Origin of the sequence: Marichromatium sp. AB32 (assembly GCF_003718675.1) — a bacterium.
Lineage (GTDB): Bacteria > Pseudomonadota > Gammaproteobacteria > Chromatiales > Chromatiaceae > Marichromatium > Marichromatium gracile.
This window is the reverse complement of the sequence record NZ_RHFJ01000002.1, coordinates 57,672-115,342: the sequence shown is the minus strand read 5'-3', so window position 1 is coordinate 115,342 and position 57,671 is coordinate 57,672. Positions and strand designations below refer to the sequence as shown.

The following is a 57,671-nucleotide window of genomic DNA, read 5'->3' as shown; positions in this document are numbered from 1 at the left end:
CGGCTGGCCGCGCTCGGCTGTGCCGAGATCTCGCTCGGCGACACCATCGGCACCGGCACCCCGGGACAGGCGCGGGCGATGGTCGAGACGGTGGCCGAGCGGGTGCCGATGGCACGGCTCGCGGCGCACTTCCACGACACCTACGGTCAGGCGCTGGCCAACCTCCACGCGGTGATCGAGGCCGGGATACGCACCGTCGACGCCTCGGTCGCCGGGCTCGGCGGCTGTCCCTACGCGCGCGGCGCCTCGGGCAACGTCGCCACCGAGGAGGTGGTCTACATGCTCCACGGGCTCGGCTTCGACACCGGGGTCGATCTCCCCGCGCTGGTCGAGACCGCGCGCTGGATCGGCGAGCGGCTCGGGCGCCCGCCCTCGCGCCTGGCGCGCGCCCTCGCCCCCGCCGACTGAAGCCGCGCGCGGCTCAGCGCCGCACGAACCCGGCCTGGAGGATACGGATGCGGTCGGCGGCGAGGTTCTCCATCAGGTTGCTCGCCATGATGCCGAAGCCCTCGCCGAAGATCAGCGCCGGTCCCAGCACGGCGCCGCCGTCACGCCGCTCGCGCGCGCTGTGCTTCTGGCGCCAGCGCAGCCCGTCGGCGGTGATGTCGTCGACGAACGCGGCGCGGAAGCCGTGGCCGGTGAAGCGCTCGATCAGCGCCTCGCGCTCGAGCAGATGGCTGTGGCGCGGGCTGTCGGCCCAGGGCACCGGGAAGCGCAGCGCGTCCTCGGCGTCGCCGGCGACCACCTCGTGGACCAGGATGCGGCCACCGGGGCGCAGCACCCGCTGCGCCTCGAGCAGCACCCGCATCATGTCGGGGACGTTGAGCAGCACGTGCTGCGCCCAGATCAGGTCGAAGGCGCCCTCGGTAAACGGCAGACGCTGGGCGTCGCCGCAGACGAAGTCGCCCGACGCGGCCATGCCGGTGGCGCGGGTGAGCCAGTCGGCGACCCCGACGAAGCCGGCGGTGAGGTCGATCCCGGTCACCTGCAGACCGTACTCGGCCATCAGCAACCGGGCACTGCCGCCGGTGCCGCAACCGAGATCGAGCACCCGCGCGCCGGGCTCGACCCCGGCGCGCTCGAGCAGCCGGCGGCTGGCCTCGCGCCCGCCGACGTGGAGCTGGTCGATGGCGGCGATGTCGTCGCAGTCGAGCCGGTCGGGGTCGAGCGCCTCCTCGCACAGCGCCGCGCGCAACCGCTGTTGCAGATCCTCCGGCGCATAGCGCGCCGCGAGCGAACGGGCATAGGTCGATTGGGACATGAATCCTGCTCCTCCATGAACACCCCGGCCAGGGCCGGGGCGGATGCCTCCCCCGGCCCCGCGCGGGCGGGGTCGGGGCCACACTCAGAACTCGGTCCGTAGATTGAGACTCAGCGCGTCGACGCTGTCCACCCCCGGGATCAGGTCCGAGGTCGCGGCATAGCCGTAGGTGCCCCAGATCCGGGTCGAGCGGGTGACCTGGTAGCTCAGCTGGACGTCGCCGAAGACCACGTCCTCGGCCTCGTCGAGATCACGGGTCAGACCGTCGTAGCGCACCCAGCCCCCGGCCAGCTGCAGCCGCCACTTGTCGGTCGGGCTGTAGCTGCCGCGCAGCGCCAGCAGATAGCGGTCGAAGTCCTGGTCGATGCCGCCGAGTTCGCGATCGCCCTTGCCCACGCCGGTCAGATCGAGCGCCGGGATGCGGGTGGCCGAGGCGTTGTGACGCGGGCTGTTGTGGATGAGGCTGGAGAAGCTGTCGAAGCCGGGCTCGATCAGCGAACCGCCGAGGTTGAAGAAGCCCTGGGCCTCGAACAGCAGCTCGGGCGTGGCCTGATAGCCGCCGCGCAGGAAGCCGGCGAAGGTGTTGTTGGTGAAGATCGCATCGCCGCCGCCGAGATAGTGCGCACCGGTGGTGATCTCGACCGGGCCGAGCCTGCCCTGGGCCCAGGGCGAGACCAGGGTGCCGCTGCGCGGGGTGTAGAAATAGCCGGGCTGGTAGCTGCCGTCGAAGGCGCGCTCGTCGTCGCCGATGTAGTGGCCGAGCAGCGCCCCCCAGGACCAGCCGGCGGTCTTGCCGACGAACCCGGAGAAGACCAGATAGCCGTCGTCGAGCCGGTCGTCGTAGGTGGTGTTCTGGCGCTGGTCGCCGCCGATGACGAAGGTGATGTCCTCGCCCACCGGACCGAGCAGCATGATGCGGTCACGGCGATCGTCGGAGACGGTCATGTCGAAGTTCCAGTTGGCGATCTGGCGGCCGACGCGCAGCGTCCAGTCGTCGAAGGGCAACTCGACATAGCCGTAGTCGAAGGTGACGGTGCGGTGGGTGCGCCCGATGGTGAAGGGCTCCTCGTCCTCGACCGCCCTGGAGGACTCGTCGCCGCGCCAGGTGTCGTTGGTGAGGTTGACCCCGGCATGGAGGCTCACCCGGTCGTCGAGGGTGAGGCTGCCGCGCAACCGCAGCCGCTGCTCGAAGCCGCTCTGGGTATCGCCGACGCCGGGGTCGCGGTTGAAGGTGCGGACGTCGAAGTCACCGCTGAAGTCGTATTCGACGGCACGCTCGATGGCCTGTGCGGCGGGCGCGGCCAACAGGCCGAGCAGTACCAGTCTGGCGGGTCTGATGCCCATTCGGATGCCTCCTGCAATCTCTCTCGTTGTGCTTATCGTGGTCCGTGGCTGTGTCCACGGACGGCGCACACGCTAAATTACGTTTACGCTAACGTCAACTATTGATCTTGTTAACGTAAACGTTAATACTCGCGACCGATGATCCTACAGGGAGGTCGAGGCAATGACGACGGAACGGGCGGAGATCCTCTGGCAACCGGATGCGCATGCGCTCAACGACAGCGTGATGGCACGCTATCGCGACTGGCTCGCGCGCGAGGGCTACGGCAGCTTCAGCGACTATGGGGCACTGCACCAGTGGTCGATCACCCAGACCGAGGCGTTCTGGGAGAGCCTGTGGCGTTTCACCGGGGTGATCGCCTCGCGCGGCTACACCCGGGTGCTGGCCGACCCCGGGCTGCCGCCGCGCGGCTGGTTCGAGGGCGCACGGCTCAATTTCGCCGAGAACCTGCTGCGTCACGCCCTGCGCCACCCCGATAGCCAGGAGTGCGTGACCGAGGTCGGCGAATCGCGCGCGACCGTGCGGCTCGGGCGCGGCGCCCTGCTCGCCCAGGTCGGCGCCCTGCAGGGCTGGCTGCGCGCCCAGGGCGTCGGCGTCGGCGACCGCGTCGCCGGGGTGCTCGCCAACACCCACGAGGCGCTGGTGGCGATGCTCGCCACCACCGGGCTGGGGGCGATCTGGAGTTCGGCCTCGCCGGACTTCGGCACCGCCGCGATCCTCGATCGCTTCGGCCAGATCCGCCCCAAGGTGCTGCTGACGGTCACCGGCTACCGCTATCAGGGCCGCGACCACGACCGCGGCGCGCAGAACCGCGCCCTCGCCGCCGCGCTGCCGGGGCTGGAGCGGGTGCTCTCGATCGCCCTGCTGCCCGCGAGCGCGCACCCTGACGATCCGGTCTTCGTCCCCTGGGAGCAGGCCCTGGCCGCACACGTCGGCGCCCTCCCCGAGTTCGTCCAGCTGCCGCCAGACCACCCGGTCTATATCCTCTACTCCTCGGGCACCACCGGGGTGCCCAAGTGCATCGTCCACGGCGCCGCGGGGATGCTGCTCAACCACAGCAAGGAGCTGCTGCTGCACGCCGACCTCGGCCCCGGCGACAGCCTCTGCTACTTCACCACCACCGGCTGGATGATGTGGAACTGGATGGCCTCGGCGCTGCTCACCGGGGCGCGGCTGGTGCTCTACGACGGCTCGCCGGCGCAGCCCTCGCTCGAGCGGCTGTGGGCACTGCTGGCGCAGGAGCGGGTGAGCCACTTCGGCACCAGCGCCAAGTATCTCGGCAACTGTCGAAAACAGGGGCTGACCCCGGGCGCCGAGCACGATCTCGCGGCGCTGCGCGTGCTCTTCTCCACCGGCTCGCCGCTGCTCGCCGAGGACTACGACTGGGTCTACGAGAGGGTCGGGCGCGAGCTGATGCTCAGCTCGATCTCCGGCGGCACCGATATCTGCGGCTGCTTCGTCGGCGGCAGCCCGCTGGTGGCGGTGCGTCGCGGCGAGATCCCCTGTCGGCTGCTCGGCGTCGACGTATGCGCCTTCGACCCCGAGGGGCGCGACACCGAGGGCGCGCGCGGCGAGCTGGTCTGTCTCGGTCCGCTGCCGTGCATGCCGGTGGGATTCTGGGACGACGCCGACGGCAGCCGCTATCGCGACGCCTATTTCAGCCGCTTTCCCGGGGTCTGGGCGCATGGTGATTTCGTCGAGTTCACCGCGCACGGCGGCGCCATCATCCACGGCCGCGCCGACGCCACGCTCAACCCCGGCGGGGTGCGCATCGGCACCGCCGAGCTCTATCGCCAGGTCGAGACCCTGCCCGAGATCGCCGACAGCCTGGTGGTCGGCGCGCCCCTGCCCGACGGCGACGTCGAGGTGCTGCTGCTGGTGGTGATGGCCGAGGGTCACGCGCTCGATGCCGCGATGATCCAGACCATCCGCCAGCGCATCCGCGCCAACGCCAGTCCGCGCCACGTCCCGGCGCGCATCCTCGCCGTCTCCCAGGTGCCCTACACCCGCAGCGGCAAGAAGGTGGAGCTGGCGGTCGCGCGCATGCTCCGGGGAGAGACGGGCGGCGACAACGCCCACGCCCTGGCCAACCCCGAGGCGCTCGCCGAGATCGCCGCGGTGCTCGCCGTGCCGGCGCCGCAGCGGGCCGACACCCCCGCCGCAGCGCTCTGAGGCGGGTCGCGCCAGCGGCACCGCCATGACCCGCGGCGGTGCCGCCTGACGCCCGGGACCGGCGCCCTCCCCCGGCCCGGCACGCCGCCACCGAGCATGGCAACGCCGACACAAACGCCTTGTGTCCCACCGATCCGGCCATAGTCTCTCACTGGTACCCGTCGGGAGAGAGGGATGTCACCGTCGGCGAGAGTCACGAGATCACAGGGGCAACAGGGCTCTGGCGCGGACGGATTCTCGACACCCCGATACGCGGCGCGACGAGGCGAGGTCTGCGCAGACAACGCAGCTCCCCGGGCTCGCCGCCGCGCACCCGCCAGGAAACACTCCCCGCCCGCCGTCACCGCGGCCGCGAGACCGGCACACCGGTGCGATCCGGACCTCGGCACTGCAAGGGATACAACGCATGCCACAGACCAAGCCGGACCATCTGGAGCCTCTCGCCCGCCTGGCCTTCATCCTGGTCATGGCCCTGGGAGGGGCGGTCATCTTCGGCTGGCACCTGAAGCTGGCGCCGCTCATCCAGCTCCAGCCCCATCTGGTACCGATGCAGTACAACACCGCGCTGGGGCTCGCGCTGTCCGGCGCCGGGCTGTGGGCACTCCTCGAGGGGCGCCGGCGCACGGCCTCGGGGCTGGCCCTGGCGATCGCACTGATCGGCGCACTGACCCTGCTCCAGGACACCCTGCAGCTCGATCTCGGCATCGATCAGCTGCTGATGGAGCACGACATCACGGTAGCGACCCCGGTCCCCGGCAGGATGGCGCCCAACACCGCCCTGTCCCTGATGCTCTGCGGCGCCATCATCCTGCTGCTCACCGGTGCCAAGCCGTGGCGCTGGCGACTCGCCGGGGTTCTCGCCGGGGTCCTTGCCGGACTGGGCGCGGTCGCGTTGCTCGGTTACGCCCTCGACATCCCGGCAGCCTACGGCCACGACCACTTCACCGTGATGGCACCGCATACCGCCATCGCCCTGGTGGTGATGGGCGGTGGCTGCATGGCCCTGGTACAAGGCCGACGCGCCCGCGATCAGGGCTGGATCATCGTCGTCATCGCCATCCTGCTCTCGACCTTCACCCTGATCCTCTGGCTGGCGCTGCAGGTGCGTTACCCGATCGAGACCAGCGACCGCGCCGCCACCCTGATGCTGATCTTCGGGCTGGCCATGGCCCTGGCGGTCGCGGGAACGATGAGCCAGTCGATCCGGGCGAAGCGAATCGCCGCCTCGCTGGCCCGCCATATCGCGCGACGTCGCCGGACCGAGGAGACGCTGCGCCGCTTCGAGCTGCTCGCCCGCCACAGCCGCGACATCATCCTGTTCATCCGCCGCGAGGACGGTCGGCTGCTGGAGGTCAACGATGCTGCGGTCGCGAGCTACGGCTACTCCCGCGCGGAGCTGCTGGGCATGACCGTCCATGATCTGCGCGCCTCCAGCACTCAGGCCATCCTACCGGCGCAGATGGCCGAGGCCCACGCCCAGGGGTTGCTGTTCGAGACCGAGCACCGGCGTCGTGACGGCAGCACCTTCCCCGTCGAGGTCAGCTCCCAGGGGGCGCGGGTCGGCGCGATCGACACCCTGATCAGCGTGATCCGCGACATCACCGAGCGCACCCGACTACAAGCAGCGTTGCGCGAACACCAGACCGGGCTGGAACGACTGGTCGAGGCGCGCACCCGCGAGCTGACCCTGGCCAAGGAACAGGCCGAGGCGGCCACCCGCACCAAGTCGGCCTTCCTCGCCAACATCAGCCACGAGATCCGCACCCCGCTGAATGCGGTACTCGGTCTCGCCTATCTGCTGGAGAGTCGGGATCTGCCCGACGAGGCGCACGATCTGGCACGCAAGATCCACCACTCCGGCCAGAGTCTGCTGACCATCCTCAACGACGTCCTCGACGTCTCCAAGATCGAGTCGGGCAAGATCGAGATCGAGCAGGTGCCCTTCCGACTGGTGACGGTGATCGACAACCTCGCCACCCTGATGGCCGCCACCGCCCGGGAGCGGGGCAAGACGCTCGAGCTCGTCATCGCCCCACCGCACTGCTGTGACTGGCCATTGCGTGGCGATCCGCTGCGTCTGGGGCAGGTGCTGATCAACCTTACCAACAACGCCATCAAGTTCACCGACAGTGGCGTGATCGAGGTCCGCATCGACCCCATCGAGACCGACGCACAGCACATCTGGCTGCGCTTTACGGTCAAGGACACCGGCATCGGCATCGACGCCGCGACCCAGGCACGGCTGTTCCAGCCCTTCACCCAGGCCGATGTCTCCACCACCCGTCGCTTCGGCGGCTCCGGCCTGGGGCTGATGATCTCGCGCCGAATGGTCGAGCTGATGGACGGACGCGTAGGGCTCGAGAGCAGACCCGGGGCGGGCAGCACCTTCTGGTTCGAGCTCCCCTTCGAGCGTCTCGTCGAACAGGGCTCGGACGCCCCGGCGGCGGCACCAGTGAGGGTGCTGGTGGTCGCCGACGATGCCCGCGTGCGCGACGGCCTGCTGGCCACGGTCACCGCCCTGGGCTGGTCGGGGCACGCGGTGAGCTGCGGCGAGACGGCACTGCGACGGATCGTCGAGGAACCCTCGCTCCAGGGTCCGCAGGCGGTCGTGCTGATCAACCGGCCGGTCGCCGCGGATCATGACCCGAGCACCGCGCGAGCGATCCGCGAGGCGCTGCCCGAGACGCGCCGACCGCTGCTGTTCGTCCTCACCCCACACCCGCTCGAGCAGGCGCGCACGGCCCCCGATGCGCACCTGGTCGACGCCATGCTCGTCAAGCCGCTCGCCCCCTCGCCGTTTCGCGAGGCGGTCGCACGGGTCCGGGGCAGACACTGCGGCCTGACCGAGACGCCCCTGCACACGCCTCGCCCACGGCGACTCGCCGGGCTGCACCTGCTGATCGTCGACGACAGCGAGATCAATCGCGAGGTGGCCTCGCGCATCTTCCTCGACGAGGGCGCACGGGTCAGCGTGGCGAGCGACGGCGAGGAGGCGCTCGACCATCTGATGACACGACCGGAGACGATCGACGCGGTCCTGATGGACGTGCAGATGCCGCGCATGGACGGACACGAGGCGACGCGCCGGATCCGTCGCATCCCGGCGCTCGCCGGCGTTCCGGTGATCGCGCTCACCGCCGGGGCCATGGCCGCACAGCAGGTCTCGGCCCGGGAGGCGGGGATGGATGCCTTCATCTCCAAGCCCTTCGACGTCGAGGAGGCGGTCTGCATCATCCGGCGCACGGTGCAGGCAACGGGCGAGCGGCGACAGACGCCCGAGACACCGGGCGGCGGGCACGCGTCGAACACCATGCCGCCCCCACAGGACCTCCCCGGGCTCGCCCTCGACCACAGCCTGGCGGTGTGGAAGGATGCCGGGACCTATCGCCGCTATCTGGACAAGTTCGCCCGCGAGCACGGCGATACCGCACGACGGATCGCCGAGGCCGACCCGGAGACCGCACTGCGGCTGGCCCATCGTCTCCACGGCGTCGCCGGAAACCTCGGACTCACCGAGGTCGCCGCCTGCGCCGGCAAGATCGAGCGGCTGACCGGCGACCGACACGCGCAGGCGGCGCTCGCCGCGGCGACCACGGCCTTGCAGGCCGCGCTCGCGACCGCGCTCGACTCCATCGCCCGCTATGTCTCCCAGGAACCGTCCGCGCGCTCATCCCGGCCGTCACCGGAGCGCGACAAGACGGCCCCCGCCCCGGCGACCCTCGCGCCACTCCTGCGCACCGCGCTCGCGGCCTTCGCCGACCTCGACATCATCGCCGCCAAGCCCGCCGTGACCGAACTCGCGGGCTCTCTGCCGAGCGAGGACATCGCCCCGCTGCAGACCGCGATCGAGGAGTTCGACGCCAGCGGCGGCGAGACGGCCGCGCGGGCGCTGGCGGCGCGACTGGGACTCGACCTCGAGGCGCGCGCCTGAGCCGCCATCCGGCGAAAGCGGGTAAAATATGGCTTTACAAATATACCGAAAACCATATATTAAAGCCCATGAACCTCAAGCCGACGGATCTCTTCGCCGCCCTGGCCAACGACACCCGACTGCGTTGCCTGGTGCTGTTGCGCGAACAGGGCGAGCTGTGCGTCTGCGAGCTGACCCACGCCACCGGCTCGGCGCAGCCACACGTCTCGCGCCACCTCGCCCAGCTGCGCGAGCTGGGGCTGGTCGCCGACCGGCGCGCCGGGCTCTGGGTCTACTACCGCGTCCACCCGGCGCTCCCCGACTGGGCGTGCCGGGTGCTCGACGAGACCGCCGCGGCGGTGCGCGGACAGGCTCCCTTCAGCAGTGACGCCGCCAGCCTGGCGAGTATGCCGGGGCGCCCCTCGGCACCGCGCTGCGCCTGACTGGCACCGACAGGTATCGAGTCGCCACCGATAGCCGCCCCGTTGTCGCAGTCGGGGACGGACAAGGTTCGCGCCGTGATATACACAAAACCGAATATATGGTTTCTCAGATACCAAGAAACCGTGATCGCACGCCCCAACCGCCATGACACCCGCCCGACACCGGGCACCAAGGATCAGATCGAGGATCCCTGCATGAACGCCACCGCCAAGACCGTGCTCGTGCTCTGTACCGGCAACGCCTGCCGCTCGCAGATGGCCGAGGTGCTGCTCAACCACGATCTCGCCGGTCGGGTGTGCGCGCGCTCCGCCGGCACCCGGCCACAGCCCCGGGTCGCCGAGGGGGCCATCGCCGCGCTCGCCGAGGCCGGGCTGCCGACCGCGGGGCTCCATCCCAAGGCGGTCGACACCCTGCTCGACCTGCCCTTCGATCTGGTGGTCAGCGTCTGCGACAACGCCCGCGAGCAGTGCCCGATCTTCCCGCGCCCGGTTCCCCGACTCCACCTCCCCTTCCACGACCCCCACGGCGAGCCGCTGGCCGCATTCATCGCCGTCCGCGACCAGATCCGCGCGCGCCTGGTGCCGGCGGTGGCCGAGGCGCTGGGGCTCACCATCACGCCACCATCGGAGTAAGTCATGTCGGTACCGTGCGAGGTCTCCACCACACAGTCGAGCGGCGCGCCGATGAGCCTCTTCGAGCGCGGTCTGACCCTCTGGGTCGGGCTCTGCATCCTCATCGGCATCGGACTCGGACAATGGGCGCCGGCGCCCTTCCAGTTTCTCGGCGGACTGGAGATCGCCCAGGTCAACATCCCGGTGGGTCTGCTGATCTGGGTGATGATCATCCCGATGCTGATGAAGATCGACTTCGGCGCACTCCATCAGGTGCGCGCGCACTGGCGCGGCATCGGCGTCACCCTGTTCGTCAACTGGGCGGTCAAGCCCTTCTCCATGGCGCTGCTCGCCTGGCTGTTCATCCGCGGGCTGTTCGCGCCCTGGCTGCCGGCCGAGCAGCTCGACGCCTATGTCGCCGGGCTCATCCTGCTCGCCGCCGCGCCCTGCACCGCGATGGTCTTCGTGTGGAGCCGGCTGACCGGAGGCGATCCCTACTTCACCCTCTCGCAGGTGGCGCTCAACGACGCCATCATGGTGTTCGCCTTCGCCCCCATCGTCGGGCTGCTGCTGGGGCTGTCGTCGATCCTGGTGCCCTGGGAGACGCTGCTGACCTCGGTGGCACTCTATATCGTGGTGCCGGTGATCATCGCTCAGTGGTGGCGGCGCCGACTGCTGCGCCACGGCAGCGCGCGTTTCGAGGCCACTCTCGAGACCCTCGGCCACGCCTCGATCCTCGCGCTGCTCGCCACCCTGGTGCTGCTGTTCGCCTTCCAGGGACAGGCGATCATCGACGCGCCGCTGATCATCCTGCTGCTGGCGGTGCCGATCCTCATCCAGGTCTTCTTCAACTCGGCGCTGGCCTACTGGCTCAATCGCGCCGTCGGCGAGCGTCACAGCGTCGCCTGTCCCTCGGCGCTGATCGGCGCCTCCAACTTCTTCGAGCTGGCCGTCGCCGCGGCCATCGCGCTGTTCGGCTTCGAGTCCGGCGCCGCGCTCGCGACCGTGGTCGGGGTGCTGATCGAGGTGCCGGTGATGCTGCTGGTGGTGCGGGTGGTCAACCGCACCCGGGGCTGGTACGAGCGCGGGCCACGGGTACGGTCGTGAAGCCAGCCGCCAGCCGCCAGCGACCAGCGACCAGCGACCAGCGACCAGCGACCAGCGATCAGCTTATAGCCTGCAGTGGCGGGGCTGGCCGCATGACCGACGACGACGGACAAGCGGGTGCTGGTGGTTCCTTTCTTCACACTCAGAGACAGGCATGAACATCTCTCTCCGTATCCATCTCCACCGCTCACCGCGAGCAGGCACCCATGTTTGAGCAACTCGGTGATCTCATCGCCTTCGGCCTGCTCGGGTTGGAACCGACCTCGCGCAGCGGCGCGGCAGTGCAGTTCTTCGTCATGGACGTGGCCAAGATCTTCGTCCTGCTGGTGTTGGTGATCTATGTCATGGGGCTGTTGCGCGCCATGCTCTCACCGGAGCGGGTGCGCGCCTTCGTGCGTGGCCGACCGGACTGGCAGGCGCGCGGCATGGCCGTCACCCTGGGCGCGGTGACGCCCTTCTGCTCGTGCTCGTCGGTGCCGTTGTTCATCGGTTTCGTCGAGGCCGGCATCCCGCTCGGGGTGACCTTCTCCTTTCTCATCGCCAGCCCGATGATCAACGAGGTCGCCGCCGTCATCCTGGTCGGCGTCCTGGGCTGGAAGCTCGCGGCGCTCTATGTACTCGCCGGGCTGCTCGTGGCCTGGTTCGGCGGACTCGCCATGCAGGCCTTCCGGCCCGAACGCTGGGTCGAGGACTATGTGTGGAAGATCCGCATGGGCGAGACGGCCAGGGCCGAGCCCGATACCAGCCTGCGCGGGCGTCACCGCTACGCGCTCGGCGAGGTACGCGAGATCGTCGGGCGGATCTGGCGCTGGGTGCTGCTCGGCATCGGCGTCGGCGCCCTCTTCCACGGCTTTGTCCCCGCCGCCTGGGTGACCGAGCACCTGGGCGGGGACGACTGGTTCAGCGTGCCGGCAGCGGTGCTGCTGGGCATCCCGCTCTATGCCAACGCCACCGGCGTCATCCCGGTGGCCGAGGCGATGCTGACCAAGGGCGTGGCGATCGGCACCACCCTGGCACTGATGATGAGTGTCGCGGCGCTGTCGCTGCCGGAGCTGCTGATCCTGCGCAAGGTCATCCGCTGGCCGGCCCTGGCGCTGTTCGCCACGGTGCTGGCCGTCGCCTTCACCCTGGTCGGGTGGGGCTTCAATCTGATCGTTTGAGGAATCGAGACATGAAGACATTCAAGGTACTGGGCGGCGGCTGCCGCAACTGCGAGGTCACGGCCGAGGCGATCACGCGCGCCGCGGCCGAGGCGGGCGTCGAGATCGCGCTGGAGAAGATCACCGACATGGCCGAGATCCTCGGCTACGGCGTCATGTCGACGCCCGGCGTGGTGCTCGACGGCGAGGTGGTACACAGCGGCGGCGTACCGCGGGCCGATCAGGTGCGCGCCTGGGTCTCGGGCTAACCGGCTCGGGGCGGCGCGCCGGCGAACATCACTCGATCCTTGCCCGCCGACTTGGCCCGGTACATGGCCGCGTCGGCGAGCTGGAACAGCTCGGTGAGATGGCCGGCGTCGTGCGGATAGAGCGCCACGCCGATGCTCGCCGAGACCCGTTGCCCCTCCCAGTCGCCCGCGGCGATCCGCCGGCGGATGTCCTCGAGGATCGCGCGCGCCGTCTCGGGGTCGGGCAGTTCGCTCAGCAACAGCCCGAACTCATCGCCGCCGATGCGCCCGGCAAGATCGCCCGAGGTGGTGCGCAACTGCCCCACCAGCACCTCGGCGACGAAGCGCAGTACCGCGTCGCCGGCCAGGTGGCCCTGGGTATCGTTGATCGCCTTGAAGCCGTCGAGATCGATCACGCAGAGCGCGAAACAGCGCCGGTGGCGCGCGGCGCGCTCGATCTCGAGCGTGGCGCGCTCCTCGAAGGCGATGCGGTTGGCCATCCCGGTGAGCGCGTCGGTACGCGCCATCCGCTCGAGCTGAAGCAACTGCGCGCGCCGGTTGTCGTAGAGCGCGACCATCGCCTGCACCGCAGCGGCGAGCACCCCAAGCAACAACAGCCCAAGTAGCCCGATGACCACCGTCGGCGTCATCGCCGCGCGCTCATAGAGCGCACGCGGGACGAAGGCCAGGGTGTACCACTGCAACGGCAGGACCGCCTCGCTCATCGTCGCCCCGCCACCGCAGGGCGCCGAGTGCACCGGATAGTCGACGCGCAGCGGCTCGACGCGGTGAAAGGCGAAGAACCCGGCGGCGGTACGCACCTCGCCCCGATCGACCCGCGCCATCTCTTGCCACACCCGAGGGAAGCGCACCTGCATCCGTTGGCGCGCGCGCTCGGGCAGCATGAACCCCCAGCGCATCTCTGCCTCCGGCGCGAGCAGCCAATACCCCTCGCAGTTGACCAGCATCGGCTGCGTGGGGTTGCCCCGGCCGACATCCTCGAGCCGCTCCAGCAGCCGCCCGGCGAGATAGTGGATGACGACCAGCCCGCGATTGCGCCCGGCGGCGTCGATCACCGGGGTCGCCAGGCGCAGGATCGGCACGAAGGGGCGCGCGATCCGGCCCTCGGCGACGTCGAGGTCCAACGCCGAGACATAGATCTCGTTGGCGTTCAGCGCGAGTGCGGCCGTATCGAACCAGGTCTCCGCGCCGCGTCCGGCGATGATGATCCGCGGCGTGCCCTCGGCGTCGAGTTCGACCCGCACCCGCTCGCGACCGCGCGCGTCGAGCAGACGGATCTGTTGATACAGCCCGGAGTAGCGCAGCCGCGCGGCGTATTCGCGCGCGATGCGATCGAGCAGCGCCTCGTCGCCGCCCTCGAGATAGCGCTGCAGCTCGTTCTGGCGCGAGAGTGTCAGCACATCGGAGACCACATAGTCGAGCTTGTTTTCGAGCAACCGCTCCTGCTCCTCCACGCTGGCGATCGCCGTGGCGTCGAGCTCGCGAGACAGGCTATCGACCTGCCACTGCCACACCAGCACCAACAGCACGACCAGCACCCCGGCGAGCAGCGCGTAGGTCAACAGGAACAGCCACCGCGCCGAGAGCGGCGCGCGTTCGCCGTCGCCGTCGGCGCGGTCGGTGGCGGACTCCGACGTCCGCGGGCTGTGCTGCGCGAATGTCCGCATCGATTCCCCCTCAGCGCGCCGGCGCGCCCTGGTCATGCTCGCCGGCGAGCACGATGCGATTCTTGCCGCGCTCCTTGGCGCGATACATGGCGACATCGGCCGCGCGCAGCAACCCGACCCGGCTGGTGGCATGGTCTGGATAGAGCGCGACGCCGATGCTCGCCGTCACGCCCCAGTCGCCGGCGGCGATGCGACGACAGAGATCGGCAAGGATCGTCTGCACCTGTTCGACCTCCTCGGGGAGTTCGCACAGCAACAGCCCGAACTCATCGCCGCCGAAGCGGCTGGCGAGATCATCGGAGCCGGTGCGCAGGTGGCGCACGAGGACGGCGGCGACGAAACGCAGCACCTCGTCGCCGACCAGATGCCCCTGGCTGTCGTTGACCGCCTTGAAGCCGTCGAGGTCGAGCAGGCAGAGGGCGAAGCGGCGGTGGTGGCGCGCCGCGCGCGCGATCTCGAGATCGGTGCGCTCCTCGAAGGCGGTGCGATTGGCCAGCCCGGTGAGGGCGTCGGTGCGCGCCTGGCGCTGCAGACGGTCGATGCGCGCGCGTCGATCGGCGCGCAACGCCACGGTCGCGCGCACCGCCAAGGCCAGGACCAGCAGCAACAGCACGCCCAGCCCGGCGATCACCAGCGTCGGCGTCAGCGCCGCGCGCACATAGCGCTCGCGCGCGATGAAAGCGGCCACGTGCCAGCGCAGCAGGTTCGGCGAGACCGCATCGTCGCGTCGCGCGCACAGCGCCGAGTAGACCGGATAGCTGCTCTGCAGCGGCACCACGTCACGATAGACGAAGGTGCCGTCGGCGGTGCGGATCAACCCGAGCGGGTGATGCTGCATCCGCGCCCAGGCCTCCGGGTAGCGCACCTGCATCCGCTGCTCGGCGCGCCCCTCGACCATGAAACCCCAGGCCATCCCGCGCTGCGGGGCCAGCAGCCAGTAACCGGCGCAGTTGATGAGCATCGGGCGGATGGGACCGGCGCGCCCGAAGTCCTCGAGACGCTCGAGCAGATGACCGGCGCGATAACTGATGACGATCATCCCGCGACCGCGCCCGGCGCTGTCGAACACCGGGGTCCCCACCCGCAGCAGCGGCAGGAAGGGCAACAGCACCTCGCCGTTCTCGATGCTGAGATCGAGCGGCGAGACATAGAGCTCGCCGGGCTCGAGCCCCAGCGTCGCCTCGACATAGTAACGATCGGCCTTGTCCTGCAGTTCCTCCTCGGGGATGGTCAGGATCTCGCCGGCGAGCGACTCGACACGCACCACCTCGTGCCCGGTCTCGTCGATCAGCCGGATCTTCTGATAGCGCCGGGCATAGTGGATGCGGTTGGTCAGTTCGGCGGCGATCAGCGGCAGCCAGTCGCGGTCGCCGGTATCGAGATAGCGCTGCACGATGTGCTGGCGCGCCAGCGTCAGCGTATCGATCGCGACATGGTCGAGCTTGTTCTCGATCAGCCGCACCAGTTCGTCGACCCCGGCCCGCGCCGTCTCATCGAGCTCGCGGTGCATCTGGCGCACGCTCCACCCCCACACCAGCACCAGCAGCGCCACCAGCCCCAGGGCCAGCGGCAGATACAGCCGCCAGAACCCGCGCCCGCTCATCCGTTCCCCGGAGGCGCGGCGAGAGGCGAGACGACAAGACGATCCCTGCTGACAGACATGCTTGCGACTCCCCTGGCGACCCGTACCCCGGTCCCGCCGAAACGGCGGTGATCGGCAGTTGATGATGGGGCCGGTTTCGCCGCAGCCAACGCGCGCCGAGGGATGGTCCCGGCGCGCGGGAGACGGGAGATCGCGTCCGACCCCGAGGCCGGGCGCGCGGCACGACGGAAGAGGCCGACGCCAGACGAACAGCGGGCGGACGGCGCCGTGAGGCATCGCCCGCCCGGGGTCCGATCACCGGACCCGGCATCGACCGCGTTACTGCGACCCGGTCACCTCGGAGGGATCGGAGGGCGCCTCGATGCAGCGCTGCGGCGCGTCGATCGAGGTGGCGTTCGGGAACATGTCCAGCCACGAGATACGCAGGCTGTAGCCGTGTACCGTGACCGGCACCTCGGGACACTCCCGGGTGATGCGGCTGGCGACCGACTGCAGATCGGCGGAGTCGAACTTGAAATAGGGCGGCGTGAAGCCGGCGTCCTCGTTACGGAAGATCAGCGTCTCGGCCGAATCGGCATAGACGGTCTCGATACGGTACTGGACGTCGCGCCCATCGCCGGTCACGCCGGTGATCTGAACCTCCCAGGAGTCCGGCCCCCAGCGCAGCCAGAGCAGGAAGACCACGATGGCGAGGACGACGGCGCCGCCGATCTTGAGCTTGTTCTTCATGACTCTCTACCCCCTTGTGTCTTGACGCGGATGCGAGACCGCGAATCATCACGGCGAAGTCGTGAACTCGCGGAGTCGATCTAGACGCTGCAATCGCGATGCCAGCCGAAAAAACGCGCCATCAAACTGATATTTAAGGCATTCTCCATCCTCTTCAGAATATGGGGATGACCCACGGGGCAATTGCCCCGACCGCTCCCACGGGCACCGGTGGTTATCCACCTGCCCCGGCCGCCCGACCCTGTCCACACGCGCGACGACGGATCTGGCGCAGTGGCACGACGCGCGGCGGGCGACGTGATGGAGCGACCGGAGACACAAAAAAAGCGAGCCCGTCGAACGGGCTCGCCCGGCATGTCCGCGATGGCGGCACGCCCCGGGCCATCCCTGGCCCGGGCGACGACGATCAGTGCAGCTCGTCGACCTGCTTGATCGCCTCCTCCTTGGTGACGCCGTACTTCTCCTGCAGGCTACCGACGAGCTTGTCGCGTTCGCCATCGATCAGCGCCAGGTCATCGTCGGTCAACTTGCCCCAGCGCACCTTCAGCTCGCCCTTGGCCTGTTCCCAATTGCCACGGATCTGTTCCCAGTTCATGGTCTTCTCCCGACCGGTCACGACCGGTCTCTGGCTGGTGGATGTTCGGTGAGTTCGTCGCTGCTTGCGCGGATGGTTATTCCTCCTCGAAGGACTCGACGGCCTCGTGCCAGGCCTCGCCCAGCGCCTCGTAGGCCTCGGCGAAGCCCTCCTTGATCTCGTCCCAGGCGCTGTCGGAGCTGCTCTCCATGTCCTCGTACCACTCGGCGACCTGGGCGCGACGCTCGCGCAACGCCGTCATGCTCGCCTGCGTCTTCTCGCGGGCGGCCTCGCTCATGTCGTCCCAGTTCTCGTCGAGACGCGCCTGCAAGGCGTCGATGCGCTCGTCGGCGGCCTCCAGCGCCTCCTTGGTCGCCTTCACCGCCTCATCGCGCTGATCGGCGCCATAGGCCTTGAGCGAGGCGAGCAGATCCTTGGTGTCCTGCTTGATCTCCTCGGCCGGCGGCATCCCGGCCTCGTGCATCATGCCCTTGTCCTCGGACATCTCGGACTCCTGCATCATGCCCTTCTCATCGGACATCTCCGCCTGGGTCATCGCGCTGAGCGAGAACAAGGTGAAGCAGAGTGCGGCGCTGGTGGCGAGAATCGGTTTCATGTCGTGCTCCTCCATGGTGGTCGTGACCGGAAAATGGTGGCGGTTCACGTGGAGATGGCCGCGAGGCTCGCGGGGCATCATCCCTCGGTGGAGAAGTTGCAAAGCCGATGCCAACCCTTCCGGAGCGCGCCATGACGGGGCGCAAGGGCTGACCCCATGCGCGGGTGCCCCGACCGATCGGGGGATAGCCCCCGCCGACGGGGGCATATGCCCCGCCGTCGACGCGGAGCCGAGCGGCTAGAGCAACACCACAGTCGCCAGCCCCAGGAAGGCGAAGAAGCCGACGATATCGGTGACCGTGGTCAGCACCACGCTCCCGGCCAGGGCGGGATCGATGCCGAAACGGCGCATCAGCAGCGGGATGGCGACCCCGGAGAGCGCCGCGCAGAGCAGGTTGAGCAGGATCGCCACGGCGATGATGCCGCCGATCGCCCAGTCGCCGAACCAGAGGATCGCCAGGGCGGCGACCACCAGCGCCCAGAGCAGGCCGTTCAGCAGACCGATCCCGGCCTCCTTCAACAGCAGGATGCGGGTGTTGCCGCCACCGAGTTGCCCCGTCGCCAACCCGCGGATGACCAGGGTCAGCGTCTGGCTGCCGGCGATACCGCCCATGCTGGCGACGATCGGCATCAGTACCGCGAGCGCCACCACCTGTTGCAGGGTGCCCTCGAACAGACCGATGACCCAGGCGGCGAGAAAGGCGGTGATCAGGTTGATGCCGAGCCACACCGCCCGTCGTCGGCTGCTCGCCAGCACCGGGGCGAACATGTCCGTCTCCTCGTCCAGCCCGGCCATGCCCATGATCGCGTGCGCGGCCTGCTCGCGGATGACGTCGACCACGTCATCGACGGTGATGCGCCCGAGCAGGCGTCCGTCGGCATCCACCACCGGCGCCGAGCTGAGGTCTTCCTCCTCGAAGCGGCGCGCCACCGCGTCGCTCGGCTGGTCGGCGGGCACCGGCTCGAAGTCGGTCTCCATCAGCTCCGAGACCAGCGTCTCGGGGCGCGCGGTCAGCACCCGGCGCGTGCGCAGCACGCCCTGATAGTGCTGCTTGCGGTCGATGACGAAGAACTTGTCGGTGTTCGGCGGCAGGTCCTCGCGCAGTCGCAGATAACGCAGCAGGGTACCGACGCGGATGTTGGCGCGTACCGCGATCTGGTCCATGTTCATCAGGCCGCCGGCGCTGTCCTCGGGGTAGGAGAGCATCGACTGCAAGCGCTCGCGCTCGCGCCGGTCCATGGCCTCGAGGATCTGCCGACCGGTGGCCATCGGCAGATCCTGGATGAGGTCGACCAGATCATCTGGCTCGAGGCCGCGCGCGGCCTCGACCAGATGATCCAGATCCATCTCCGCGGCGAGACGGCGGCGCACCTCCTCCTGCAGGTGGCGCAGGACCTTGGCGGTGCGCTCACCGTCGATCATGTCCCAGGCGGCGGCGCGCTCGGTCGCCGGCAGCGACTCCAGCAACCCGGCGATGCGCGCCGGGTGGAGCTTGCGAAACAGCCGCGCGATGCGCTTGAGCTTGCCCTCCTCCAGCGCCTCCAGGACCAGACGCAACTGGGTCTCCGGCTCGTCCTCGGGCGGGCCGTCGAGGTGTCGCGAGTCGGGGTCGGACTCCGCGGCGGCCTCGATCTCGAGGTCGCGGGCGAGTCGGGCGCGCAGCGTGGCCGAGAGGTGCGCGCGCACCTTGTCCTCGGTGCGCGCCTCGACCTGATGCCAGGCGGCCACCCGCTGCGCCGGGGTGAGCGTCTCGAGCAGGCTGGCGATCTTGGCCGGGTGCATCTTCTTGAGCAGGCGGCGCGCGCGCTTGCCCTGACCCTGCGCGAGCAGCTCACGCAGATGGTCGATCTCGGTGGCGATCAGGTCGTTCGGATCGGGTTGCAGGTCTCGCTTCAAGGGCTTGTTCCATTGCGGCTATCGGGATGGAGGGTCATCGGTCCCCCGCACGAGGGCGGCCGCCCGAGGAGACGGGCGATGGGTTCAGCCGAGGACGATGACGCCGAGACCGATACCGTAGAAGATCAGCACCAACCAGCTCTCGAAGCCGATGTTGCCGATGCCGCTGCGCTCGCGCCGGATCAGTCCGAGCAGCAGCGTGGCGGTCAGCAGAATCGTCTGACTGATGATGAACAGCGGCTGATCCCCGACGGCATGGTAGAGCGATCCCGGCCGATAGGCGATATCGGAGAACGCGAGAAACAGCACATCGAAGGTGTTGCCGCCGATGATGCCGCCGACGGCGAGCGTCAGCGCACCGTGGCGCACGGCGGCGATCGCGGTGACCAGCTCCGGGAGCGAGGTCACCACGGCGGTGAAGAGGACCCCGACCAGGGTCTCCGAGAGCCCGGTCACCCGCACCAGCGCCATCCCCGCGACGCCGACGAGATAGCCCGCGGCGCCGACCAGGATCACCGCCGCGACGAAGCCCGCCCACAACCGGCGTTGCCCCGCCCCATCATCGTCGGACGTCTCCGGGACGTCCTCGCGGGTCTCGCCGGTCTGCACCGGATACCAGGCCGGCTGACCCCGGGCGACGGCGGCCAGGCGCACCCCGAGTGCGTAGAGCGCCAGCAGCAGGAACGAGGCCGGATGGACCCCGAAGAGCGTCACCGGCGGCGCCGTTGCGGCCATCAACGGCACCGCGAGCAGCGCGCAGAGCAGCGCACCGTTGATGAGATTGGGCACCGAGGCGGCGGCGTGCTCGAGATTGGCGCGACGATAGAGGATATCGGCGACGACGAGAAAGGCCGTCTGCGCCGCGATGCCGCCGACGGCGTTGCCGACCGCAAGCTCGGCCTTGCCTGCCGAGGCGACGGTGAGCGAGACGATGATCCCGGGCAGCGAGGTGCTGGCGCCGAGCAGCACCGCGCCGAACACCGCCTCGCCGAGCCCGGTCAGATCGGCGAGACGGTCGGCGAGCCGCGCCATGCGCGTCCCGACCACGGCGATCACCGCCGCGCTCGCGACCAGCACGAGGACGATCAGCGCCAGTGACCAGTGCTCAGCCGAGGGCATCGTCTTCGCGCCTCAACACGCGCCACTCAGTCCGCAGAGGGCGCATCGTCGGGCAGGTGATCGGCCACATAGGCCCCCCGCTCGCCGCGCGGACGCGGCTCGCCCCGGGTGGTGTCGCGCGCGGTCTGGCGCTCGATCTCGGCGTTGAGCTCGGCGCCGAGGATGGTGATCAGCGCCGAGAGATAGAGCCACATCAGCAGCACGATGACCGCGCCGATCGAGCCATAGGTCGCGTTGTAGGTACCGAAGCGCGAGACATAGACCGAGAACAGGGCCGAGGCGACCAGCCACAGCACCACGGCGAGCGACGAGCCGACCGAGACCCACCGCCAGCGCGCCTGGCGGCGTGACGGGCCATAGCGATAGAGGACCGCGAGCAGGGTCAGCGCCAACGCGGCCAGCACCGGCCAGCGCACCAGATTGACGAGCACCTGCGCCAGCGCACCCAGGCCGACATAACGCATCGCGACCGGCACCGCCACGATCAGCGCCAGCACCACGGCGACCAGCAGCACCAGCGAGAAGGTCACGACGAAGGCGGTGAGATTCAGCCGCAGGAAGCCTCGACGCTCGCGCTCGTCGTAGACGATGTTCAGCGCCGCGATCAGCGACTGCGTCGCCCGCGTGGCGCTCCACACCGACAGCAGGATCGCGCCCGCCAGCCCGGCGCCGAGGCTCTGCCCCGAGCCCGATGCAACCTCGCGCATCTGCTGCGAGAGCAGTTGATAGACCTCTGCGGGCAGCACGGCGCTGAGCGCGGAGAACTGTCCCTCGACCTGCGCGGGGTCGGCGACCAGCCCGAACAGGGCGATCAGCGCGGCGATGCCGGGGAACACCGCCAGCAGGCTGTAGAACGCGACCCCGGCGGCGACCAGCGAGACGTTGTCGGCGCCCGCCGCCCGCCAGGCCCGCGTGACGATCCGGACCCAGCCGCCCGGCGGGATCTCGTTGGGCGCATCGGCCAGGCGACCGATCGCCCGGTCGGCGCGATCATCGACATCCATCACATCCCTCCCCCTTGGTCTGGCCGCGCGCGCGGCGCGGCGGCCTCACCCCGGTCACAGCGTCGGCGGCCGACGTCCGAACACGAACAACACCACCGCAAAGACGAGTCCGACGACGAAGAGTATCCAGGCGATACTGGACGCGGTGCCGGCGATACCGGTCAGCCCGAGTGCGCCGGCGATCAACGCCACGATCAGGAAGACGAGCGCGAGTCTGATCATCACAACCTCCTCAGTGACATGAATCCGGTCGACGGGCGCGCGGCGCACGCCGCGCCGCCCGAGGAGGCGATCATCCCTTCTCGTATTCCTCGACCTGACGCTCGGCCTCCTCCTTGGCAAGGCCGTAACGCTCCTGGATCTTGCCGACGAGCTTGTCGCGCTCGCCCTCGATGGCGAGCAGATCGTCATCGGTGAGATCGGCCCAGCGCGCCTTGACGTGCCCCTTCATCTCCGTCCACTTCCCCTTGACCTCGTTCCAGTTCATGCAAGACCTCCAGGTTTCGCGTGATGGCGCGCCCGATCGGCGCGCCTCCAGGCGACCGGGACGCGATGTCCACGCCCGGCGGCGCCCGTTGGTCATCAAGCTTGCAGCCTGCATGCCAGCTTTCGACATCGGCGCCCCGCGCCCGTCATGAGCGGGCGCGACGCCACGGACGCACGCCAGCGGCGGCGGGAGATCGCGCGACACTGGTGGATATGGCCAGCCATCTCGGTGGCTGCGGTGGAAAGGCCCCGTCGCCGGGCAAGAGACGCGCGGAGGCGGCGGGGGACGCATCCGACGACGCGGGAGCGGCTCAGCCGCTCCCCTCGGCGCCGGCGGTGTTCGCGGAGACGGCGCCGCGCGGCTCGCCGTCCCTGAGACCGTACTTCTGGATGCGATAGCGCAGGGTCTCGCGGGTGGTGCCGAGGGCACGCGCGGCGGCGGTGACGTTATAGCCGCTGCGCTCCAGCGCGGTGCGGATGATGTAGCTGTCCATCTCGTCGAGCGCCATGCTGCCATCGAGCGGGATGGTCAGCAGGTCGCCGTCGACGCCGGGCGCGGGGGCATCCTCGGGACCGGGCACCAGACCGCTGCCGAGCTGCATCCACTCGATCGGGAAGCACTCGCCACGGGCCAGCAGCACCGCGCGCTCGACGACGTTGCGCAGCTCGCGCACGTTGCCCGGCCAGCTGTAGGCGCGCATCCGCTCATAGACCGCCTCCGGGATCTCGCGCACGCGGTTGCCCGAGCGCGCGTTGTACTCGTCGACCAGCGTCGGCACCAGCTCGTGGAGATCGTCGAGGCGCTCGCGCAGCGGCGGCAGGTCGAGCCGGAAGACGCTGAGCCGATGGTAGAGATCGCTGCGGAAGTCGCCATCGCGCACCCGTTGCTCCAGGTTGCGGTTGCTCGCGGCGATCACCTGCACGTCGACGTCGATCGCCTTCTCCGCGCCCAGCCGGCGGACGCGATGGTCCTCCAGCACGGTCAGCAGCTTGGTCTGCAGGTCGAGATCCATCTCGGCGATCTCGTCGAGAAACAGCGTGCCCTCGTTGGCCTGCTCCAGATAACCGCGATGGCGCCCCTTGGCGCCGGTGAAGGCGCCGGACTCATGGCCGAACAGCTCGGACTCCAGCAGCTCGCGCGGCAACGCGGCACAGTTGACCTCGATCATCGGACCGTCGGCCCGGGGACCGGCGTGGTGGAGGATGCGCGCGACCAGCCCCTTGCCGACACCGGTCTCGCCACCGATGACCAGGGCGCTGAAGGGCACCTCGGCGAGGCGCGCGATCATCTCGCGCGTCGCGCGGGTGATCTCGCTGCGGCCGATATAGGACTCGACGCCGTAGCGCCGCCGCCGGTCGCGGCTCTCGCGACTGAGACGGCGCTGCGCCATGGCCGCGCGGCGCGCCCCGGAGACCACCAGCTCAAGCCGGTTCAGCGCGCAGGGCTTCTCGAGGAAGTCGTAGGCCCCCAGGCGCAGCGCCCTGACCGAGTCGGAGACACCGCCGTAGCCGGTCAGCAGGATCCACTCGCCGGCGATCTTCGCCTCACGCACCTCGTCGAGCAGGTCGAGCACGTTGCCGTCGGGCAGGCTCATGTCGGCAAGGGTCACCTGCGGCTCGAGACACTCCTCGAGCAGTCGCCGCCGCGCCTCGCCGAGCGTCGTCGCATGCTCGACGTCCCAGCCCTTGGTGGTGAAGTGCCGGGCCAGCTCCTCGCCGAAGGCCGCGTCGTCCTCGATGATCAGCAGCGAATTCCCCATCAGTGTCAGGTCTCCTCGTCAGCGTCGGGATGGAGGCGCGAACACCCTCGGGCATCAAGCCGCACCAGTCTCGATGGCGTGCCACGGCGCGGGCACGGGGGCATCCTCGACAGCGGCCGCGCCCCGTCCACGCATCCCCGGCGCCGCGACCGGCGCGCCAGTGGAGGATCTGGAGACGATCGGTGGCGAATGCACGCCTCGGCAGCGGGGGAATGCGACCGTCTCCCCGGGGCTACTCCAGCAACCGCTTGAGGTCGGCGACACCGACCGGCTTGAGCAGGTGCGCGTCGAACAGCGCCGCCTCCTCGCCGAGGCTCGACACGCCGTAGCCCGACACCGCCACCAGCCGGAAGGCCCGGCGCTCGGGGCGCTCGGCGAGGCGGCGCGCGACCTCGATGCCGTCGATATCGGGCAGGCCGATGTCCAGCAGGATCAGGTCCGGACGCACCCGGGAGACCGCCTCCAGCGCCTCGGCCCCGCTCGCGCCGCCACTGACCTCGTGGCCGAGCGCGCGCAGCAGCTCGCTCGCCGCCTCGACCACATCGGGGCTGTCATCGACGATCAACACCCGTCTGCCCTCGCCCGGCGCATCGTCCCCCGCCGCAGCGCCGGGCCCCACATCCGTCTCGGGCGCGGCATCGAGCGGAAAGGTCAGCGTGACACGGGTACCCTGGCCGACCCCGTCGCTGTGCAGGTCGATGCTGCCGCCGTGCAGCCCGACCAGGTTCTTCACCAGGGTCAGCCCCAACCCGAGGCCGCCCTCCACCCGCGCCAGCGAACGCGGCCCCTGCGTGAAGGGCTCGAACAAGGTGGGGATCGACTCGGGGGGGATGCCCCGCCCGTCGTCCGCGACCGTGACCCTGGCCACCCCGGCGTCCGCGACCAGACCGACGGCGATGCGCCCGGCTCGATCGGTGTACTTGACGGCGTTGTGCAGCACATTGCTCAGCACCTGGACGAGCCGCGTCGCGTCGCCGCGCACCGCCACCGCCCCCGGCGGCAGGTCGAGCGCGAGCGTATGCTCACGCGCGCGCGCCTCGTGCTCGACCACCTCCAGCGCCTCGCGCACCAATCGCCCCAGGTCCTGGCGCGCCATCTTCAGCTCGATCGCGCCGCGGGTGATGCGGGCGACATCGAGCAGGTCGTGCACCAGTCGCTCCAGATGATGGGTCTGACGGTCGATCACCCCGAGCGCCCAGTCGAGCGTGGTCTGATCGGTCTCGCCCAGCGCCAGACGATCCAGCGCGTTGCGCACCGGCGCCAACGGGTTGCGCAGCTCGTGACCGAGCATCGACAGGAACTCGTCCTTGCGCCGGTCGGCCTCGGTGAGCTGCTCGGCCTGGCGGCGCAGGCTCGTCTGCAGCGCCTGCTGGCCGCTGACGTCGAGCGCCAGCGAGAGCACCGAGACCAGCCGACCGTCGGCGTCGCGCAGCACCGAGTTGTGCCACTCGCACCAGATGGTCTCGCCATCCTTGCGGCGGTTGAGGTGGAGCGCCTGATTGTGCTCGACCAGCCCGCCGACCAGTGCGCCGACCATGTCCGCGAAGGGCTCGCGCGCCTCGTCGGGGAACAGCCCCAGCCCACGCAGCGACCCGCGCAGCGCCTCGGCCTCGCTCCAGCCGAACACCCGTTCCGCCGCCGTCGACCAGCGCAGCAGGGTGGTATCGGCCGCCCACTCCAGCGAGGCGACCGGGGACTTGTCGACATGCAGCTTGAGCCGCTCCAGGGTCTCGCGGTAACGCCGCTCGGCCCGCGTGGCGCGGGTGACGTCGGCGAGGATGCCGACACAGCCCCCGACCTCGCCGGTCTCGTCGCGCAGGGGCGCGGCCGAGGCGATGAGATGCCTGACCTCACCGTCGGCGAAGTGGATCTCCTCGTGGAAGTCGTGCACCGGCTCGCCCTCACGCGCCGCGACCTGCATCGGCAGCTCGGCGGTGGTCAGCTCGCGCCCGGCGTGGAAGACGCGAAACGGCAGCGCGGTGGCATCGGGCCCGGACAGCGAGGGGTTGCTGTGCTCGGGCAGGCGGAGGATCTCGGCGCCGGCGCGGTTCATGTCCATGTTGCGGCACTCGAGATCGCGACCGATATAGATCCCCACCGGGGCGGCCTCGAAGACCGCGCGCAGCTCGCCGGCGCGCGCCCGGTTCTCGGCATTGAGTCGGGCGATCTCCTCGGCGTTGCGACGCCGCTCGGTGATGTCGATGACCAGCACGAAGAAGCCGTCGACGGTGCCGTTGTCGCGTCGGTCCGGGATGTACTCGATCTGGCAGCAACGGGTGCCCGCGCCCTGATAGGGCAGCCAGGCGTCGAAGCGACAGACCGAGCCCGCCAGCGCCTGCTCCATGTGGGGACGGACCAGCGCGAAGGCCTCCTCGCCAAGGACATCGACCACCGGTCTGCCGCGGATCTCTGCCGGATCGAGCCCGAACCAGCGGGCATAGGCGGCATTGTTGAAGCGATAGCACAGCGACGCGTCGACCTGCGAGATCAACACCGGCAACGCATCGGTGAGCCGGCTCAGGGCATGGTCGCGACCGGCCTGCGCCGCCTCGGTGAGCTTGCGCGCGGTGATGTCGGTCCAGGTGATGATGGCCCCGTCGATCTGGCCCGTGCCCGAATGATAGGGCCGTATCCGGCGCAGAAACCACTGCCCGCCGTCGCCCCGGACCTCGCGCGGCACCACCGGCGTGCCCGCCAGCACCAAGGCGACCTCGTCGACCAGCCCGGCATCCTCCAGACACCAGCCGAGGTCCGCCAGCGGGCAGCCGGGCTCGCCCCCGCCGGGTCGCAGCAGCGTCTCCGTCGCCGGGGTCCAGCGGCGCACGCGCAACCGCGGATCGACGAAGAGCACCGGCACCTCGGTGCCGACCAGGAGGGCGTCGAGCACCTCATTGGCCGTCTCCAGCTCGCGCACCCGGTCCATGAGCCGGGCGTTGATGACGGTCAACTCATCGTTGAGCACCTGTCGCCCTGCCCCGGCGGTCTTCAGTTCATCATCGGTGGAGCACCGCTCCCTGGTCATCGACGTCGCCCCCTCGTTGGAGACCCAGAGGTCTGCAGTGGAGGCACCATCTGCCCGGGTTGCTGCGTACAACATGGCGCCACGCCGAGCCCGGCCTCCTCCTATGCGTTCAGGATAACCCCGAGCGGCGTGCCGGGCTCATTCGGAACACCGATCGCCCGCGCAATACAATCCGGTTGATTAAGACAGAGGCAGGAGGCCTGAGGAGGGCTCGGCGCGCCTGAGCCCAGCCGCAGTAACGGCCCAGCGGCCGACCAGACGCTCAGCGGCACGCCGTCGCGGCAAGCTGGCCAGACGCATCATCTCCCCAGACCGGCATCACCGCCCAGTGAACCACCCGTGAGCACCGCGCGCATGGCGCAATCGGCGCCGACATCGAGCTGGCCGATCCGGTCGCGCTCCAGATAGACGGTGAAACCGCCCAACTGATAGCTCATCGGCAGGAACACGGCCACCCGGTCGTCACCGTCATCGGCGCCGGGCAGGACGACGCGCTCCTGCATCACGAAACCGACCAGCAGCATCCCCTGGATGTCGACCGCCACGGGCCGACCCAACCCCTCGTCGCCATCCTTGGCAAAGAATCGCGACACGTCCTTGATGCCCTGGAAGAGGCTCTTCACCAGCGGGATGCGATCGAGCACGCGCTCGGCCAACCTGAGCAGCCAGCGCACCAGGAAGAGGTTGGCGATCAACCCGGCGACGACCGTCAACGCCACGCCGGCGACCAGCCCCATGCCGGGCAGATACCAGCCAGCGGGCATCAGCACACGCACCAGATCCCCCATGAACAGCTCCACCGAGCGCCCGAGCCAGACCAGGAAGGCGATGGTGATGACCAGGGGCGCGAGCAACGCCAACCCCTGCAGGAACCAGTTGCGCAGTCTCTCGAACAGGTTTTTCCGACTCATCTCGACGCTCGCTCCTCCGGGCTCAGTGACTCCGTCATCGGCATGTCTCCTTCGGCATCGTGCGCCGTGATCCGGGCCAGCGGTCCCGGCGCATCCAAGCGGGCGGCCCCCCGCGTCCTCCACACGCAAGCACTGCCGATGCCAGACCGCACCACGGCGACGACCGCGCGCGGCGACGGGCGAGACGGCGAGCGCGCGGCCCGATCACGGCGACCCCGAGCGGGGCATTACAACCGCCCCGGGTTGAATTGCACCGCACGGCGCTGTCGGGCGACACCCGCGCGGCGCCCGTCACCGCCCGGCACGGCGACATGGGCGCACGAGGCGATGGCGCGACGCCTGCTTCGCAGGAGTCGCCGCGCGGATGATGCGGCGCACGATCGACGGGGTCGAGCGCGACAACGAGGTGTTGCATCTGGCGCTCAAGGCACAGGCGCTGCGCGCGGTCGCCTCGCTGGCCGACTGAACCGGTCGGCGCGACCGACTACGCCGGCGACGGCGCCAGCGGCAGCTCCAGGGTCGCCGTGTCCTCGGCCAGGTGGAGGGTGCCGCCGCTGTCGCGCGCGGCACGCTCGGCCGCCTGCGCCATCAAGCGCAGATCGGCGCGCTCGACGGGGAGTTCCGCCGCCCGCCCACCCTCGGCGCGCAGCCGCAGCACGAGCCGCCCGGCCACCACCCGACACTCGAGGAGCGGCCGGTGGTCGCGGGCACCAATGCAATCGGTGCCGATACCGATGAGCCGCAGACAGTGGACCAGCGCCGCCTCGAGGCTGTCGCGCTCGACCTCCACCACCACGCCGACGTCCTCGGCGAGCGGAACGACCCGTCCACCATGGACCCGTATCACCCCGGCGCCCAGGGCCGCGGCATCGAGCCGCTGCGGCGGGCCGTCGCCGAAGCGCGTCGAGCGCACCGAGTCGCTGAGTCCGTCGGAGAGCGTCGCGGCGGCGCCGAGCAGGCGCTGGAGGCGCTCGCGGTGCGCCCGATCCTCGACGAGTTCGAGTTGCAGGGTCTCGGCGACCAGCTTGATCACGCTCAAGGGGGTGCGCATCTTGTGGGCCTGTTGTCGCGCCTGCTCGGCGAGCAGGGAACGGCGTTCCAGATCGGCGAGACGCTCACGCTCGGACTCGAGCGAGGCCCCCGCGGGGGTGTTGGTCTGTGTTGATGACATAACGATCATCGGCATTGGTGGCGCATCACGGTGGTCGGGCCGGATCGGGGCGTCGCACGGCGCCCTGCCCGCGCGGTGCTCGACGGGCTCCGGCCACTTGGCTCATACAAGGTCTTCTGGAGTTTTCTGCAAGGAGCGGGCCGATTCTGGTAGACCCGAGTGAGCCGACGCCGATCCCTTCCCCGGATCATCGCTGCTCATGCCCCGGTCACGCGGCGCGCAGCTGGTCGACACCGGCGATCGCCGGTAGCCGCGTCCCACGCCACCGCCATTGCGCGCCTGGGCTCACCCCCCGCGATACACGGGGCACGTCGGTCACGGGTGGCGGATTTCACCACAGACCGGGGCATCTCACGCGAACGCGGGCGAAGGCACGCCGCCTCCGAGGGCAGACGGGGCGCGCGGAATCGGTCGCGGCGGGGAATCATTGCCCCCAACTGGACCTGTCGCGGGGGAGTCGCGCGTCGGGGTCGTTGACGGTGATCGAGTTGCCATCCCCGAGCCGCGCCGAGTACACGACCAGGTTCGTTCCACCCGCGAGCGTCTGGCTCGGAAACAGGATGCCGGTGTACCCGCGCGCCAAGACCATGTCGGCGAGCACCCATGTCGGCGGCTCGATGTGCCGCTCGAACCTCAGGTGACGCCAGTCCTCGCGCCAGTCGTGCCACAGCGCGTCCCAGGGCGCGCCGTCGTGGAGCTGGCGCAGGTCGACCAGGTCACGCAGGGTCGCGCTGTACGAGCACATCGTGCAGGGCGGCAGAAAGGGCGAGGTCTGCTGGTACTCGCGCAAGGCGGTCAGCTCCTCCAGCGACAGGTACAGCGCCTCCACGCCCGCCCGGTTGAATCGTCCCCCCTGGATCGCGGCACCTGCCCCGCTGGTCGGTCGGCTGGCCCACTGCGGTGCATGCGCCCGGAACACCGTGGTGCCGCGAGGCAGGTCACACAGGATCACCCAAGGAACCCGGCGCCGATCGACTCCAGATAGCCGATCGCATCCTCGGTTCGCCCCTCCTGGATCAGTTGCAACAGCGTCTTGTGATGAAACGCGGGAATGGGCTCGTTCTTGATCAGGAAGATGGCGCGTTGCGGGTCCGGCTGAACCGTCGTGGCGGCCGAGAGCACGCGCATCAGCCCACGCAGCGCCGATTGCAGTCTTGGCGATTCCGGATGCGTACGCAGTGTGTTGCGGTGGACCCCCGCCAGTTCGGCCAGGTCCTGTTGTTGCAGACCGAGGAGGTGAGCGACGCCCGGTGCCGAGAACCGCGATGTCCCCGGCTCCCTCGTCGATTCGAGCATCTCCGCGAAGATGGCGACCATGACGGTGTCTCCCGAGATTGCGCCTTATTGATGCACAGTTTAAGCACAGTACAGGTCGCAGACCGCCCCCACAACCCTCCCGACACTGAGGGTTAAGCCCCGACCGTCGCGCCTCCCCCGGGGCGCGGCAACGAACGCCGCCCCTGAGCCCTTCGAGCGCGCCAGGGTCTGACCGTCGGCCCTGGGACGACTCCGGGCGGGCCCTCAGCGTCGTCCACCCTGGTCGCGATGTTTGCGCGCAAGCTCGACGAATGCGCTCAGGTAGCGGGTGTCGGCATCGGCCGCGCGAATACCGAGAAAGATCTGCTTGGCGATCCCCTCCATGCCGAGCCGTACCGCGGTCAGCTCGAGCTTGGGCGCGTACTCATCCACCAGCCAGCGCGGCAGGGCCGCGACACCACGTCCACTGGCGACCATCTGCAGCATGATGTCGGTGGTCTCGATCGGCTTTTGGCGCTTGGGCCGGATGCCGGCCGGCAGCAGGAACCGGGTGTAGATGTCGAGCCGGTCGATGGCGATGGGATAGGTGATCAGGGTCTCGCGGGCGAGCTGCGCGGGCTGCACGAAGGGGGCCGTGCGCAGGGCGTGCTGCGGCCCCACCACCAGCACCTGCTCGTAGTCGAGGACCGGCTCGAAGTGCAATCCCGTCTCGTAGAGCGGATCGGGCGTCACCAGCAGATCGATCTCATGCGCGAAGAGCGCGCCGATGCCGCCGAACTGGAATTCCTGCTTGACGTCCACGTCCACGTCCGGCCAGGCGGCCAGGTAGGGCGAGACCACCTTGAGCAGCCACTGGTAGCAGGGGTGGCACTCGATGCCGATGCGAAGCGTCCCGCGCTCGCCCAGGGCGAACTGACGCAGGCGTGCCTCCGCATGGGTGAGCTGCGGCAGCAGACGATCGGCCACCGAGAGCAGATACTCCCCGGCCTGCGTCGGACGCAAGCGGCGCCCCTCCCGGGTCCAGAGCGCCACGCCGAGCTGGTTCTCCAGCTTGCGCACCGCATGGCTCAGGGCCGACTGGGTCAGGTTGAGCTGCTCGGCGGCGGCGGTCAGCGAGCCCTGCTGATCGACGGCGCGAACGATGGCCAGATGGGAGCGCTCGAGTTGTGTCATCGGGGCAATCCATGAGTGATATGCATGCTTAGATGAGAAAATACCATTTTATTTCATGTTTCATGCTGGTGAGAATGGCCACATCCCTTCTCCATCGACCAGGACATTCGACATGGCCATCACTCACAATCTCGGTTTTCCCCGCATCGGCGCCAAGCGTCAGTTGAAGTTCGCGCTCGAGTCCTATTGGAAGGGCCAGTCCTCGATCGAGGACCTCAAGGCCGTCGGCAGCCAGCTCCGCGCGCAGCACTGGGAGGAGCAGACCGGACTGGACCTGGTGCCGGTCGGCGATTTCGCCTTCTACGACCAGATGCTCGACATGAGCTTCACGCTGGGCAATCTGCCCGAGCGCGTGCGCGGTCTCGCCGGCGATGCACTCGACACCTATTTCCGCGTGGCGCGCGGCCGCTCGGCCCCGGCGGTCGAGGAGCAGGCCGGCTGCACCTGCGGCGTCGCCGCCGGTGAGATGACCAAGTGGTTCGACACCAACTATCACTACATCGTCCCCGAGCTGACCGCCGACACCCGGTTCGAGCTCGACGCCTCGCGTCTGCTCGAGCAGTTGGCCGAGGCCAAGGCGCAGGGCGTGCGGGCCAAGCCGGTGGTGATCGGCCCGGTGACCTATCTCGCACTCGGCAAGACCAAGGACGGCTCGGACCCGCTGGCGCTGCTCGAGCGCCTGCTGCCGGTCTACGCCGAGCTGCTGAACACGCTGGCCGAGCACGGCGCCGACTGGGTGCAGATCGATGAGCCCATCCTGGTCACCGAACTCGACGAGCCCTGGCGTCATGCCTTCGAGATCGCCTATCACGAACTCAAGAGCGCGCCGGTCAAGCTGTTGCTGGCGACCTATTTCGGCGAACTCCAGGAACAGCGCTATCTGGCCGCCAATCTGCCGGTGGCGGGCCTGCACATCGATGTCGTGCGCGGACGCGAGGATCTGGTGCCGCTGCTGAACCTGCTGCCCTCGAGCAAGATCCTGTCGCTCGGGGTGATCGACGGACGCAACATCTGGAAGACCGATCTGAACGCGGTGCTCGAGTGGCTGGAGCCGATCCAGGCGCAGCTCGGCGAGCGTCTGTGGATCGCGCCCTCCTGCTCGCTGCTGCACGTGCCGGTGGACCTCGACAGCGAGCAGAGGCTCGATCCCGAGATCAAGTCCTGGCTCGCCTTCGCCAAGCAGAAGCTCGACGAGCTGCGCATCCTGGCCGGCGCGCTGAACCAGGGGCGTCATACGGTCCAGGGCGAGCTGGCCGCCAACCGCGCCGCCATCGCGGCGCGTCGCAGCTCGCCGCGCGTCAACAACCCCGCGGTCAAGGCCGCGCTCGCCAAGATCGACGCCCGGCTCGGAGAGCGCAACAGCCCCTATGCCGAGCGCGCCGCCAAGCAGGCCGAGCGGCTCCAGCTCCCCAAGTTCCCCACCACCACCATCGGCTCCTTCCCGCAGACCGCCGAGATCCGTCAGACCCGCCGCCAGTTCAAGGCGGGTGACATCGAGGAGGCGGCCTACGTCGAGGCGATGCGCGGCGAGATCGCCCGCTGCGTGCGCGAGCAGGAAGCACTGGGGCTGGATGTCTTCGTCCACGGCGAGCCCGAGCGCAACGACATGGTCGAGTACTTCGGCGAGCAGCTCGACGGCTACGCCTTCAGCCAGTTCGGCTGGGTGCAGTCCTACGGCTCGCGCTGCGTCAAGCCGCCGATCCTCTTCGGCGACATCAGCCGTCCCAAGGCGATGACGGTCGACTGGATCACCTACGCCCAGTCGCTGACCGACAAGCCGATGAAGGGCATGCTCACCGGTCCGGTGACCATCCTCAACTGGTCCTTCGTGCGCGACGACCAGCCGCGCTCGGTCACCTGCCGCCAGCTGGCCCTGGCCATCCGCGAGGAGGTGCTGGACCTGGAGCGGGCCGGGGTGCGCGTGATCCAGATCGACGAGGCGGCGCTGCGCGAGGGCCTGCCGCTGCGCAAGTCGCAATGGGATGACTATCTCGGCTGGGCGATCGAGTCCTTCCGCATCACCGCCAACGGCGTCGCGGACGAGACCCAGATCCACACCCACATGTGCTACTCGGAGTTCAACGACATCATCGCCGCGATCGCCGACATGGACGCCGACGCCATCACCATCGAGACCTCGCGCTCGGACATGGAGCTGCTCGACGTCTTCGACGACTTCAAGTACCCGAACGAGATCGGTCCCGGCGTCTATGACATCCACTCGCCCAACATCCCGGCCGAGGAACAGATGGTCGAGCTGATGCGCAAGGCCGCCGAGCGCATCCCGGCCGAGCGTCTCTGGGTGAACCCCGACTGCGGCCTCAAGACCCGCCAGTGGAACGAGGTCATCCCGGCCCTGACCAACATGGTCTCGGCGGCCAAGACCCTGCGGGCGAGCCTCGGCTGATTCGAGCCGCCAGCCGCCAGCCGCCAGCCAGAGTTTGCCGCCCAGTTCGGCCGATGGCTCCCGGCTGGAGGCTGGAAGCTGGTGGCTCCCATGACGCTGTCAGCCACCAGCGGCCAGATGTCGCCGCCCGATTCGGCCACTGGCTCCCGGCTGGCCGCTGGAGGCTGGAGGCTGGAGGCTCTCACAAAGAGAACAAACATGTTTGATCGCACCCAATACCGACTCGACCGCATCGACCCGGAGCTCTCCGCCGTCATCGAGCAGGAGAACCGGCGCCAGGAGGATCACATCGAGCTGATCGCCTCGGAGAACTACACCTCTCCGGCGGTGATGGCCGCTCAGGGTTCGCAGCTCACCAACAAGTACGCCGAGGGCTATCCGGGCAAGCGCTATTACGGCGGCTGCGAGCATGTCGATGTCGTCGAGCAGCTCGCGATCGATCGGGTCAAGACCCTGTTCGGCGCCGAGGCGGCCAACGTGCAGCCCAACTCGGGCTCCCAGGCCAACCAGGGCGTGTTCTTCGCGGTGCTCAAGCCCGGCGACACCATCATGGGCATGAGCCTGGCCGAAGGCGGGCACCTGACCCACGGCATGGCGCTCAACATGAGCGGCAAGTGGTTCCGGGTGGTGAGCTACGGTCTCAACGCCGAGGAGGACATCGACTACGAGGCGCTTGAGCGCCAGGCGCGCGAGCACTCACCCAAGCTCATCATCGCCGGCGCCTCGGCCTTCGCCCTGCGCATCGACTTCGCGCGCATCGCCCGGGTGGCCCGCGAGATCGGCGCCTATTTCATGGTCGACATGGCCCACTACGCAGGGCTGATCGCCGCCGGCGTCTATCCGAACCCGGTGCCGCACGCCGACTTCGTCACCACCACCACGCACAAGAGCCTGCGCGGCCCGCGCGGCGGCGTCATCCTGATGCGCGAGGCGCACGCCAAGGCCATCAACTCGGCCATCTTCCCCGGCATCCAGGGCGGCCCGCTGATGCACGTCATCGCCGGCAAGGCGGTCGCCTTCAAGGAGGCGATGACGCCCGAGTTCAAGACCTATCAGCAGCAGGTCGTCACCAACGCCGCCGTGCTCGCCGAGACCCTGATCGCGCGCGGGCTGCGCATCGTCTCCGGGCGCACCGAGAGCCATCTGATGCTCGTCGACCTGCGCGCCAAGGGCCTCACCGGCAAGGAGGCCGAGCGGCTGCTCGGCGAGGCGCACATCACGGTCAACAAGAACGCCATCCCCAACGATCCCGAAAAGCCCTTCGTCACCTCGGGCATCCGCATCGGCACCCCGGCCATGACCACGCGCGGGTTCGGCGCGGAAGAGGCCAGGCTCGTCGGCAACCTGATCGCCGACGTGCTCGATGCGCCGCAGGACGCCGCGGTCATCGCCCAGGTACGCGAGCGGGTGTCGGGACTGACCGAGCGGTTCCCGGTCTATCGCTAGCGACCCATCGAGCCGGCGGAGACTGAGTGTCCGCCGGCCTCGAACCCGCCTCGATGCGCTTGACGATCCACTGGACCGACCGTCCCCGCCCCACCTCCAAGGCTGTTCATCATGGCAACCGTCTATCTGAGTCTCGGCACCAATCTGGGCGACCGACTCGGCAACCTCGAGCGTGCGGTCGCGCACCTCACCGAGGTGCTGGATACGCGGGCCCTCTCGCCGGTCTATGAAACCGCCCCCTGGGGGCTGACCGATCAGCGCGATTTCTACAACCTCTGCGTGCGCGGCGAAACCAGACTCGACGCGCCAACGCTGCTGGTCCGGCTCAAGGCCCTGGAACGCAGGCTCGGCCGGGTCGAGGGCACCCCGTGGGGACCGCGGTTGATCGACATCGACCTGCTCTTCTACGACGATCTCGTCCTCGACGAGCCCGCGCTCAAGGTGCCCCATCCGCGCATCCGCGGTCGCGCCTTTGTGCTGATCCCGCTGCTCGATCTGGTCGACGACCTGCGCCATCCGGCGCTCGATTGCTCGATTCGCGCGCTCGCAGCCGAGGTCGATGCCACGACGGTGCGCCGTTTGGATCCAACCCTTGCGGACGAGTTGATCGAGGCGGATGCGGGGCGTGCGCATTGCGCGTGCCCTCGGTCGTGAGGCCGCGCATGTCGCCCGAGCGATCGACGCGGCCTGACGATCAAAGATGGGGGCCACGATCCGGCGGCGTCCGCAGCGGGTGGGCACGCCCGCGTCCAGGGCGCGGCGGCTCAGGTGCCCGCGGACGTCTCACGATCGGCACGCCCGAGGCGCAACTCGAAGCGGGTCAGCCCGCCCTGTGAGGATGCGCGCGCGGTGCCGCCGTGCGCCTGCGCGATGGACCTGACGATGGCCAGCCCCAGGCCACCGCCCTCGCTGTGGCGGGTACGCGCCGGATCGGCGCGATAGAAGCGGTCGAACAGGCGCGAGAGCTGCTCCGGGGGGATGTCCGGACCGGGATTCTCCACCCTGACACAGACCGCGTCGCGCTCGTGCCCCAGCTCGATCCGCACCGACCGGCCCGCCTCGGTATGGCCAATGGCATTGGTCAGCAGATTGCTGAGCGCGCGGCGCAACATCGAGGGGTCGCCGCACGTCTGCGCCTCTCCGGCCAGCTCCAGACCGACCCCGCGCTCCTCCGCCCAGGCCTCGAAGTACTCGAACAGCGCGCGCGCCTCATCGGCCAGATCGACGACCGTCGTCCCCGGCCGCAGCAGCCCGTGGTCGGCCTGGGCGAGGAACAGCATGTCGTTGATCATGCGCGCGAGCCGCTCGTATTCCTCCAGGCTCGAATAGAGGATCTCGCGATACTGCTCGGGCTCGCGCACGACGCCGAGCGCCACCTGGGTCTGCAGCGTCAGGTTGGAGAGGGGCGTGCGCAGCTCGTGGGCGACGTCCGCGGAAAAGTCCGACAGGCGCCGGAAGCTCTCTTCGAGACGCGCCAGCATGTTATTGAAGTCATCCACCAGGACCTTGATCTCGACCGGCACGCCGGCCTCGGGCAGACGCGCGTCGAGACGGCTCGCGTCGAGCGTGGCGACGTGCGAGGTCACGCGCCGCAGCGGACGCAGACCCATGCGCACCGCTCCCCAGCCGAGCCCGGCGGCGGCGACGGCGGTGAGCGCGACGGAGAGTCCCAGGACATGGCGCAGACTCGCCATGAAACGCTGGTGATGGCCGATATCGATGCCCATGGCCACCCATGCCGACTCGCCTCCCCGCGGCCCCAGCGGCAGCTCGACGAGCACCCCGCGAAAGCCGTACGGACCGCGCCGCCACTGGAGCCAGCGCGGCGGGTCGCCCGCCGCGCGCGACGGCGGCGCGGCCTCGCCCGGCTCGAAGGTGTTGCTCGGCAACAGGCCGGCGCGGCGCTCGAAGATCAGCTCACCCTCTGCCGTGCGCACCCACAACACCATGTCGGGGTGGCCGATGACGATGTCCTCGAGCCGTTTCTTCAGGGCGGACCTCGTCTCCGTGGTGCCCAGCAGACGCTGCACCAGCGCGAGCTTGCCCGAGAGATCCTCGCGATCGAGGGCGCGGAAGTGCGCCGCGACCGCCCGCTCCAGCGTCCACCCGAGCCCGACCAGCAGCGCCGTGGTCGAGAGCGCGAACAGCAGGCTCAGCCGGACGGTCAGCGACGGGGCCCTCACGCCGGCACGTCCAGGACGTAGCCCATGCCGCGGACGGTCTGGATGAGACGCGGCTCGAAGTCGTTGTCGATCTTCAGGCGCAGTCGGCGCACCGCCACGTCGACGACGTTGGTGTCGCTGTCGAAGTTCATGTCCCACACCGACGAGGCGATCAGCGAGCGCGGCAGCACCTCGCCACGGCGGCGCAGGAAGAGCTCGAGCAGGGCATACTCCTTGGCCGTGAGCTCGATGCGCTGCCCCGCGCGCGTCACCCGGCGACGCAGCAGATCGACCTCCAGATCGGCGGCCCGCAGCACGGACGGCTCGCTCGGCGCGCGGCCGCGGCGCAGCAGGGTGCGCACGCGGGCGAGCAGCTCGGCGAAGGCGAAGGGCTTGACCAGATAGTCGTCGGCGCCCAGCTCGAGCCCCTTGACGCGATCCTCGACCTGATCGCGCGCGGTCAGGAAGAGCACGGCGAGATGCGGATGGCCGCGACGCAGCCCCTGGAGCACCTGCCAGCCATCGAGACCGGGCAGCATCACGTCCAGCACGACGAGATCGTACTCGCCGCTCTCGGCCTGGTGGAGCCCATTGAAGCCGTTGTCGACCAGATCCACCACGTAGCCGGCCTCTCCGAGGCCCTGACGCAAGTAGCTCCCGGTCTTCGGCTCGTCCTCGACAATCAAAATCTTCATCGTCTCTCCGATCTGTGACGCGGCGCCGCGGGCCGTTGCGGGCACGCGGCGGGGTCCGTCCGGATGCGTCCAAGGCTCGATGACAGCCTTGTCATCCTCCTGTCATGGCGTTGTGCGGGGTCGCGTCCAAGACTCTGAGACGACGATGACCGGCCGCTCGATCAGGGACGCCGGTCATGTCCGGGGCGAGCCCCGCACGACGAGACGGCGCCGCGGCCCGGACGACAGACCGCGCACCGCTCGGCTTCCATCCTATGAGACCTCGGGAGAGACCGATGAACGCATTCCGATGTATCACCCCCACTGGCCTCGCGCTGACCACCGTCCTGATGCTGCCCGGACTTGCCGCGGCCGAGGCGAGCGCCACGGCGGCGAGCGCCGCGCCCGCCGCGCAGATGCCCGCCATGATGCAACGAATGACGGCGATGCAGGAACGGATGCAGACGATCCGCGCCACCCAGGACCCCGGCAAGCGGATGGCGCTGATGCAGCAACAGATGCACGACATGCAGGCCAACATGGACCAGATGTCGACCGCCATGAGCGGATGCAACATGGTGCAGAAGCGCGGCCACATGGACATGATGTCGGGCGGCATGTCGGGCGACATGGGACCATCCGGCGCCGGACGGGGACCTCACGACCACGCGGGAGCGGGCGCCTCCGAGTGATCGCCGTGCGGGCGGAGGCGATACCGCGTCCAGTCGCCCGGCGGCACTGAGTCGCGCCGAGCGACCCGGGCTCGCGCCCGGCCCGACGCACGGGATCGGGCTCGGGCGGAACGATGTCCGCGTGACCACGCCGTGCCCGGCGGGCACGGCTCATCCTGACACCCCGGCCCCGAGCAACACGCCCCTTCCCCACCAGTCGACCGCACACCCGCCCCGGCCCCACACCGATGACGGGCCCCGCCCGCGCGACAGGCACCCGCGCGCAGGCGCAACCGGCGCGCCGCCGGTTTCCCGCAGCGATCCTCGCGCCCCGCCCCGCGGCGGCTCGATGACAACCTTGTCATGCTCGCGTCATCCGCGCGTTTGCGACCGAGCGGCAGACTGTTCCCCAACGACAGGACGTTGACCCTGGGCCATCGGCCATCACGGGACATCCGGGACACCTGTTCATCTCGTCTGCAATCGCAAGGGGCTAAACCCGATGAAGACTCAACTGACCGCACTCACGCTCGCGCTCCTCGCCGGCCAGGCATCCGCCGGGCACAGCTATGGCGCCTTCGGCACCGGCAACCCGGACCTCGAGGTCGGACATCCCCAGCCGGTGGTCCAGACCGCCCGGGCCGGATCGGACCAGGCGCCCTTCGACTTCCACCAGGGAATGTCCAGCCCGGACATCTCCCCAGTGCCGCAGCGGGCAGATGCCTCGGCGCGGGCCGAAAGGGCATCGTTCGACGCCTATCAGGGCCTCTCCAGCCCCGACATCGCGCCCTGAGGTTGGCTGGCCGTCGAGGCGTGCGGCTCCCTGCTCCCGCGCCGTGCCCGCGGCCCCTGCGACCGCCACCCTTCGGGCCATGCTCACCCCGGCGCAGCGCGCCCGGGGCGATGGGCGAATCAGGCGAAGGCCGGTGGCGGCGCGCCGTCACACACCGACTGGAGCGGGCGGCCATCGTCCGGTCGTCGCTCCGCGACACCACTCGAAACGGAGGAGATCACCATGATAGGCAGCGGATTTGGCGCGGGCGTCGGGATTCACGGGCTGGGCATGGTCCTGTTCTGGGGCTTGCTGATCCTGGGGATCGTCTGGCTGGTGCGGGGCCTCTCGGGACGGGGACCGGCCACGAACCGCGGTGAGCGCAGCGCCCGCGAGATCCTCGACGCGCGTTTCGCCCGCGGCGAGATCGATGCCGAGGAATACGGGCGCAAGCGCAAGCAGCTGACTCGGGACACGCGCATGACCGGCGCGGATCACTGAACTCGAAACGGGGGAATCGAATGAGCCAGACCTTCACCTGCCCGATGCACCCCGAGGTGGTCCAGGACCACCCCGGAGACTGCCCCAAGTGTGGCATGGCGCTGGAGTCCGTCGGGGCGCCGCCCGCCCACACCCGATACGTCTGCCCGATGCACCCCGAGGTGGTCCAGGACCACCCCGGGGACTGTCCCAAGTGCGGCATGGCGCTGGAGCCGAGCACCGCCGCGCCCGGGGAGACGGCCAACCCCGAGCTCACCGACATGACCCGGCGGTTCTGGGTGAGCACGGCCCTCGCCCTGCCGCTCTTCGTGCTGGCCATGCTCGCCGACCTGGCGCCGCAGTGGCTCCCCGCCGGCGTCACCATGCGCCAGGTGCAGTGGATCGAGCTGTTCCTCGCCACGCCCGTGGTGCTCTGGGGCGGCTGGCCGCTGCTGGCGCGGGGCTGGCGCTCGCTCGTGACCTGGAATCTCAACATGTTCACCCTGATCGGGCTCGGCGTCAGCGTCGCCTGGTCCTACAGCCTGATCGCACTGCTGCTGCCCGAGCTCTTTCCCGCGCTCATGCGCCGCGCCGACGGCACGGTCGCGGTCTATTTCGAGGCCGCCGCGGTCATCACCACCCTGGTACTGCTGGGACAGGTGCTGGAGCTGCGCGCGCGCTCACGCACCAACGACGCCATCAAACTCCTGCTCGGTCTGGCGCCCAAGACCGCCCGCCTGATTCGCCCGGACGGGACCGAGGAGGACGTCCCCCTGGATCGGATCGCCCGAGACGACCGGCTGCGGGTGCGCCCCGGCGAGAAGATCCCGGTCGATGGGGTGGTGCTGGAGGGCAGCAGCCGGGTCGACGAGTCGATGATCTCCGGCGAGCCCGTCCCCGTGCCCAAGCAGGCCGGCGACCGGCTGATCGGCGCCACGCTCAACGAGACCGGCGCCCTGGTGATGCGCGCCGAGCAGGTTGGCGGCGACACCCTGCTGGCGCGGATCGTCGCGCTGGTCAGCGAGGCGCAACGCTCGCGCGCGCCCATCCAGGGACTGGCCGACCGGGTCGCGAGCGGGTTCGTGCCGGCGGTGGTACTGGTCGCGCTGATCACCTTCGGCGTCTGGTCGCTGTGGGGACCGGAGCCGCGTCTGGCCCATGCCGTGGTCAACGCGGTGGCGGTGCTCATCATCGCCTGCCCCTGCGCCCTGGGACTGGCCACGCCCATCTCCATCATGGTCGCCACCGGACGCGGCGCGGGGCTCGGCATCCTGGTCAAGAACGCCGAGGCGCTCGAACTGATGAGCAAGGTCGACACCCTGGTGATCGACAAGACCGGCACCCTCACCGAGGGGCGCCCGAGTCTGGTCTCGGTCGAGGCCACGGACGGATTCGATGAGGCGGAGCTGCTGCGCCTGGCCGCCAGTCTGGAGCAGGCGAGCGAACATCCGCTGGCCGCCGCCATCGTGCGCGGCGCCCAGACGCGCGAACTCACGCTCGAACCGCCGGAGGACTTCGCCTCCCACACCGGCCAGGGCGTCACCGGCCGGGTCGCGGGACGCATGGTGGCGGTGGGCACCGCGGCACTGCTCGAGGGGCTGGGCATCGACGGACGTCCGCTCCGGGAGGCGGCCGAGACGCGGCGCGGACAGGGGCAGACGGTGATGCTGGTGGCGCTCGACGGCCGCGCGGTCGGTCTGCTCGGCGTGGCCGACCCGATCAAGTCGACCACCCCCGAGGCGCTCGCGGTACTGGCCGCCGAGGGCGTCGAGGTGATCATGCTCACCGGCGACCACCGGGCCACCGCCACAGCGGTCGCCGAGCAGCTCGGCATCGCACGCTTCGAGGCCGGTGTGCGGCCCGAACGCAAGGGCGCGATCGTCAAGGAGCTACAGGCCGAGGGGCGGATCGTGGCCATGGCCGGGGACGGCATCAACGACGCCCCGGCGCTGGCCCAGGCCCAGGTCGGCCTCGCCATGGGCACCGGCACCGACGTCGCCATGGAGAGCGCCGGCATCACCCTGGTCAAGGGCGATCTGCGCGGCATCGCCCGCGCCCGCCAACTCTCGCACGCCACCCTGCGCAACATCCGCCAGAACCTGATGTTCGCCTTCGGCTACAACGGCCTCGGCGTGCCGATCGCCGCCGGCGCGCTCTATCCGTTCTTCGGGCTGCTGCTCTCGCCGATGATCGCCGCGGCCGCCATGAGCTTCAGCTCGGTGTCGGTGATCACCAACGCGCTGCGGCTGAGCCGGGAGCGGCTGTGACATGCGCAGGGAGCTGAGACATGCGCCGGGATTGGCGCGATTGCCGCGGGGCAGGCGCATCGGGCGCAGGATGCGGTGACCGGGAAGGTCTCTCCCGCCATTCGAGGATGGCCCCGAAACCATCCCGCCTGGCGCAATCCGCGCACCGATCGAAAGGCACCGAACGGATCTTGTGTCGCACCAGGCGGTAATGTAGACGGGGATCCGACGCCAGCCCGGAACACCCCGGGATCGCCTTCTCGAACCTTGCGCCGGCGGACGCGCGATCAGAGGCCCGAACGCGATTGCAGTCTCCCCCGATCGCCGGCGACACCGCCGCAAGGCGCGCCGCGCACCGCCGGATCGACACCAACCGGCAGGTTCTGACGCATCGCGCCGATGCGCTGCTCTTGCACTGCTCCGCCAAGCCACCAAATCAATCATGGATTGATCCAGCCGGGTGCCGAGTGCGCCCTTCAGGTCTCTCCTTGCGGGATTACAGCTATTTGTTGGTTTCACAATAGAGACAGGACGCATCACGTTGTTCAATCGTTACCGATAGAATCAATAGGGATACGATGCAAACTCAAGATGGCGATCAGAGCAATGGATTTCCGGTCTCGACCGGCGACGGCATCTGCAGGGTCCTCGTTTCGAAGGAATTGTCGGTCGTCGAAGCCGTGCCCTTTCGAAACGCCGTCCGTACGCTCTGCGAGGCGTCCGAGCGCCCCATGAAGCTGGTGCTCGACTTCTCCAGGACCAGCTTCCTCGACAGCAGCGGGATCGGCGCACTGGCCAGTTGCATGAAGATGTCCCAGGCCAGCGGCGTCGCACTCGTCGTCACCGAACTCCGCCCGGAGGTCAGGTCCGTGCTGGCCATGACCGGACTCGACAAGGTGCTGACGATCGAGTCGGACGGCTCGAGCCGGGAGGAAGAGAGCACAGTCGATGCTGGTCTCCTGCCGGTCACCCACCCCTCGGTCCGTTCCAAGGCAAAGCGCGTCATCGACGTCCTCGGCTCGCTCATCGGCCTGGGCATCACCGCCCTGCTCTTCATCCCCATCGCGATCGCCATCAAGCGCGACAGCCCCGGCCCCATCCTGTTCAACCAGACCCGCTGCGGCTGGATGGGCAGACGTTTCAAGCTGTGGAAGTTCCGCTCCATGGTCCCGGATGCCGAGGCGCGCAAGGGCGAGATCCGGAACGAGGCCGAGGGGGCCATCTTCAAGGCGCAGAACGACCCCCGCATCACCAGGGTGGGGCGCTTTCTGCGCCGCACCAGCCTGGACGAGCTGCCGCAGTTCTGGAACGTGCTGCAGGGCTCCATGAGCCTGGTCGGCACGCGCCCGCCGACCCCGGACGAGATCGACCAGTACGACGTCCCCGAGTGGCGCCGGCTCGACGTCAAACCGGGCATCACCGGCGAGTGGCAGGTCAACGGTCGCTCGTCGATCAAGAGCTTCGAGGACATCATCCGGCTCGACCTGCGCTATCAGCGCAACTGGAGCCTCTGGTATGACATCAAGCTGATGCTCAAGACCATCCTCGTCGTCTTCAACAAGGACAGCGGTGCCATGTAGCAGTCCTGTCGCGACAGGAGCCCCACCTGTACACGGCGACCGGCACAGAGGCGGCCCAGCCAGGGAGACCGTTCCATGCCCTCGATCCTCTTTCTCACCCCGGAACTGCCCTACCCGCCGCACAGCGGTGGCCGCATCAAGAGCTGGAAGCTGGTCGAACACCTGGGCGCGCACGCCGATCTCGGACTGGCCTGCGCGCTCAAGGGCGACGACGAGGCCCATGTGGCGGACTTCCGACGCCAGGCGCGGCTCGCCGAGCTGGTCAGCGCGCCGGTCAAGGTCCCGCGCACCGCGCGCACGCTCATCGCCAGCTACCTCCGGCGCATCCCGCTCAACGTGCTGCGCACGCGCTCCGAGCCGCTCGCGCGCACGATCAGCGCCATCGCCCCGCGCTACGACCTCATCTTCTGCGACCACTACGAGGTCTTCCAATACGTCCCCAGGGACTATGCCGGGCCGGTCGTCCTGCACGAGCACAACGCCTATTTCCTGATGTGGAAGCGCTATGCCGAGACCGGCGCCAACCCGGCGATGCGCCTGGCGAGCCATCTGGAATCTCTGCGGGTGCGCCGTTACGAGCTGGCGGCCTGCCGCCGCGCCGATCTGGTCTTCGCCTCGCCCAACGACATCGACAGCCTGGTCGAGGCCGGCGCGGATCGCGCAAAGTGCCGCGTGACCTATCACCTCGGCGACGAAACGACCCTGGGTCGGCCGCCGCTCGACTACGCCAGCACCCGGCCCATCCTGCTCTATGTCGGCACCCTGACCTGGGAGGCGAATGTCGACGGACTGCTCTGGTTCCTCGAGACGGTCTGGCCTGAGGTCGGACGGAGGCACCCGGACGCGCGCGTTCAGATCGCCGGCAGGAATCCCGACCCCAGACTGCGGCGCGCCGCGGCGGCGGACCCCAGGATCGAGCTGCTCGGGTTCGTCGCGGACCTGGAACCCCTGTTCCAGCGCAGCCGCGTCTTCATCGCCCCGCTGCGCTTCGGCGCCGGCATCAAGGTCAAGGTCCTGAGCGGCATGGGACGCGGACTGCCGACGGTGACGACCTCGGTCGGCAGCGAGGGGCTGGAGGTCGAGCACATGCGCCATGCCGCCATCGCCGACACCGCCCCGGAGACGATCGCTGCGATCGACACCCTGCTCACCGACCGCGCGCGCTGGGAGGCGATGGCCAGCGCCTCCCGCGCGCTGATCGAGGAGAGCTACAGCTGGGGGCCGCTGCTGCGCGACATGCAGCGCGAACTCGACACCCTGCTCGGAGGACGCCGGTGATGAGCGCCAAGGTCTATATCGTCCTGGTCAACTGGAACGGTTGGGCCGACAGCATCGAATGTCTGGAGTCCGTCTTCCGCCAGCATTACGACGACTACCGCGTGGTGCTCTGCGACAACGCCTCGGCGGACGGCTCGCTCGAACGGCTGGCGGACTGGGCATCGGGCCGCGCGCCCTTCTGCCCGCCGGCGGACTCGCCGCTGCGCCGTCTGAGCGATCCGCCGCTCCCGAAACCGATCGACTTTGCCCGCATCGACCGAGCGAGCGCCGAGCGCGCAGAGCTGGCAACCGACCCGCCCCTGCTGCTGGTCGACACCGGCGACAACCTGGGCTTCGCCGGTGGCAACAACGTCGGTCTGCGCCACGTCCGGGCGCGCGGCGACGCGGACTATGTCTGGCTGCTGAACAACGACACCGTGGTGGAGCCGGACTGTCTCGCCAACATGGTGCGTCGCCTGGAGCGCGAGCCGCGCCCCGCCACCTGCGGCTCGCGCGTGCTCTTCTACGACGACCCCGGGGTCGTGCAGGCGCTCGGCGGCAGCCGCTTCAACCGCTGGACGGCGATCGCCTCGCAGTCCCTCGGCCGCTTCCTGCCCGACGAGACGCCGGTCGACCCCGCCGCCTACGAGCGGCGCCTGGACTACATCGTCGGCTGCTCCTGGCTGCTGCCCGGATGCTATCTCGACGAGGTCGGACTCATGGACGAGCGCTATTTCCTCTATTACGAGGAGATCGACTGGGTGCTGGAGGCCAGGGGGCGATATGCGCTCTGCTACGCCGACGACGCTCGTCTCTATCACAAGGAGGGCCGGAGCGTCGGGACGCCGACGGGGGAACGCACCTCGACGCTCCGATCGGACTTCTACATCTTTCGCAACAAGCTCCGGATCACCCGGAAACACTTTCCGCTGGGCCTGCCGAGCGTCTATCTGTCGTCGATCGTTCAGGCCCTGCGCCGCGCCCGGCGCGGTCAGTGGGACAAGTGCTGGCTGATCCTCGCAATCCTGCTCGGCAAACGCCGATTCAAGGCGCTATGAGGTGTTGGCGACCACACGCCGCGCTCGCGGCACCAGCCCCATGTCCTCGTACAGACAGGCGGTGATCCCGACGGTGAAGGCCGCCGTGGTCAGCCCCTGCATATAGGCCAGCCCCGGATTGAGGATCAGGTTCAGCGTGAGCGCGGTCATCATCATCAACAGCGACCAGATCAGGGGATGATGGACACCGTGCCGCTTTCGGTAATACCAGTTGGTCTTGATCAGGCGGAACAGCACATAGAAATTGGCGAACAGATAGAGAAACACCCCGAGGAAGCCGTATTTGAAGGCCGTCCCGACGATCCCGAGATCGTCCGGAAAGAACTTGGGACCGAAGACATCCTGATAGGTCTTGCTGTAGCCGCTCGATTGGCCGAACCCGATGATTGGATGCTCCAGCGCCGTCTGCCAGGCGATGACATAGGCCTTGGCGCGGACGTCCGCGCCCTCGGCGTTCATGAAGGCATCGACCAGCGTCGAACCGGCGGCCAGCAGCACAATGAGCCCGACCGGCACCACCAGCACCAGCAGATTGGCGCGGTTCGGACGGCTGAGAAAGATCGGATAGAGCAGCATGGCCATGGCGACCGTCGCCATCTGCGAACGGGCCATGATCAGCGACCAGACATAGCCGACGAGCAGAAGCGGGACGACCCACAGGACCTTTCTCAGCAGACTTCGATCCTGGAAAAGACGGATCGATGCATAACAAGTCAGGATGATGAGGGCGAAGGTCGGCGGCTTGAGCCGATAGCCGCGCCATTCATCATAGGTGACCAGATAGGACATGTAACCGGCGGAAAAATAGGCAGCCTCCAGATCGACCCTGTGATAGCTGATGATGTAATTGAGGATGATAATGATGAGGCTGACGACGAACAGCCTGTGCATCTCCTCGACCGGGAAGCCGAGCCTGTAGAGGAAATAGAGGGTCGGCGCCAGAAACAGGATCAGGAACTCACGCGAGGCGAAGAGGCTCGGCATGATGGAGACCCCCGCATTGAGGGCGAATGCGGCCGATGCACTCAGCATCACATAGCCGACGATCAGGGGCGCCGACCAGAACCACCACGACCAGCGAATGGTTCGATCGGTGAGCGCGGTGAAGACCGCACCGTAAAAGAAGAGCAGGAAGGTCAGTGCCAGCCCGACCTCCTGAAACCTGTTGTTCGCGAAATACTTTCCGCCCTGATAGCCGGCAAAGAAGATCAGGATGAACAGGAAACCGACGATGCTCTTGACCGAGAGTCGCACTGAGTTTGGCACTGTGCTTTACACGACGTTGCGTACGAAAACCAGGGGTGAGACGGGGGCGGGTCGTGACATCCTGGCGAGTCGCGTCCGCATGACGATCGATGCGCTATTGGGGATCGCGACATTCCTGGCGCCGAGTCTAATCCTGACGACCGGAATCCGCAGGGCGATCGCGCCAGGACATGTGCAAATGCCGCTGGATGACCGCCTCGTCGGTCAGCGACACGCAGACCGTGCGATCGCCGCGACCGGAGACCCATTGCCCCTGACCAGACGCCGGTCGATCACGCCCCGCCCGGCCACTGCTCGATCCTCCGGGGCTGTCTCCACAGGTGGCCACAGGGGTTGGACACATCAATGTATTGAATGAAAAACCAGGAACCCTTGATGCGATAGCCCTGCCGATATCCGAGACCCGCCGCATCGAGTCGAGACCGTTTCGGGGGGCGTTTTATCCATCGTCACCCGTTCGATCGAGCCATGAGGAGAGACATGTCCAGGATCGCCTTGATCACACCCAGCTATGCCCCGGATTTCGACCGTTGTCGAATCCTCTGCGACAGCGTCGAGCGTTTCCTCTGCGGTCATGACGAGCACCTGATCATCGTCGATCGTCAGGACCAGGCGCTCTTCGCCAGGCTCGTCACACCGCGCACGCGGCTGTTGCTGAAGGAGGAGATCCTGCCCGGCTGGCTGCACAAGATCCCGTTCAGCCGCAAGTGGTGGCTGAATCTGCGCGGACTGCCGGTGCGCGGCTGGATCCTGCAACAGATCGTCAAGCTCTCGGTCGCCGAGGCCACCGCTGCCGACCTCTTCGTCTTCGCCGACTCGGACGTCGTCTTCATCCGTCCCTTCGACTGCGCCGACGTGCTCGACGCACAGGGCCGAGCCAGGCTCTATGCCGGTCCGCGCAAGCCCGAGGACGTGGCCGATCCCAGGCACCGCGCCTGGTATCGCTTCGCCGGCAAGCTCTTCGGGCTCACCGGGGAGGGATTCCAGCAGCACGACTACATCAGCCAGCTCGTCGTCTGGCGGCGCGAGACCATCGAGCAGCTCACCTCGCGGATCGCCGCGCAGGCCGGACGCCCCTGGCAGGCGGTATTGGCCAATACGCTGGATTTCTCCGAGTACGAACTCTATGGCATCTTCGCCGAGCACGTGCTCGGGTCGCGCTCGGGGCACTTCCTCACCGACGCCGAGCTCAGCTACTGCTCATGGCATCACCCCATCGCCAGCCGAGAGGATCTGCTGGGATTCCTGCGGGATATCCCGGATCGCTATCCCGCCGTACTGATCCAGTCCAATCTCGGGATAGAGCCGGCGGATTATGCGAGAATCCTGGGTCAGCTCGAATGAGCGAAAGGAGTCGCCCAAGGATCTTCGATGTCTGTCCGCTCCGTCGCCTATGCAGCGCTCGCCGCCATGATCCTGACGACCGCTTGCTCGTCCTCCGGCCCGATCCGCGCGAAGCAGGTCGTCACCGAAGACGCCTATGCGAACGCCGAGACACGCGTGCGACCGCTCCCCGAGGATGAGCCCGCCATCTCGGCCCGGTCGCTCGCGGCGCGCAAGGAGCGCCCGATCCGCGTCCACTCCGCCGTCGTGCTCATCGACGATGGCGGCACCATGCGCGAGGATGCGCCGCCCCCCTTCGAGACCCGCGCCGCGCTCGCGCGAGCGCTCGCGGGCCGGCTCAAGGCGACACTCTCCCACCCCGGCCCAGACGGTCGCTTGACCACCCGTCCGATCCAGCTCCGCATCGAGCAGCTCAGCGATCGCGACGGCTGGCGTCCCAGGCTGACCGAGGCACTGACCGACGTCGACGCCCGACTGACCGGCACGGGCGGCGAGACCGCCCTGATCCTCTTGAGCCGCGCCGACCGTCTCGACGAGGACACGGTACGCCTGGTCGAGCGCATGCAGGCACGCCGGGGCGATGGGCTCTGCGTGCATCTCGTCACCGTCGGCGACGCGTCGGCCTGCTTCAAGCTGCGCCGATTCGACAGCTGTGGGAGCGCCGTGCGCGACGTCGATATCGCAACCCCCGAGACCATGGCCGCCCATGCCCTGAGACTCTTCTACGGCGACCCGCCGGATAGCGACGGGGATGGCATCCAGGACTACAGGGACAGGTGTCCGGGCACCCGTCCGGGCACCCGGATCAATTGGGAGGGCTGCCCCTTCGACCAGCAGGCGCTGATGCACCTGCTCCCCGACGAGATCGTCCGCGAAGGCCGGGCACTGCCCCCGCCCTCGCGCCTCTAGCCCCGGGAGATCCGATGGAACCGCTCATCTCGACCCGACTCGCACGCGCGCTCCGCCTCGGCCCGATGCTGCTGTTGCTGGGGGGCCTGTCCGGTCTCGCCCAGGGCCAGCAGCTGCCGATCCTGGAGTCGCTCGGCGAGCAGCAGGTCGTCGAGCGGATGCAGGCGGCGCCCGATGGGGACGACGAGCCCCTGGAGCAGCCGGTCATCCCCACGACCCTCCCCGTTGAGTCGCCGCTCCAGCAACCGATACCGGAGGAGCCGGCCTCGGCCATCGAGGAACGCGCCGCCGAGAAGCTCGACGAGGTCAGCCTGGAGGAGAAGATCCAGAAGCAGATCCTCCAGTCCGAGCTGAAGCAGTTCGGCTACGACCTCTTCGACCAGACCCCCACCACCTTCGCTCCGGTCACCGACCTTCCGGTCCCGAGCGACTATGTCATCGGTCCGGGCGACACCCTGGTGGTCCAGGTCTACGGCAAGCTCAACGTGGAGTACAGCCTGGTCGTCACCCGCGACGGCCGACTGCTGGTGCCCGAACTCGGCCCCATCCAGGTCGGCGGACTGCGCTTCGACGAGGTCCGCGACCTGCTGCGCGCCCGCTTCGAGCAGCAGATCGTCGGCGCCAAGGCGGTGACCACCATGGGGGCCTTGCGCACCATCCAGGTCCTGGTCGTCGGCGAGGTCGTCAAGCCCGGCAACTACAGCGTCAGCGGGCTGTCGACCCTGCTGAACACGCTGATCACCTCCGGCGGCGTCAAGCGCACCGGGACCCTGCGCAGGATCGAGCTCAAGCGCGACGGCCAGGTGAGCGCCACGCTCGATCTCTACGACGTCCTGCTCGGCGGAGACACCTCGGGCGACGTCCAACTCCAGCATCGCGACGTCATCTTCGTGCCGCCGATCGGCCCCACCGTCGGCGTCGCCGGTGAGGTTCAGCGTCCGGCGATCTACGAGCTGCGCCGCCCACGCCGCGTCGAGGAGCTGCTCGAACTGGCCGGCGGACTGCTCCCGACCGCCTCGCTGGCCGACGCCCAGATCGAGCGCATCCAGGACGGCGACCGCTACACCCTGGTCGATGCCCCGCTGGACGAGGCCAGCGGCCGGGCGACCCTGACCCGACCGGGCGACACCCTGCGCATCTTCCCGGTGACCCCCTCGATGGACGGCGTGGTACTGCTCAGCGGCCACGTGCTGCGCCCCGGCGGCTTCCAGCACCGACCCGGCATGCGCGTCTCCAGCTTGCTGACCTCGCCGCGCATCCTCAGACCCAACGCCGACGTCTCCTATGGCCTGCTGCGGCGCGAGAGCCCGGAGACACGGCGCATCCAGATCGGCTATCTGGACATCGCAAGCATCCTGCGCCGTCCGGGGGGGCGAGCCGATCTCGTGTTGCAACCACGCGACGAGGTGATCGTCTTCGACCTCGCGGTACCGCGCTCGCAGCGCGTCGCCAATCTGGTACGCGACCTGCGCACCCAGGCCGAGCCCGGCCGCTACCCGCCCATGGTGGTCGATGTCCGCGGTCAGGTCCGCGCCACCGGCACCTTCCCGCTCGCCGCCGAGGCCCATCTGCTCGACGTCATCGGCTTCGCCGGCGGGGTCTTGGAGGAGGCGGACCGACGCTACGGGCTGGTCGCCCGCAAGCACTACACCGGCGGCCGGCTCCAGTTCCTGTCCTTCAGTCTGGATCGTGCCCGCGCCGCGCCGCACGGCAGCGAGAACCTGCTGATCTACCCGGAAGACACCATCTATGTCTTCGACCGGCAAAGCGAGCGCAGCGCGATCATCGCCGACGACATGGATCTGCTCGTGCAGCAGACACCCTATGGCGAGGCCTCCCCGGTCATCTACGTGCGCGGCGAGGTCCGCCATCCCGGACGCTATCCGCTCGAGCCCGGCATGCGCGTCGCCGACCTGCTGCGCGCCGCGGGCGGGCTGAGCGAGGAGGCCTACGGGCTCTCCGCGGAGCTGACCAGCTTCGAGCTGCTGCAAGGCGAGTACCGGGCCGTCCAGCACCGCCAGATCGACCTCGCCGAGGTCGCGCTGGATGACGAGAGCGGACGCATCCTCGAGCCGCACGACGAGCTGGTCCTGCACCGCAAGCCCAACTGGTTGGGACGCGCCAGCGTCACCCTCGCCGGCGAGATCCGCTTTCCCGGCGACTACCCCATCACCCGCGGCGAGACGCTCTGCCAGGTCATCAAGCGCGCCGGCGGACTCACCGAGGGTGCTTATCCATTCGGTGCCGTCTTCATTCGCGAGCGGGTGCGTAAGCAGCAACAGCAGGCCCTGGACCGGATCCAGAACAACCTCGACGACCTGCTGGTCAATCTCTCGCTCTCCTTCGGCGTCAGGAACGACGAGAAGACCCCGGCCGGCGAGCGCAAGCAGGAACTCATCAAGGTGATCAAGCAATTGAAGCAGCAGGAGGCCATCGGGCGCATGGTGATCGATCTCGACCGCGCCATGGCCTGCTCGGACGAGGCCAACATCCAGCTCCAGGACGGCGACAAGCTGACCGTGACCGGGATGCAGGAAGAGGTCACGGTGGTCGGCGAGGTCTACCACCCGAGCTCGCACCTCTACCGCAAGGGGCTGAGCAGCGCCGACTACGTCGACCTCAGCGGCGGTACCACGGTGCTTGCCCGGCGCGATCACGTCTTCGTGATGCAGGCCAACGGCGAGATCGTCTCGGTTCGCGGCGGGGACTGGACGCACCGCGCCGGGCGCGTCAGCGTCACCCCGGGCGCCACCATCTATGTCCCGCTCAACGTCGACCGCATGAACAAGCTTGAGGCCGCGCAATCCTGGACCCAGATCCTCTACCACCTCGGCATCACCGCCGCCAGCCTCAACACCGTCGGACTCTTCGACTGACCCAGCCATGGACGCGCCGGACGCGCCCAAGAAACCGGACAGCCCGCCCACGCCGGCGGCGTCGCAACCGCTGCCGTTCGGACTCGAGGACGAGATCGACCTGATCGAGTATCTGGTCACGATCTTTCGCAACAAGCACTGGATCATGCTCTTCGCCATCCTCTGCGCCATCGCCGCCTACGGCATGGCCAAGACCATGCCGGACCGCTACGAGGCATCGGTCCAGCTCGCCCTGCGCCAGCCGGACGACCCCGGCGGCATCTCGCCGGACAACAGACGCGCGCCGGAGGCGCTGACCCTGATGGAGCACAGCTTCGTGCTGCGCACCGCCAACGAGAACTACCGCCACATCGTGATGGCGAAGATGCGCAGCCGGACCTTCGGCATCGACTTCATCCAGCACCACGACCTCCTGCCACACCTGTTCGCCGAGCACTGGGACGACGAGCATCAGCAATGGATCGAGGGTTTCACGCCCGATATCGACCTGGCCTTCAAGATCTTCAGCGAGCAGGTCCGCAGCCTCGCCCACAACCCCGAGAACGATCTCCTGCGCCTCTACATCCGCTGGCACGACCCCAGGATCGCCGCCGAGTGGGCGAACGACTATGTGCAGGCCTTCAACGATTACATGCGCGAACAGGCCATCGCCGAGAGCCGGCGCAAGCGGGCCTTTCTGCTGGAGCAGTTGAAGGACACCCGGGTCGTCGAGGTCGAGAAATCCCTCTACCGCATGATCGAGGCGGAGACCGCTCTCGAGGTGCTCGCCCGAGCACGCGACAACTATGTGCTGCAGGTGCTGGACGCCGCGGTGCCGCCCGATCACAAATTCAGCCCATCGGTCAAGCGCCTGGCCTTGCTCGGCCTGTTCGGCGGGTTCGGTCTGGGGATCGCCGTCGCGATCGGCAGCGTGCTGGTACGCAAGATTCGCAAGGCGATGGCGGCGTACCGGGCGAAATCCACGGATGGCTGACAATGGCCTTCGCCACCCGGCGGACCCGCGACCGAATCCTGTCGAGCCCCTGCCCCCTTCGCGTCGCGTTCATCCAATGCCCTGACCTTCTCGCCTTCAAAAGGTCTCTGCAAGACCATACCTTGCGCATACACGCATAGCTGTAACGGTATGGAATACCTCGCCCAGCAAAGGGCGGCGGTTGCCCACAGTCATTCGCCAGGGAAGCGCGCTCATGAGAATCCCGCCCCGTGTCCTGCGCAAGACACTCTCGGCACTGACGGTACGCGGCGTCGGACTGGGCCTGCAGATCGCCATGAGCGTGGTCATCGCCCGCCTGCTGGGCGCCGAGGGCATGGGACTCTACACCCTCTACGTCACCTGGCTGGTGCTCTTCGCCGACGCCATCAGCATCGGCATGCCCGTCTACGCCATGCGCACGGTCGCAGCACTCGGGGCACGCGGACAGGGGGCCTCGGCCGATGCCTTCGTGCGCCGCGCCCTGGCACTCGTCATGCTCGGCGGCGCGGCGGCGATGTTGTTCCCCTGGTTCGGGGCGCGTCCCATGGCCGAGCTCGTCGCCGGGGATGTGGATCTGGCCCCGGCCCTGCGGATCGCCGCCGTGGGCGCGCTGGCCTTCGTCGGTCTGCGCATCCTCGCCGAAACGCTCAAGGCGGCCGGGGCGGTGCAGCGCGGTCTCTTCGCCGAGGCGGCGACCATCCCGCTGGTGCTGCTGGCGGCCTTGCCGGCGCTGGTTCTCCTCGACAGGCTGCAAGACCAGAGCCTGCTGTGGCTGCACGCGGCATCCGTCGGCTGCGCCTTTCTGGTGGCCGCCGCACTGTGGCGAGGGGTCAGCCGCCGGCTCGGCGGCGAGGGCGGGAGAGCGCCGCCGGTCATCAGCCCGGCGCTCTGGCCACTGTGGGGGGGCACGCTACTCAATGTCGCCTATGTCAATCTGCCCATCCTGGTGCTGCCGCATTTCGCCAGCGTCGAGGAGCTGGGACAGTTCGGCGTCGCCTTTCGGCTCATCAACCTGACCACCGTCATCCTGGTCACCCTGGCGGCCATCCTCGGCCCGCAGTTCGCCGCGGCCTACGAGCTGAAGGATTCGGCCCGGCTGCGCCTGCTGCTGAAACGCAGCCAGCAGTTCTCGCTGCTGCTGTTCCTGCCGCCCCTGCTCGCCTTCACCCTGCTCGCCGAGCCCCTCCTCGGCATCTTCGGCGCGGAGTTCCGCGACGCCAGGCCGCTGCTCTGGATCATGACTGCCGGTCAGCTGGTCAACGCGGCGACCGGGCTGGTGGGCTATCTGCTGAACATGATGCACCGGGAGCGCACGGAGCTTCGCATCCTGCTCGGGACCGGGGTGGCCATGTCCGTCGGCATGATCCTCGGCGGCACCATCGCCGGCGTGCTGGGGGTGACCCTGGCCTACAGCGCCGGCCTCATGCTCAAGAATCTGCTCTCGTTCGGCTTTTCACTGCGCTCGCTGCGCCAGCTCGATGCAGCCGACTCAGCTCAGAGACCATGATGATGACGACACCCAAGCCGCTCGATTTCTGCATCATCGGCGCCCAGAAATCGGGCACCACCTCGCTCTTCCGCTATCTGGAGAAACATCCGCGTCTCTATCTGCCCCCGGACAAGGAGCTGCCCTTCTTCAGCCGCGACGACCTCTACGCGGCCGGTTGGCCCGCGCTCGTGGCGCAGTATTTCCAGGAGGCCGACAGCGACCGGCTCTGGGGCACGGCCAGCCCGCAGTACATGACCGATCCGCGCGTGCCCGGGCGCATCGCCGCGGCGAACCCGGACATCCGCCTCATCGCCATCCTGCGCAACCCCATCGATCGCGCCTTTTCGCACTTCACCATGTCGCTGCGCCGCGGCATGGAGTCGCGGGACTTCGCACAGGCCACCGAGGCGCTGCTGCAACCCGACGCCCTGGCGCGCGACCGCGAGGCCATCCCGCCGGACTATGCCGAGGGCTACAGCCAGGCCAACGAGGAGGTCACCCGCTATTATTTCGTGTGGAGCGAATACGCGCGCGCGCTCGATCGCTTCCTGCAGCACTTCCCCAAGGACCAGCTCCTGGTGCTCTACATGGAAGACATGCAACAGGCGCCACAGGAGGCCGTGGAGGCCGTCCTGACCTTCCTCGGCCTGCCCGCCGACTTCCAGCCGCCGAACCTCGGGAAGGTCTATCACAAGGGCGGCGGGCGACTGCTGATCCCGGCCGAATGGCGCGAATGGCTCAAGCGCAACACGCTGTTCCGGGCGGTCTGGGACCGGGTCCCGCCGCGCACCCGGGGGATCATCGACTACTGGTACGACCAGCTCAACGTGCGTCCCGACAAACCCGCCGCGGCGACCGGCCCCACGCCGCAGACGCGCCGCCGTCTGGCCGAGCACTTCGCCGAGGACGTACGCCGCATCGAGACGCTCGTCGGCAGGCCCGCGCCCTGGAGGGATTTCGCACGATGAGCGCCCCCCGGCACGAGGACCCGGCCATGCCCCAGACCCCATCCAGCCGCGTGACCCTGGTGCTCGGTATCCCCATCGACGACCTGCCCCCCGACCAGGCCGTGCGGCGGACGCTGGAGCTGGCCGACGCCTACCGCGCCGATGGCCGTCCGCGCCAGATCGTGACGGTGAACGTCGACTTCCTGACCAATGCACTCGGCTGGACCCCATGGTCGTCCCCACGACACCCGGAGCTGCTGGAGATCCTGCGCCGCGCCGACCTGGTCACCGCCGACGGCATGCCGGTGGTCTGGCTCGCCAGGCTGCTCGGCACGCCGATCGAGAGACGGGTGACCGGGGCCGACCTGGCCCCGGCGCTGGCGAGCGCCATGGCGCAAAGCGGCCATCGGCTGTATCTGCTCGGTGGTCGCGGGGACATCGGTCGGCAGGCGGCCGACCGGCTGGTCGAGCTGAACCCGGGCCTGCGGATCGCCGGCGTCCACGCGCCCTTCGTCCACACCGAGGGCGAGGCCATGCTGGCGTCCGAGGAGCAGGATGCGGACACGGTGGCCCGCATCAACGCGGCCGAGCCCGACGTGCTGCTCATCGCCTTCGGCAACCCCAAGCAGGAGATCTGGTTCCAGCGCAACCGTCATCGGCTCAAGGTCGGGGTCGGCATCGGTATCGGCGGGACCTTCGAGTTCATCGTCGGGCGGGTCTCACGGGCGCCGGTCTGGATGCAGCGCACCGGCCTTGAGTGGATCTACCGCATCGCCCAGGACCCGAAACGACTGTGGAGGCGTTATGCCGTCGGACTCGCCAAGCTGGCGGTCATGGGTCTCCCGCTGGTGTTGCACGACCGCTTCCAGCACTGGCGCTTCCGCCGCCGTCTCCAGCATCGACCAGGCGTCATCGCCCAGACCGCCGCGCCGGATGCGAGCGCCAACCCACCGGAGGACGGGGCGCGGCGTCTAGTGCTCCCCGAGATCGTGGACGCCGACTGGGTCCGATCGCAGCAATCGATGCCCGATCAGGACGCAACCGATACCCTGGTCGTCGATTTCAGCGCCACCCGCTTCCTCGACTCGATCGCACTCGGATACCTGGCACGGATCTGGAAGACGCGGCAGAACACCCGGCGTCGCGTGCGCGCCGAGGGGCTGGAGCACACGCCGGTCGCGAGCCTGCTCAAGATGACGCGCACCTGGGACCTCTTCACCGAGCGCCATGACGGGCCGCCGCCCGCCCCCCAAGGCGCCGCCCGCGCGCGGGACGCCGTGCTGCTCGAACCGGAGCACCCGATCGACGGGATCGGCGTCGCCCGCCTGAGCGGTCGGCTGGACGCCGATCGCGCCACCCGGCTCGACCTCGACGCCCTCGGCGCCGAGCTGGACGGGACGGACCTGCTACTCGACCTGAGCGACCTGCAGTTCATCGACAGCACCGGACTCGGGCTGCTGTTCAAGCTGCAGCGTCGTTTCGCCAGCCAGGGCAGACGCCTGGCCCTCTGCGGGATGCAACCGCCCGTGCGCCAGCTGATGGAGATCACCCGGCTCACGACCCTGTTCCTGCACGCCCGGACCCGCCGGGAAGCGCTCGCGATGCTCGCCCAACCCGAGACGGACGCGATGCGATGAGCCGCCCGGACGACATCCACGCCGCCGCCAGTGCGCTGGACCGCGCGATCCGGGCGCTGTACCGGGTCGGCTACCGGCTCATGCTGGGGCTCGACTTCGTGCGCAGACCCCGGACCCATGGCGCCTATGTCGCCGTTTGGCACGACGAGCGGCTGCTGCTGATCCGCAACAGCTACAAGGGGATCCATACGCTGCCCGCGGGCGGCATCAAGCGCAGCGAGCGCGCCGTCG

General features: G+C 68.9%; 48 protein-coding genes (2 of these 48 cut by a window edge). 26 read left to right on the top strand and 22 right to left on the bottom strand.

Translation table 11 applies throughout. From position 1 onward, the window contains the following. Positions 1-408: the 3' portion of a hydroxymethylglutaryl-CoA lyase gene (locus tag EBL85_RS01590; protein ID WP_123141989.1), read on the top strand. 483 nt of this gene lie to the left of the window's left edge; only the last 408 of its 891 coding nucleotides appear in the window; the start codon falls outside the window, past its left edge; its stop codon occupies positions 406-408. A 13-nt stretch (positions 409-421) separates the two neighbouring features. On the opposite strand, the gene EBL85_RS01585 is transcribed toward EBL85_RS01590, so the two are convergent. Continuing rightward, the gene (locus EBL85_RS01585; protein ID WP_123140509.1) at positions 422-1,261 is read right to left on the bottom strand and encodes a class I SAM-dependent methyltransferase; all 840 of its coding nucleotides are present in this window, start codon (positions 1,259-1,261) and stop codon (positions 422-424) included. An 84-nt stretch (positions 1,262-1,345) separates the two neighbouring features. Next, the gene (locus EBL85_RS01580) at positions 1,346-2,605 is read right to left on the bottom strand and encodes a hypothetical protein (RefSeq protein ID WP_123140508.1); all 1,260 of its coding nucleotides are present in this window, start codon (positions 2,603-2,605) and stop codon (positions 1,346-1,348) included. Between the two features lie 163 nt (positions 2,606-2,768). Between EBL85_RS01580 and EBL85_RS01575 the strand changes: the two genes are divergently transcribed. From EBL85_RS01575 to EBL85_RS01545, 7 genes are all read left to right on the top strand, one after another. After that, a complete protein-coding gene (locus EBL85_RS01575) occupies positions 2,769-4,778 on the top strand; it encodes an acetoacetate--CoA ligase (RefSeq protein ID WP_123141988.1) in 2,010 nt (669 codons plus the stop codon). 406 nt (positions 4,779-5,184) lie between these two features. Beyond that, positions 5,185-8,709, top strand: coding sequence for an ATP-binding protein (locus tag EBL85_RS01570; RefSeq protein ID WP_123141987.1), 3,525 nt, complete (start codon positions 5,185-5,187; stop codon positions 8,707-8,709). Between the two features lie 68 nt (positions 8,710-8,777). Then, a complete protein-coding gene (locus EBL85_RS01565) occupies positions 8,778-9,131 on the top strand; it encodes a metalloregulator ArsR/SmtB family transcription factor (protein WP_062271342.1) in 354 nt (117 codons plus the stop codon). 123 nt (positions 9,132-9,254) lie between these two features. After that, a complete protein-coding gene (locus EBL85_RS01560) occupies positions 9,255-9,764 on the top strand; it encodes an arsenate reductase ArsC (RefSeq protein ID WP_223806001.1) in 510 nt (169 codons plus the stop codon). Positions 9,765-9,767: 3 nt separating this feature from the next. Then, complete coding sequence (gene arsB / locus EBL85_RS01555; protein ID WP_123141985.1) at positions 9,768-10,850, top strand: ACR3 family arsenite efflux transporter; 1,083 nt, start codon at positions 9,768-9,770, stop codon at positions 10,848-10,850. A 206-nt stretch (positions 10,851-11,056) separates the two neighbouring features. Continuing rightward, positions 11,057-12,010, top strand: coding sequence for a permease (locus tag EBL85_RS01550; protein WP_123141984.1), 954 nt, complete (start codon positions 11,057-11,059; stop codon positions 12,008-12,010). Positions 12,011-12,021: 11 nt separating this feature from the next. Continuing rightward, positions 12,022-12,258 carry a thioredoxin family protein gene (locus tag EBL85_RS01545; RefSeq protein WP_123141983.1) on the top strand — a complete coding sequence of 79 codons (237 nt, stop codon included), beginning with the start codon at positions 12,022-12,024 and terminating at the stop codon, positions 12,256-12,258. On the opposite strand, the gene EBL85_RS01540 is transcribed toward EBL85_RS01545, so the two are convergent. The 17 genes from EBL85_RS01540 to EBL85_RS01460 all read right to left on the bottom strand — a co-directional run bounded on the left by EBL85_RS01540 (position 12,255) and on the right by EBL85_RS01460 (position 31,246). After that, entirely contained in the window at positions 12,255-13,925 is a 1,671-nt protein-coding gene (locus EBL85_RS01540) for a diguanylate cyclase (RefSeq protein WP_190288021.1), read from the bottom strand. The two genes, EBL85_RS01545 and EBL85_RS01540, sit on opposite strands and share 4 nt — an antisense overlap. Positions 13,926-13,935: 10 nt before the next feature. Beyond that, positions 13,936-15,528, bottom strand: a complete 1,593-nt coding sequence (locus EBL85_RS01535; RefSeq protein WP_190288020.1) for a diguanylate cyclase — start codon at positions 15,526-15,528, stop codon at positions 13,936-13,938. Between the two features lie 318 nt (positions 15,529-15,846). Beyond that, positions 15,847-16,257, bottom strand: coding sequence for a DUF1523 family protein (locus EBL85_RS01530; RefSeq protein WP_123140500.1), 411 nt, complete (start codon positions 16,255-16,257; stop codon positions 15,847-15,849). 406 nt (positions 16,258-16,663) lie between these two features. Continuing rightward, positions 16,664-16,852, bottom strand: coding sequence for a CsbD family protein (locus EBL85_RS01525; protein WP_123140532.1), 189 nt, complete (start codon positions 16,850-16,852; stop codon positions 16,664-16,666). Positions 16,853-16,928: 76 nt separating this feature from the next. Further along, positions 16,929-17,447, bottom strand: coding sequence for a hypothetical protein (locus EBL85_RS01520; RefSeq protein ID WP_123142001.1), 519 nt, complete (start codon positions 17,445-17,447; stop codon positions 16,929-16,931). 237 nt (positions 17,448-17,684) lie between these two features. Beyond that, positions 17,685-19,343, bottom strand: a complete 1,659-nt coding sequence (mgtE, locus tag EBL85_RS01515) for a magnesium transporter (RefSeq protein ID WP_123141981.1) — start codon at positions 19,341-19,343, stop codon at positions 17,685-17,687. Positions 19,344-19,427: 84 nt separating this feature from the next. Beyond that, positions 19,428-20,462: a sodium:calcium antiporter gene (locus tag EBL85_RS01510; protein WP_123141980.1), complete on the bottom strand. Its 1,035-nt coding sequence runs from the start codon at positions 20,460-20,462 to the stop codon at positions 19,428-19,430. Positions 20,463-20,488: 26 nt separating this feature from the next. Next, positions 20,489-21,466, bottom strand: a complete 978-nt coding sequence (locus EBL85_RS01505; RefSeq protein ID WP_123141979.1) for a YihY/virulence factor BrkB family protein — start codon at positions 21,464-21,466, stop codon at positions 20,489-20,491. A gap of 54 nt (positions 21,467-21,520) precedes the next feature. Then, entirely contained in the window at positions 21,521-21,688 is a 168-nt protein-coding gene (locus tag EBL85_RS01500; protein ID WP_123140495.1) for a DUF1328 domain-containing protein, read from the bottom strand. Between the two features lie 70 nt (positions 21,689-21,758). Then, a complete protein-coding gene (locus EBL85_RS01495) occupies positions 21,759-21,953 on the bottom strand; it encodes a CsbD family protein (RefSeq protein WP_123140494.1) in 195 nt (64 codons plus the stop codon). A gap of 310 nt (positions 21,954-22,263) precedes the next feature. Continuing rightward, complete coding sequence (locus tag EBL85_RS01490; RefSeq protein WP_123141978.1) at positions 22,264-23,712, bottom strand: sigma-54 dependent transcriptional regulator; 1,449 nt, start codon at positions 23,710-23,712, stop codon at positions 22,264-22,266. Between the two features lie 232 nt (positions 23,713-23,944). Then, the gene (locus EBL85_RS01485) at positions 23,945-26,734 is read right to left on the bottom strand and encodes a PAS domain-containing protein (RefSeq protein WP_190288019.1); all 2,790 of its coding nucleotides are present in this window, start codon (positions 26,732-26,734) and stop codon (positions 23,945-23,947) included. A 299-nt stretch (positions 26,735-27,033) separates the two neighbouring features. Further along, on the bottom strand, positions 27,034-27,645 hold the full coding sequence (locus tag EBL85_RS01480; protein WP_123141976.1) for a DUF502 domain-containing protein: 612 nt from the start codon (positions 27,643-27,645) through the stop codon (positions 27,034-27,036). 484 nt (positions 27,646-28,129) lie between these two features. Next, complete coding sequence (locus tag EBL85_RS01475) at positions 28,130-28,816, bottom strand: hypothetical protein (protein WP_123141975.1); 687 nt, start codon at positions 28,814-28,816, stop codon at positions 28,130-28,132. 424 nt (positions 28,817-29,240) lie between these two features. Further along, positions 29,241-29,768, bottom strand: a complete 528-nt coding sequence (locus EBL85_RS01470; RefSeq protein WP_123141974.1) for an RES family NAD+ phosphorylase — start codon at positions 29,766-29,768, stop codon at positions 29,241-29,243. Continuing rightward, positions 29,765-30,133: a DNA-binding protein gene (locus EBL85_RS01465; protein WP_123141973.1), complete on the bottom strand. Its 369-nt coding sequence runs from the start codon at positions 30,131-30,133 to the stop codon at positions 29,765-29,767. Before EBL85_RS01465 ends, EBL85_RS01470 begins: the two co-directional genes overlap by 4 nt. A 204-nt stretch (positions 30,134-30,337) precedes the next feature. Then, complete coding sequence (locus EBL85_RS01460; protein WP_062271381.1) at positions 30,338-31,246, bottom strand: LysR family transcriptional regulator; 909 nt, start codon at positions 31,244-31,246, stop codon at positions 30,338-30,340. Between the two features lie 112 nt (positions 31,247-31,358). Between EBL85_RS01460 and metE the strand changes: the two genes are divergently transcribed. From metE to folK, 3 genes are all read left to right on the top strand, one after another. After that, on the top strand, positions 31,359-33,653 hold the full coding sequence (gene metE / locus EBL85_RS01455) for a 5-methyltetrahydropteroyltriglutamate--homocysteine S-methyltransferase (RefSeq protein WP_123141972.1): 2,295 nt from the start codon (positions 31,359-31,361) through the stop codon (positions 33,651-33,653). 198 nt (positions 33,654-33,851) lie between these two features. Then, on the top strand, positions 33,852-35,099 hold the full coding sequence (gene glyA, locus EBL85_RS01450) for a serine hydroxymethyltransferase (protein ID WP_123141971.1): 1,248 nt from the start codon (positions 33,852-33,854) through the stop codon (positions 35,097-35,099). Between the two features lie 111 nt (positions 35,100-35,210). Beyond that, positions 35,211-35,753, top strand: coding sequence for a 2-amino-4-hydroxy-6-hydroxymethyldihydropteridine diphosphokinase (gene folK / locus EBL85_RS01445; RefSeq protein WP_123141970.1), 543 nt, complete (start codon positions 35,211-35,213; stop codon positions 35,751-35,753). A gap of 110 nt (positions 35,754-35,863) precedes the next feature. On the opposite strand, the gene EBL85_RS01440 is transcribed toward folK, so the two are convergent. Continuing rightward, the gene (locus EBL85_RS01440; RefSeq protein ID WP_148040503.1) at positions 35,864-37,282 is read right to left on the bottom strand and encodes a heavy metal sensor histidine kinase; all 1,419 of its coding nucleotides are present in this window, start codon (positions 37,280-37,282) and stop codon (positions 35,864-35,866) included. Beyond that, positions 37,279-37,956 (bottom strand): heavy metal response regulator transcription factor, encoded by a 678-nt coding sequence (locus tag EBL85_RS01435; protein ID WP_123141969.1) that lies wholly within the window; start codon positions 37,954-37,956, stop codon positions 37,279-37,281. Before EBL85_RS01435 ends, EBL85_RS01440 begins: the two co-directional genes overlap by 4 nt. Positions 37,957-38,231: 275 nt before the next feature. Here EBL85_RS01435 and EBL85_RS01430 point away from each other — a divergent pair, with 275 nt between their 5' ends. From EBL85_RS01430 to EBL85_RS01400, 7 genes are all read left to right on the top strand, one after another. Then, complete coding sequence (locus EBL85_RS01430) at positions 38,232-38,627, top strand: hypothetical protein (RefSeq protein ID WP_123141968.1); 396 nt, start codon at positions 38,232-38,234, stop codon at positions 38,625-38,627. A gap of 481 nt (positions 38,628-39,108) precedes the next feature. After that, on the top strand, positions 39,109-39,399 hold the full coding sequence (locus EBL85_RS01425) for a hypothetical protein (protein WP_123140482.1): 291 nt from the start codon (positions 39,109-39,111) through the stop codon (positions 39,397-39,399). A gap of 222 nt (positions 39,400-39,621) precedes the next feature. After that, complete coding sequence (locus EBL85_RS01420; protein ID WP_190288018.1) at positions 39,622-39,879, top strand: SHOCT domain-containing protein; 258 nt, start codon at positions 39,622-39,624, stop codon at positions 39,877-39,879. A gap of 20 nt (positions 39,880-39,899) precedes the next feature. Continuing rightward, positions 39,900-42,125, top strand: a complete 2,226-nt coding sequence (locus tag EBL85_RS01415; RefSeq protein WP_123140481.1) for a copper-translocating P-type ATPase — start codon at positions 39,900-39,902, stop codon at positions 42,123-42,125. A 557-nt stretch (positions 42,126-42,682) separates the two neighbouring features. Further along, the gene (locus EBL85_RS01410) at positions 42,683-43,684 is read left to right on the top strand and encodes an exopolysaccharide biosynthesis polyprenyl glycosylphosphotransferase (RefSeq protein WP_123141967.1); all 1,002 of its coding nucleotides are present in this window, start codon (positions 42,683-42,685) and stop codon (positions 43,682-43,684) included. A gap of 75 nt (positions 43,685-43,759) precedes the next feature. Next, positions 43,760-44,962, top strand: coding sequence for a glycosyltransferase (locus tag EBL85_RS01405; RefSeq protein ID WP_123141966.1), 1,203 nt, complete (start codon positions 43,760-43,762; stop codon positions 44,960-44,962). Next, positions 44,962-45,999, top strand: coding sequence for a glycosyltransferase family 2 protein (locus EBL85_RS01400; RefSeq protein WP_123141965.1), 1,038 nt, complete (start codon positions 44,962-44,964; stop codon positions 45,997-45,999). Before EBL85_RS01405 ends, EBL85_RS01400 begins: the two co-directional genes overlap by 1 nt. On the opposite strand, the gene EBL85_RS01395 is transcribed toward EBL85_RS01400, so the two are convergent. After that, positions 45,994-47,253, bottom strand: coding sequence for a hypothetical protein (locus EBL85_RS01395; protein WP_123141964.1), 1,260 nt, complete (start codon positions 47,251-47,253; stop codon positions 45,994-45,996). The two genes, EBL85_RS01400 and EBL85_RS01395, sit on opposite strands and share 6 nt — an antisense overlap. A gap of 492 nt (positions 47,254-47,745) precedes the next feature. On the opposite strand from EBL85_RS01395, the gene EBL85_RS01390 reads away from it, so the two are divergent. The 8 genes from EBL85_RS01390 to EBL85_RS01355 form a co-directional block, all read left to right on the top strand. Continuing rightward, a complete protein-coding gene (locus EBL85_RS01390) occupies positions 47,746-48,609 on the top strand; it encodes a DUF6492 family protein (RefSeq protein ID WP_123141963.1) in 864 nt (287 codons plus the stop codon). A 27-nt stretch (positions 48,610-48,636) separates the two neighbouring features. Continuing rightward, positions 48,637-49,518, top strand: coding sequence for a hypothetical protein (locus EBL85_RS01385; protein WP_123141962.1), 882 nt, complete (start codon positions 48,637-48,639; stop codon positions 49,516-49,518). Between the two features lie 14 nt (positions 49,519-49,532). Continuing rightward, positions 49,533-52,394 (top strand): SLBB domain-containing protein, encoded by a 2,862-nt coding sequence (locus tag EBL85_RS01380; protein WP_123141961.1) that lies wholly within the window; start codon positions 49,533-49,535, stop codon positions 52,392-52,394. A gap of 7 nt (positions 52,395-52,401) precedes the next feature. Further along, positions 52,402-53,367: a Wzz/FepE/Etk N-terminal domain-containing protein gene (locus EBL85_RS01375; protein ID WP_123141960.1), complete on the top strand. Its 966-nt coding sequence runs from the start codon at positions 52,402-52,404 to the stop codon at positions 53,365-53,367. Positions 53,368-53,581: 214 nt separating this feature from the next. After that, positions 53,582-54,874: a lipopolysaccharide biosynthesis protein gene (locus EBL85_RS01370; RefSeq protein ID WP_123141959.1), complete on the top strand. Its 1,293-nt coding sequence runs from the start codon at positions 53,582-53,584 to the stop codon at positions 54,872-54,874. A gap of 2 nt (positions 54,875-54,876) precedes the next feature. Further along, positions 54,877-55,824, top strand: coding sequence for a sulfotransferase (locus EBL85_RS01365; RefSeq protein ID WP_190288017.1), 948 nt, complete (start codon positions 54,877-54,879; stop codon positions 55,822-55,824). Between the two features lie 26 nt (positions 55,825-55,850). Beyond that, on the top strand, positions 55,851-57,440 hold the full coding sequence (locus EBL85_RS01360) for a WecB/TagA/CpsF family glycosyltransferase (protein ID WP_190288016.1): 1,590 nt from the start codon (positions 55,851-55,853) through the stop codon (positions 57,438-57,440). Next, positions 57,437-57,671 carry the start of an NUDIX hydrolase gene (locus tag EBL85_RS01355; RefSeq protein WP_123141956.1) on the top strand. The gene runs 275 nt beyond the window's last position, so 235 of the gene's 510 nt are visible here — the first part of the coding sequence; it begins with the start codon at positions 57,437-57,439; its stop codon lies beyond the right edge, outside the window. The genes EBL85_RS01360 and EBL85_RS01355 overlap by 4 nt, the downstream gene beginning before the upstream one ends.

Excerpts from the sequence above, each read along its gene's own strand:
- EBL85_RS01585 (WP_123140509.1), bottom strand. The coding sequence starts at position 1,261 with ATGTCCCAATCGACCTATGCCCGTTCGCTCGCGGCGCGCTATGCGCCG.
- EBL85_RS01580 (WP_123140508.1), bottom strand. The coding sequence starts at position 2,605 with ATGGGCATCAGACCCGCCAGACTGGTACTGCTCGGCCTGTTGGCCGCG.
- EBL85_RS01575 (WP_123141988.1), top strand. The coding sequence starts at position 2,769 with ATGACGACGGAACGGGCGGAGATCCTCTGGCAACCGGATGCGCATGCG.
- EBL85_RS01570 (WP_123141987.1), top strand. The coding sequence starts at position 5,185 with ATGCCACAGACCAAGCCGGACCATCTGGAGCCTCTCGCCCGCCTGGCC.
- EBL85_RS01565 (WP_062271342.1), top strand. The coding sequence starts at position 8,778 with ATGAACCTCAAGCCGACGGATCTCTTCGCCGCCCTGGCCAACGACACC.
- arsB (WP_123141985.1), top strand. The coding sequence starts at position 9,768 with ATGTCGGTACCGTGCGAGGTCTCCACCACACAGTCGAGCGGCGCGCCG.
- EBL85_RS01550 (WP_123141984.1), top strand. The coding sequence starts at position 11,057 with ATGTTTGAGCAACTCGGTGATCTCATCGCCTTCGGCCTGCTCGGGTTG.
- EBL85_RS01545 (WP_123141983.1), top strand. The coding sequence starts at position 12,022 with ATGAAGACATTCAAGGTACTGGGCGGCGGCTGCCGCAACTGCGAGGTC.
- EBL85_RS01540 (WP_190288021.1), bottom strand. The coding sequence starts at position 13,925 with ATGCGGACATTCGCGCAGCACAGCCCGCGGACGTCGGAGTCCGCCACC.
- EBL85_RS01535 (WP_190288020.1), bottom strand. The coding sequence starts at position 15,528 with ATGAGCGGGCGCGGGTTCTGGCGGCTGTATCTGCCGCTGGCCCTGGGG.
- EBL85_RS01530 (WP_123140500.1), bottom strand. The coding sequence starts at position 16,257 with ATGAAGAACAAGCTCAAGATCGGCGGCGCCGTCGTCCTCGCCATCGTG.
- EBL85_RS01525 (WP_123140532.1), bottom strand. The coding sequence starts at position 16,852 with ATGAACTGGGAACAGATCCGTGGCAATTGGGAACAGGCCAAGGGCGAG.
- EBL85_RS01520 (WP_123142001.1), bottom strand. The coding sequence starts at position 17,447 with ATGAAACCGATTCTCGCCACCAGCGCCGCACTCTGCTTCACCTTGTTC.
- EBL85_RS01510 (WP_123141980.1), bottom strand. The coding sequence starts at position 20,462 with ATGCCCTCGGCTGAGCACTGGTCACTGGCGCTGATCGTCCTCGTGCTG.
- EBL85_RS01505 (WP_123141979.1), bottom strand. The coding sequence starts at position 21,466 with ATGGATGTCGATGATCGCGCCGACCGGGCGATCGGTCGCCTGGCCGAT.
- EBL85_RS01500 (WP_123140495.1), bottom strand. The coding sequence starts at position 21,688 with ATGATCAGACTCGCGCTCGTCTTCCTGATCGTGGCGTTGATCGCCGGC.
- EBL85_RS01495 (WP_123140494.1), bottom strand. The coding sequence starts at position 21,953 with ATGAACTGGAACGAGGTCAAGGGGAAGTGGACGGAGATGAAGGGGCAC.
- EBL85_RS01490 (WP_123141978.1), bottom strand. The coding sequence starts at position 23,712 with ATGGGGAATTCGCTGCTGATCATCGAGGACGACGCGGCCTTCGGCGAG.
- EBL85_RS01485 (WP_190288019.1), bottom strand. The coding sequence starts at position 26,734 with ATGACCAGGGAGCGGTGCTCCACCGATGATGAACTGAAGACCGCCGGG.
- EBL85_RS01480 (WP_123141976.1), bottom strand. The coding sequence starts at position 27,645 with ATGAGTCGGAAAAACCTGTTCGAGAGACTGCGCAACTGGTTCCTGCAG.
- EBL85_RS01475 (WP_123141975.1), bottom strand. The coding sequence starts at position 28,816 with ATGTCATCAACACAGACCAACACCCCCGCGGGGGCCTCGCTCGAGTCC.
- EBL85_RS01465 (WP_123141973.1), bottom strand. The coding sequence starts at position 30,133 with ATGGTCGCCATCTTCGCGGAGATGCTCGAATCGACGAGGGAGCCGGGG.
- EBL85_RS01460 (WP_062271381.1), bottom strand. The coding sequence starts at position 31,246 with ATGACACAACTCGAGCGCTCCCATCTGGCCATCGTTCGCGCCGTCGAT.
- metE (WP_123141972.1), top strand. The coding sequence starts at position 31,359 with ATGGCCATCACTCACAATCTCGGTTTTCCCCGCATCGGCGCCAAGCGT.
- glyA (WP_123141971.1), top strand. The coding sequence starts at position 33,852 with ATGTTTGATCGCACCCAATACCGACTCGACCGCATCGACCCGGAGCTC.
- folK (WP_123141970.1), top strand. The coding sequence starts at position 35,211 with ATGGCAACCGTCTATCTGAGTCTCGGCACCAATCTGGGCGACCGACTC.
- EBL85_RS01435 (WP_123141969.1), bottom strand. The coding sequence starts at position 37,956 with ATGAAGATTTTGATTGTCGAGGACGAGCCGAAGACCGGGAGCTACTTG.
- EBL85_RS01430 (WP_123141968.1), top strand. The coding sequence starts at position 38,232 with ATGAACGCATTCCGATGTATCACCCCCACTGGCCTCGCGCTGACCACC.
- EBL85_RS01425 (WP_123140482.1), top strand. The coding sequence starts at position 39,109 with ATGAAGACTCAACTGACCGCACTCACGCTCGCGCTCCTCGCCGGCCAG.
- EBL85_RS01420 (WP_190288018.1), top strand. The coding sequence starts at position 39,622 with ATGATAGGCAGCGGATTTGGCGCGGGCGTCGGGATTCACGGGCTGGGC.
- EBL85_RS01415 (WP_123140481.1), top strand. The coding sequence starts at position 39,900 with ATGAGCCAGACCTTCACCTGCCCGATGCACCCCGAGGTGGTCCAGGAC.
- EBL85_RS01410 (WP_123141967.1), top strand. The coding sequence starts at position 42,683 with ATGCAAACTCAAGATGGCGATCAGAGCAATGGATTTCCGGTCTCGACC.
- EBL85_RS01405 (WP_123141966.1), top strand. The coding sequence starts at position 43,760 with ATGCCCTCGATCCTCTTTCTCACCCCGGAACTGCCCTACCCGCCGCAC.
- EBL85_RS01400 (WP_123141965.1), top strand. The coding sequence starts at position 44,962 with ATGAGCGCCAAGGTCTATATCGTCCTGGTCAACTGGAACGGTTGGGCC.
- EBL85_RS01390 (WP_123141963.1), top strand. The coding sequence starts at position 47,746 with ATGTCCAGGATCGCCTTGATCACACCCAGCTATGCCCCGGATTTCGAC.
- EBL85_RS01385 (WP_123141962.1), top strand. The coding sequence starts at position 48,637 with ATGTCTGTCCGCTCCGTCGCCTATGCAGCGCTCGCCGCCATGATCCTG.
- EBL85_RS01380 (WP_123141961.1), top strand. The coding sequence starts at position 49,533 with ATGGAACCGCTCATCTCGACCCGACTCGCACGCGCGCTCCGCCTCGGC.
- EBL85_RS01375 (WP_123141960.1), top strand. The coding sequence starts at position 52,402 with ATGGACGCGCCGGACGCGCCCAAGAAACCGGACAGCCCGCCCACGCCG.
- EBL85_RS01370 (WP_123141959.1), top strand. The coding sequence starts at position 53,582 with ATGAGAATCCCGCCCCGTGTCCTGCGCAAGACACTCTCGGCACTGACG.
- EBL85_RS01365 (WP_190288017.1), top strand. The coding sequence starts at position 54,877 with ATGACGACACCCAAGCCGCTCGATTTCTGCATCATCGGCGCCCAGAAA.
- EBL85_RS01360 (WP_190288016.1), top strand. The coding sequence starts at position 55,851 with ATGCCCCAGACCCCATCCAGCCGCGTGACCCTGGTGCTCGGTATCCCC.